Genomic DNA, 51570 nt, shown 5'->3' with positions numbered 1-51570 from the left:
CGGGCCGCGAGGGCGGCCGCCCCGCGGGCAGCGAGGCGCACGACGCGGCGAGCGAGCGCGACGGCCGCGAGCAGCGCGATCGGTGCCGCGACGTAGTCGAACCTGTCGGACACCGCGTGCGTGGCGACGACGGCCAGCGACAACCCGAGGATCCCGAGCAGGACGACGGCCGCCACGATCCCGGCTCCCGGGGAGCTCTTCCCCTGCCACGGCTGCCCGCAGTGGGTCATGTCGGGGTCGCAGTCGGGCGTGAGCGCGCTCATCGCGGCCTCCTCGCACGGGCGCAGGCATGCACCCTCATGACGTCAATCACACGGACAGTACCTCTGCGTGACGTCGATCACAAGCGGCCGGCTCAGACCACGAGGCCGAGCCCGCCGTCGACGAGCAGCGTCTGACCGGTGGCGTAGCGGGCGCCGATGAGCCCGACGCAGGCGTCGGCGACGTCGTCGGGCGTGGCCACCCGCCCGAGCGGAGCCATCGCGGCCACTCCCTCCTTGGCCGCGTCCCACGTCTCGGTCCACAGCGTCGCGACCAGCCCGGGGGCGACGGCGTTGACCCGCACGCGACCGCCGGCGTGCTTGGCCAGGAGCGTGGTGAGGTGGTCGACGGCCGCCTTCGACACCGCGTAGGGCAGCGAGCTCCCCGTCTGCCGGATGCCCGCGATGGAGGTGATGTTGAGGATCCAGCCGTCGTCGGCGGCGCGGAGCAGCGGCAGCGCGGCCTGCGACACCAGGAAGGTGCCGACGACGTTGACGCCGAGCACGCGGTTCCAGTGGTCGACCGTGACGTCGTCGATGTCGGCCAGCGCGACGTCGGCGGTCACCGCCGCGTTGTTGACCAGGCCGTCGAGCCGTCCCCACCGCTCGCGGGCCGCCTCGACGAGCGCGGACGCCGTGGCCGGGTCGGAGATGTCGCCCTGCACGTAGGCGGCTTCGGGCAGCTCGTCGGCCAGCCGCTGCCCGGCCTCGACCGAGCTCGCGGAGTTGACGACGATGCGGGCGCCGGCGGCCGCCAGCCTGCGGGCGACGGCTTCGCCGATCCCGCTGCTCGAACCGGTGACGATGACGACGTGGTCGGTGAGGTCCATGCCCGCAGTCTGGCGCCCCGGGACCGACGCGGTGGGTGCGGCCTCAGCTGGCTTTCCTGCGCGTCTTCTTCTTCGGCGCACCGGCGGCGGCGACGGCGTCCTCGTCGAGGATCTTCGCCAGGTACCGGCCGGTGTGGCTCTCGGGCACGGTGGCCACGAACTCCGGCGACCCCTCGGCGACGACGGTGCCGCCGCGGAAGCCCCCTTCGGGCCCCATGTCGATGAGCCAGTCGGCGCTCTTGATGACGTCGAGGTTGTGCTCGATGACGATCACCGAGTTGCCCTTGTCGACCAGCCCCTGCAGGACCTGCAGCAGCTTCCGGATGTCCTCGAAGTGCAGGCCCGTGGTCGGCTCGTCGAGGACGTAGATGCTGCGTCCGTTGTGCCGCTTCTGCAGCTCGCTGGCGAGCTTCACCCGCTGCGCCTCACCGCCGGAGAGCGTGGTCGCCGGCTGGCCGAGCCGCACGTACCCCAGCCCGACCTCGGTGAGCGTGCGCAGGTAGCGGGCGATCGCCGGGATGGCGGCGAAGAAGTCCGCGGCCTCCTCGATCGGCATGTCGAGGACCTCGGCGACCGTCTTGCCCTTGTAGTGCACCTCGAGGGTCTCCCGGTTGAACCGGGCTCCCTTGCACACCTCGCACGGGACGTAGACGTCCGGCAGGAAGTTCATCTCGATCTTGAGCGTGCCGTCGCCGGAGCACGCCTCGCAGCGGCCGCCCTTGACGTTGAAGGAGAACCGGCCGGGCAGGTAGCCGCGCACCTTCGCCTCCGACGTCTGCGCGAACAGCTTGCGCACGTGGTCCCAGACGCCGGTGTACGTCGCCGGGTTCGACCGCGGGGTGCGGCCGATCGGCGACTGGTCGACGTGCACCACCTTGTCGAGCTGGTCCAGCCCGGTGATGGTGCGGTGCCGGCCGGCGACCATCCGCGCCCGGTTCAGCTGGTTGGCCAGGGTCGTGTAGAGGATGTCGTTGACCAGCGTCGACTTGCCCGACCCGGAGACGCCGGTGACCGCGACGAGGACGCCGAGCGGGAACGCGACGTCGATGCCGCGCAGGTTGTTCTCGCGGGCCCCCTTGACGACCAGCTCGCGGCCCGGCGTCGGCTCGCGGCGCTTCTCGGGGATCTCGATCGCCTTGCGGCCGGACAGGTACTGGCCGGTGATCGACCGCTCGCTGGCCAGCAGCTCCTCGACGGTGCCGCTGACGACGACCTCGCCGCCGTGCTCCCCGGCGCCCGGGCCGATGTCGACCACCCAGTCGGCGACCTTGATCGTGTCCTCGTCGTGCTCGACGACGATCAGGGTGTTGCCCATGTCGCGCAGCCGGACGAGCGTCTCGATGAGCCGGGTGTTGTCGCGCTGGTGCAGGCCGATCGACGGCTCGTCGAGCACGTAGAGGACGCCGACCAGCCCGGAGCCGATCTGGGTGGCCAGCCGGATGCGCTGGGCCTCGCCGCCGGCGAGCGTGGCGGCGGGCCGGTCGAGGGAGAGGTAGTCGAGGCCGACGTCGACGAGGAAGGAGAGCCGGGCCTGGATCTCGCGGAGCACGCGGTCGGCGATGGCCTTCTCCCGCTCGCCCAGCTCCAGCACGCCCAGCCACTGCGCGGCCTCGCCGATGGACAGGTTGGTGACCTCCGCGATCGACCTGTCGTTGAGCTTGACGGCGAGGATCTCCGGCTTGAGCCGGGTGCCGTGGCAGACGGGGCACGGGACGTCCCGCATGTAGCCCTCGTACTTGTCCTTCATGTAGTCGCTGTCGGTGTCCTCGTGCCGGCGCTCGAGGAACGGCAGCACGCCTTCGAACGCGGCGTAGTAGCTGCGCTCGCGGCCGTACCGGTTGCGGTAGCGGACGTGCACCTGGTCGGGCGAGCCGTGCAGGACGGCCTTCTGCACCTTGGCCGGCAGTCGCTCCCACGGGTCGTCCATGGAGAAGCCGAGCTGCTGGGACAGGCCGGTGAGCAGCCGCGTGAAGTACTCGTTGCTCATCGAGCTCGACCACGGGGCGATGGCGCCCTGGTTGAGGCTCTTCTCCGAATCGGGCACGACGAGCTCCGGGTCGACCTCCTTGCGGGTGCCGATGCCGGTGCACTCCGGGCAGGCGCCGAAGGGCGAGTTGAACGAGAAGGAGCGGGGCTCGAGCGCCTCGAAGGAGAGGCCGTCGTCGACGCAGGCGAGGTGCTCGGAGAAGGTCCGCTCGCGCTGCGGGTCGTCCTCGGGCAGGTCGACGAACTCGAGGACGACCAGGCCGCCGGCCAACCCGAGGGCGGTCTCCACCGAGTCGGTGAGGCGGCGCTTGGCGCTCTCCTTGACGGTGAGGCGGTCGACGATCACCTCGATGGAGTGCTTCTCCTGCTTCTTGAGCTTCGGCGGCTCGGTGAGCGAGTGCACGACGCCGTCGACGCGGACGCGGGAGAAGCCCTGGGTCTGCAGCGAGCTGAACAGGTCGACGTACTCGCCCTTGCGCGCGCGGACGACGGGGGCGAGCACCTGGAACCGGGTGCCGTCCTCCATGGCGAGGACCTGGTCGACGATCTGCTGCGGCGTCTGCCGGGAGATCGGCTTGCCGCAGTTCGGGCAGTGCGGCTGGCCGGCACGGGCGTAGAGCAGGCGCAGGTAGTCGTAGACCTCGGTGATGGTGCCGACGGTGGACCGCGGGTTGCGGTTGGTCGACTTCTGGTCGATCGAGACCGCGGGCGAGAGGCCCTCGATGAAGTCGACGTCGGGCTTGTCCATCTGGCCGAGGAACTGGCGGGCGTAGGCCGACAGCGACTCGACGTAGCGGCGCTGCCCCTCGGCGAAGATCGTGTCGAAGGCGAGGCTCGACTTGCCGGAGCCCGAGAGACCCGTGAACACGATGAGTGCTTCGCGGGGGAGGTCGAGGTGGACGTCCTTGAGGTTGTGCTCTCGGGCGCCGCGGACGACGAGCCGGTCCATGTGTTCCCTGTCGGTCGCTGGTGGATGTCGCGGTGGTGCGGGGAGGTGCAACGTCGGGGCCCGCTGCGGTCGTCCGCCCACGGGGTGTGACGTGCGCCTGCCGGCCGCGGACGGCCCAGGCCTCAGGAGGCGGGCTCCTCCACGGCGGTGGGGTCGAAGACCGGCGCGTACCGGCGCCACGGGAGCCGGCGTTCCAGCTCTCCGGCGAGCCAGAGTAGTCGCCCTTCGGCACCCGGGGGGCCGACGAACTGGACGGCCACCGGCGGGCCGTCCGGCCGTTGGGCGGCCGGGAGGACGGCCGCCGGGAGGCCGGCGAGGTTCCACGCCGCCGTCCACGGCGCCCAGCGCGCGTTGGCCGTGACGTTGGCCAGGAACCCGCGCTCGTGCCAGGGCCGGGCGGGCAGCGGCGGACCGGTCGTCACCGGGGTGAGCAGCAGATCGACGTCGGCGAAGAACGCGACCATCCGCGCGCGGAACCGCTCCTGCGTGCTGGGCCGGACCAGGCCGAGACGGCGGACCAGCCGGCCGAGCCGCGCGTGCGTGCGGCTGCGCGGCTGGAGCTCGTGGCGCGGGATGCCGAGGGCCTCCGCGTCGTCCTCGGCGCCGGCCATCCAGCGCACCAGCGCGCCGGCTGCGGCGCCCGGTGTGATCGGGGGGTTGCGGCGCATCACCGTGTGCCCGGCGGCCTCCAGCTCGGCGACGACGGCATCGACGGCCGACCGGGTCGCCGCGTCCGCTCCCACGCCCGGGACCGGCGAGCGGGTGCTCACCGCGACGCGCAGCGGGCGGTCGGGGGCCGGAGGTGGCTCCGGGGTCTCCCCCGCCACCACCGCATGGGCCAGCGCCAGGTCGGCCACCGTGGTGGCGAGCGCGCCGTTGACGGCCATGCCCGACCAGTCGTCCGCGCCGATGCCACCAGGGACCACGCCACGGCCGGGCTTCAGCGTGACCAGGCCGCAGGCGGCGGCGGGCAACCGCAGCGAGCCCATGCCGTCGTTGCCGTGCGCGATCGGCACCGACCCCGAGGCGACGGCGGCGGCGCTGCCACCGGAGCTGCCCGCCGGCGACAGCGCGGTGTCCCACGGGTTCCGGCTGACCGTGCCCGGACCGTCGGTGGCCGCGTACAGGCAGAGCTCGGGAGCCCGCGTGATGCCGACGACGACGGCGCCGGCCTTGCGCAGCCGGGTGACCACCGGGTGGTCCTTGGGCTCCGGGCCGCTCGGGCAGGCCGGCGACCCGTCGGTGCAGGTCTCCCCCGCGACGGCGACGTTGTCCTTGATCGCCACGGGGACGCCGGCGAGCGGCAGGGCGAACCGGGTGAGGCTGGAGTCGACCGCGGCCGCCTCGGCCAGCGCGGCCTCCCGGCGGACGACGCGGAAGGCGCCCACGCGGGCGTCCACCGCGTCGATGTGGTCGAGGTGTGCGCGCACCACGTCGACCGCGGTCACCTCGCCGGTCCGCACCCGCGCGGCGATCTCCGCGGCCGGCAGGCCGACCAGCGAGGCATCGCTCGGCGTCCCGTCCGGGACGGCCGTCGGTGCACCGTTCTGCGTGACGAGCTGCGCGACCTTCCGCTCCGTCGAGGGCCGGCCGGCACCTCCGCTAGCGTCCATGCCTGGACCGTAACGGCGCATGCCGACACTTTCCGAACGGAGGCCGGAGATGAGCTCGTACACCGGGGACGTCGAGGTCGGTGGAGCGCCCGACGTGCGGGAACTGCCGGGGATGACGATCACCAAGCTGGCCGTCAGCGAGATGGCGAACAACGCCTACCTGCTGCGGTGCACCGCCACCGGCGAGCAGCTGCTCGTCGACGCGGCGGCGGACCCGGACGCCCTCGCGGCGCTCATCGGCGACGGCGGGCTTCGCACCGTCGTCACCACCCACGGGCACTGGGACCACCACCGGGCGCTGCCCGACGTGGTCAGCGCCACCGGCGCCGTCACCGTCGCGCACCCCGCCGATGCGGCGGACCTGCCGGTGCCCGTCCAGCGGCCGGTCGAGCACGGGGACACGGTGACCGTCGGCGAGCAGACGCTCGAGGTCGTGCACCTGCGCGGGCACACGCCCGGCAGCATCGCGCTGGTCTGGCGGGGAGGCCCGGAGGCCGGGACGCACGTCTTCACCGGCGACAGCCTCTTCCCCGGCGGCGTCGGGAACACCTGGGACGACGCGGAGCGCTTCGCCAGCCTGATCGACGACGTCGAGCAGCGGCTGTTCGGCACGCTCCCGGACGAGGCCTGGGTGTACCCGGGGCACGGCAAGGACACGACGATCGGGGCCGAGCGTCCGTCCCTCCCGGAGTGGCGCGCCCGCGGCTGGTGACGTCGGCTCAGGCCTCGTCGAAGGCGGCGACCAGCTCGTCGGCGGTGCCCGGGAGGTACAGCGGCAGCAGCGAGACGCTCCACCCGGGCCGCCGCTGGTCCACCCCGACGGCGAGCTCCCACGCCGCCCGCGCTGTCAGCGGCCCGAAGCAGCCCTCGTCGCCGTCCTCGCCGAGCGCCACCTCCACGAGCCACTGGTCGGAGAGGTCGGCCGCCAGCTCGGCGAAGTCCGGTGGTGCCGCCTCGTCGGGCTCCGGAGCATCCGCCAGGACCGGGTAGATGAGCGCCATCCCTGCACCGTAGGGCCGGAGCGCGGGGCGCGCTCCCCGCCTAGCGTGGGCCGCATGCCAGCGGACGGAGACACCCGATCGATGCGCGAGCGGATGGAGGCCGGCGACCCCTACATCGCCGACGACCCCGAGCTCGCCGCCGCCAGCACCCGCGCGCTCGACCTCGCCGACGCGTACAACGCCACCACCGTCCGGCAGGCACCGCTGCGCCGGCAACTGCTCGAGGAGCTGCTCGGCGCCGTCGGCGAGGGCACCGAGCTCCGCCCGCCCCTCTACGTCGACTACGGGAGCAACATCCGCATCGGCGCCCGCTGCTTCGCGAACTTCGGGCTGGTCGCCCTCGACGTCGCCCCCATCACCATCGGCGACGACGTGCAGTTCGGGCCGAACGTCCAGCTGCTCACGCCGACGCACCCGCTCGAGCCGGAGCCGCGCCGGCAGAAGTGGGAGGCCGCGGAGCCGATCACCATCGGCGACAACGTCTGGCTCGGTGGGGGCGCGATCGTGCTGCCGGGCGTGACCATCGGCGACAACACGGTGGTGGGCGCCGGCGCCGTCGTCACGAAGGACCTGCCCGCGAACGTCGTCGCCGTCGGCAACCCGGCCCGCGTGGTGCGCACCCTGGACGGGTGACCGTCAGCCGTCGGACGACGGCGCCGGGTTCTGCTCCGTGGGCAGCCAGCGGGCCCACCACCGGAGGATGTGCTCGAACCGGGCCAGCCGGTGCCGCGGCCGCCCCGACCGGGACAGCTCGTGCCCCTCACCGGGGAAGAGCAGCAGCTCCGAGGGGACGCCCCTCCGCTTGAGCTCCACGTAGAGCCGGGTGCCCTGCTCCAGCGGGCACCGCCAGTCCTGCTCGGAGTGGATCACCAGGGTCGGCGTGGTGATCGCGCCGGCGCCCGCGAGCGCGCTCTGCGCGGCGACCCGCGCCGGGTCGGTGCCGACGTACTGGTCCGGGAAGACCCAGCCGATGTCCGCCGAGCCGACGAAGCTGACCGGGTCGTTGAACGCCCGCTCGCTGATCGCGGCCGCGAACCGGTTCGTGCGGCCGATGAGCAGCGTCGTCATGTACCCGCCGTAGGAGCCGCCCAGGATGCCCACGCGGTCGCCGTCCAGCGCCGGGTCGGCGAGCGCGGCGTCGAGGAAGGCGACGACGTCGTCGGCGTCCACCGTGCCGAGGGCTCCCCGGACGGCCCGGCCGTGCGCGGAGCCGTACCCCGACGACCCGCGCGGGTTGCACTGCACCACGGCGTAGCCGGCCGAGACCAGCACCTGCGTCTCGTCGAGCAGCGTCCAGCCGTACTGCGCGAACGGTCCGCCGTGCACCATGAGCAGCACGGGGTGCGGCCCCGGACCGGGCGGGGTGGTCACCCAGCCGTGCACCGGGTAGCCGTCCGGCGCCGTCGCCGTCCGCTCGTGCATCCGGTGCAGCCGTCCCGTCTCCCCCAGCACCGTGCCGAAGCGGGTCAGCAGCCGGCGCCCGCCGGCGGTGAGCGCCACCAGCTCGCCGGCGGAGCGGTCGTGCGCCACCGTCGCGACGACCACCCCTCCCCCGGCCGCGATGCCCTGCACCGAGAACCGGCCCTCGACGAGCGGCTCGGGCGGGCCGCCGTCCAGCGGCACCCGTAGCAGGTCCACCGCTCCTCGACGCTCCACACCGACCAGGACGGCGCCGTCGGCCACGACGGTGCGCGGGGTGCCGTCCCCCCGCTGGTGCTCCTCCGGGTCCAGGAGCGGGAGCAGCTCGCCGGCGGCCGACACGCGGCAGGGCACCGCCTGGCGGGCCACGAAGTCGATGCCGTCCGGGCCCAGGTCGGGCACGGCGGTGACGTAGAGCGTGCCGTCGTCGGCGTAGGCCGGGCCGGAGCACTCACCCCGCGAGCCGGTGACCCGCCGCAGGCCGGTCCCGTCGGCGCCGGTCTCGTAGACGTCCCGCACCAGGTCGCGGTCGGCGCGCGGGTGCCGGGCGGAGACGAAGGCCAGCGTCCCGCCGTCGGGATGCCAGGTGACGTCGGTGCAGTCGGCGTCGCCCGCCGTGACCTGGGTGGGCTCGGGGGCGGCCGCCTCGTCGACGCCGTCCGGGAGCTCGAGGACGAAGACCTGGGAGCGTTGGTCGCCCAGGAAGCCGACGTCGTCGAGCCGGTACTGCAGCGTGGTGATCAGCCGCGGGGCCTCCGCCTCCGCGCCGACCCCCTCGACGGTGCCGTACCGCCCGGCCTCGGGCACCCGCGCGACGTAGGCCAGCCGGCGGGAGTCCGGCGCCCACGCCGGCGGGCCCGCACCGAGGTGGTGGTCGGTGAGCCGGCGCGGGTCCCCGCCGGCGGTGGGCAGCACGGCGAGCTGCGGCTTCCCGCCGCGTTCGGCAGTCAGGTACGCGAGCCAGCGTCCGTCCGGAGAGTACGCCGGCGCGGTGTCGCGGAAGCCGCTGGTGATGGGCCGGGCCGGCGCCGAGCCGTCGGTCGGCACCGCCCACAACCGGCTGCGGTACTCGTCGTCCTGCAGGTCCGGCCGAGCGACGGCGACGACGGCGATCCGGCCGTCCGGGGACACCGTCGGTACGCCCGGGGTGCGGAGCAGTTCGAGGTCGTGCGGGCGCATGGTGGGGCGATCAGTCCTCGTCCCCGCGGGTGACCGGCGCCGAGTAGGGCTGCGGCGGGCCGTCGACCGGGCCGACGCCCGGGTCCCGGTCCCCCGGGGCGGCCACGTGGCGTCCGGACGGGTCGGCCCCCGGGTCGCCGGCCGACGTCGGGCTGTCGTAGCCCTCGACGCGGTCCCGCTTGTTCTTCGCCAGGCTCGCCAGGGTGGTGATCAGCAGGGTCGCCAGGATGACCGTGAGCGAGAGCCAGGTCGGGATCTCGGGGATGACCGTCACGTGCTCGCCGCCGTTGATGAACGGCAGCTCGTTGGTGTGCAGGGCGTGGATGAGCAGCTTGATCCCGATGAAGCCGAGGATCACCGCCAGGCCGTAGGCGAGGTAGACGAGGCGGTCGAGCAGCCCGTCGATGAGGAAGAACAGCTGGCGCAGGCCGAGCAGCGCGAACGCGTTGGCCGTGAACACCAGGTAGGTCTCCTGGGTGAGGCCGAAGATCGCCGGGATCGAGTCGACGGCGAACAGGATGTCGGCACTGCCGATGGCCACGAGCGCGATGAACAGCGGGGTGATGTACCGCTTGCCCTTCAGCTTCACGACCATCCGGTCGCCGTGGTACTCGTCCGTGGTCGGGACGGCCTTGCGGGTGAGGCGGAGGAAGAAGTTCTCCTTGAACTCCTCGTCGTCGTCGTGCCCGCCGCTGCGCGCCTGCGCCCACGCGGTGTAGATCAGGAACCCGCCGAAGATGTAGAAGACCCAGCTGAAGTTCTCGATCGCGGCGGCACCGATGAGGATGAAGACGGTGCGCAGCACCAGCGCGAAGGCGATGCCGAACAGCAGCACCTTCTGCTGGAGCGCCCGGGGCACGGCGAAGCTGGCCATGATCAGCACGAAGACGAAGAGGTTGTCGACCGACAGGCTCTTCTCGGTGATGTAGCCGGCGAAGTACTCACCGCCGAACGTCGGCCCGGCGAAGATCAGCACGAGCAGGCCGAACACGACCGCGATCGCCACATAGATGGCCGACCACGTCCCGGACTCGCGCAGCGTCGGCGCGTGCGGCGTGCGCACGTGCCCGTAGAAGTCGAAGACGAGCATGGCCACGATCGCGCCGACCGTGACCGCCCAGACCCAGAGTGGGACGTCCAACAGAAGCCTCCGATGACTGGCGTCGCGTCAGTACCGGAGGTCTCTCCCACCGCCACCCGGAGGTGGTCGGCCGACGGGCCGGGGGTCACGGGACCCCGTACTGACGACCTCGCCGCGCGGGGATACTCCCCTCCACGGACGGGTTCGCTGAACCCGTCCCGGCGCTCAACGTACCCGCCTCTCCCGGGAGCCCGCTCGGTCAGGCCCCCGTGGCGAGGAACGCCCGCCGGGCGCGCGCCAGCATGCGCTCGCGTTCGGCGGGCCGCAGGTGGCCCGTGCCGATCTGGGCGTCCAGCGCGGCGGCGTAGCGGGCGAGGTAGCCCTCGACGTCGCCGTAGCGCGCCCGCAGTTCGTCGGCGGAGAACGGCTGCCAGCCGCCCCAGTTCCCGCACACGTCGGTGATGGAGGCGGTGCTCAGCGGGCCGAGCGCCGCGGGAACCGGCCGACCCAGCGGGACGACGGCGTCCGGGAAGCGGACCCCGCCGAGCGGATGGGCGGTGTCGTCGTCGACCGCCGGCAGGAGGAGCGGGACCCCCGGCAGCTCGTTGAGCGTCGCCCCCGGTCGTGGCGGGACCAGGTCGAAGACCGCCGGTTCCTGCAGGGCCGCCAGGTCCCCGTCCCGGAGGACGTCGGTCACGCCGGCGACCAGCGTGCGGAGGTACGGGTCGTAGCCGATCGGGTTGCGCGGGACCTCGACGCCGCCGTTGCAGCCGAGCAGCCCGAAGACCATCGCGTCGGGGTAGGCGGGCCCCGCGTGCGGCGCCGGCCAGTCGTACCGGAGGACGCCGTCGCGCCGGGCGGCGTGCGCGGTGACGCTGGCCCGGAGGCGGTAGTAGTCGGTGTACGTGGCGACGTCGACGTACAGCGGGTCGCTGGCCGGGCGGGTGAGCACCTGCTCGTAGGACAGCGGCACCCCGTTCTCCAGCAGGTACGGCCGCTGCGACTGCTCTCCCGCCCCCTGGTTGAGCGCGAGCCAGTTCCCCGCCCCCGAGACGGCGAGCGCGGCCGCGAAGACCCCGTCGCCCGAGGCGGGATCGACGTTGAAGCCCTCGGCCACCAGGGTGGTGACGAACCAGGCGCTCTGGCTGATGCCGGCGAGGATCGCGTGCTCGAACCGGGGCAGCCCCTCGGCGCCCTGCACCGGCGCGCCGAGAGCCCCGGTCAGCAGCCGCCCGAGGTCGCGGACGACGACCTGACCGACGCCCTGCGCGGTCGCGGGAACTCCGGCCGCGAGCCCTGTCTCCCACTGCACGCGGGCGTAGCCGAGCCGCTGCTCGGCGAGGAAACCGATGCCCCGGCCGTCGGGGTAGACGGCCCCGGTCGGCGTGGTGTCGCCCGAGCCGAGGGAGAGCTGCTCCAGCGCCAGGAGCACCGTCGGCCGGCCGCGGTTCTCCGCGTCCACGAGCACGACGTCGCCGGCGCCCTCGGGGAGGATCACCTCGAACTCGGCGCTCCAGGGGTACCGCCCCGGGCCGTCCCGAGCGAGCTCGGTCAGGCCGGCCACCTGCTCCCGGGTGTCGACCACGCCGTCGACGGTGCCGGTCGTGCGCCGGCACGTCGCCTCGCCGATCCGCATGCTCCCGGTCGTCGCCACGACGCGGGCGATCGTCGACGCGAGCGGCGGGGACCCGGCGTTGTCCGTCATCGAGCGCCGCGGTCAGGCGTGCGCGGCGTCGAACTGGCGGAGCTCCTTCTTGAGCTCGTTCAGCTCGTCGCGCAGCCGCGCGGCCACCTCGAACTGGAGCTCCCGGGCGGCCGACAGCATCTGCTCGTTCATCTGGGTGATGAGGTCGGCCAGCTCGGCGCGGGGCAGGCCCTGCACGTCGATCGAGCCCGCCTTGACCTTGGTCTTGGAGGACAGGCCGGGCACCGGCGCCTTGCCGCGCGACTGCTGCCGCCCCGAGCCGCCGAGCATCTCGGTGGACGACTCGACGTCCTCCGCGGTCTTGTAGATGCCGTCGAGGATGTCGACGATCTTCTTGCGCAGCGGCTGCGGGTCGATGCCGTGCTCGGTGTTGTAGGCGATCTGCTTCTCGCGCCTGCGGTTGGTCTCCTCGATCGCCTGGGCCATCGACGGGGTGATCGTGTCGGCGTACATGTGCACCTGGCCGGAGACGTTCCGGGCGGCGCGGCCGATCGTCTGGATGAGCGACTTGCCCGAGCGGAGGAAGCCCTCCTTGTCGGCGTCGAGGATCGCGACCAGCGAGACCTCCGGCAGGTCGAGGCCCTCGCGCAGCAGGTTGATGCCGACCAGGACGTCGTACTCCCCCTGCCGGAGCTCCCGGAGCAGCTCGACCCGGCGGAGCGTGTCGACCTCGGAGTGCAGGTACCGCACCTTGATGCCGAGTTCGAGCAGGTAGTCGGTGAGGTCCTCGGCCATCTTCTTGGTGAGGGTGGTGACCAGGATCCGCTCGTCCTTCTCGGTGCGCAGCCGGATCTCGTACACCAGGTCGTCGATCTGGCCCTTGGTCGGCTTGACCACGACCTCGGGGTCGACCAGACCGGTCGGGCGGATCACCTGCTCGACGACGTCACCCTGCACCCTGCCGAGCTCGTAGTCGCCGGGGGTCGCGGAGAGGTAGACGGTCTGGTTGATGCGGTCGGTGAACTCCTCCCACTTCAACGGGCGGTTGTCCATGGCCGACGGCAGCCGGAACCCGTGCTCGACCAGCGTCCGCTTGCGGCTCATGTCGCCCTCGTACATGCCGCCGATCTGCGGCACCGTCACGTGTGACTCGTCGATGACCAGCAGGAAGTCGTCCGGGAAGTAGTCGATGAGACAGGCGCCGGCGCTGCCGGGTGCCCGGCCGTCGATGTGCCGCGAGTAGTTCTCGATGCCGGAGCAGAAGCCGACCTGCCGCATCATCTCGATGTCGTAGGTGGTGCGCATGCGCAGCCGCTGGGCCTCGAGCAGCTTGCCCTGGCGCTCCAGCTCCGCCAGCCGGGTCTCGAGCTCGGCCTCGATGCCCCGGATGGCCCGCTCCATGCGGTCCGGCCCGGCGACGTAGTGGCTGGCCGGGAAGACGAACAGCTCCTGGACCTCGCGGACGACCTCGCCGGTGAGCGGGTGCAGGTAGTAGAGCCGCTCGACCTCGTCGCCGAACATCTCGATGCGGACGGCGAGCTCCTCGTACACCGGGAAGATCTCGATCGTGTCGCCGCGGACGCGGAAGGTGCCGCGGGTGAACGAGAGGTCGTTGCGGGTGTACTGCTCGGTGACCAGGGTGCGCAGCAGCTCGTCGCGGTCGCGCTCCTCGCCCACCGAGATCTTCAGCGCCCTGTCGACGTACTCCTCGGGCGTGCCCAGGCCGTAGATGCAGGAGACCGTCGAGACCACCACCACGTCGCGGCGGGTGAGCAGGCTGTTCGTCGCCGAGTGCCGCAGCCGTTCGACCTCCTCGTTGATCGAGGAGTCCTTCTCGATGTAGGTGTCGGTCTGCGGGACGTACGCCTCGGGTTGGTAGTAGTCGTAGTAGGAGACGAAGTACTCGACCGCCGCGTCCGGCAGCAGCTCCCGGAACTCGTTGGCCAGCTGCGCGGCCAGCGTCTTGTTCGGCGCCATGACCAGCGTGGGGCGCTGCACCTGCTCGATCAGCCAGGCCGTCGTCGCCGACTTGCCGGTGCCGGTCGCGCCCAGCAGGACGACGTCCTGCTCCCCCGCCTTGACGCGCTCGGCGAGGGCGGCGATGGCTGCCGGCTGGTCGCCCGCGGGTTCGAACTCGCTGACGACCTTGAAGCTGCCCTGGGTGGGCCGGAGGTCGGTGGTCGTGCGCACGGATACGAAGGTACGTCGCGGCACCGACAGAACGTCGTGCTCGCGGCCGCGCGGACCTCCCCGGACGGTCCGCCCGGCGCTCCTGCTGGTGCTGCCGGGGCGCACCGGGCGGAGCCGACGCATCGATGCGCCCCAGGTACTTGTGAGACCGGCCGTCCTCCCTTTAGCGTCGCGGCTCGCAGGAGCGCCTGCGGGCCAGCGCCACCCGGGTGACCCGGGCGAGGTCGGCCCCCCGCTCCGCGCACGGGGCGGGCAGGGTCACACGCGTCCCAGGTGTGCGGGGCCCTCCGTGCGGGCACGGCCCCACGGTCGCCCCACCCATGCCTCCGCCACGATGTGTGCGGCGGGGCAGGCTCCACGCCCCCGGGAGCCGCACAGCGCAGGAGGAAGCAGTCCATGACCCAGGTCTGGCCCGGAAGTGCCTATCCCCTCGGGGCGACCTACGACGGCACCGGCACCAACTTCGCGATCTTCAGCGAGGTGGCCGAGAAGGTCGAGCTCTGCCTCTTCGACGAGGAGGGCAACGAGGAGCGCATCCGGCTCCCGGAGATGGACGGCTACGTCTGGCACGCCTTCCTCCCCGGTATCCACCCCGGGCAGAAGTACGGCTTCCGGGTGCACGGCCCGTACGACCCCGCCCAGGGCCTGCGCTGCAACCCGAACAAGCTGCTGCTCGACCCCTACGCCAAGGCCATCGACGGCCAGGTGGACTGGGACCCGTCGGTGTTCGGCTACGACTTCGAGACCTTGGAGCGCAACGACGACGACTCCGCGGCGCACATGCCGAAGTCCGTCGTCACCAACCCGTACTTCGACTGGGGCACCGACCGCCCGCCGCGGACGCCGCTGAACAAGACGGTCATCTACGAGGCCCACGTCAAGGGCCTCACGATGACCAACCCGCGCATCCCCGAGGAGCTGCGCGGCACGTACGCCGGCGTCGCCCACCCGGCGACGATCGAGCACCTCCAGGACCTCGGCATCACCGCGATCGAGCTGCTGCCGGTGCACCAGTTCGTGCAGGACGACACCCTGCAGCAGAAGGGCCTGCGCAACTACTGGGGCTACAACACGATCGGCTTCTTCGCGCCGCACAACGAGTACGCGTCGACCACCACCGGCGGCCAGCACGTGCAGGAGTTCAAGGGCATGGTGCGCGCCCTGCACGAGGCGGGCATCGAGGTGATCCTCGACGTCGTCTACAACCACACGGCCGAGGGCAACCACCTGGGCCCGACGCTGTCGTTCCGCGGCATCGACAACCGCACGTACTACAAGCTCGTCGAGGGCGACGAGCAGCACTACATGGACTACACGGGCACCGGGAACACGCTCAACGTCCGGACGCCGCAGTCGCTGCAGCTGATCATGGACTCGCTGCGCTACTGGGTCACCGAGATGCACGTCGACGGCTTCCGCTTCGACCTCGCCTCGGCCCTGGCCCGCGAGCTGCACGCCGTCGACCGGCTGGCCACGTTCTTCGACCTGGTGCACCAGGACCCGGTCGTCAGCCAGGTGAAGCTGATCGCGGAGCCGTGGGACGTCGGCGAGGGTGGCTACCAGGTCGGCAACTTCCCGGCCCTGTGGGCGGAGTGGAACGGCAAGTACCGCGACACCGTGCGCGACTTCTGGCGCGGCGAGGGCGGCACGATCGGTGAGTTCGCCGACCGCATCTCCGGCTCCTCCGACCTCTACCAGCACTCCGGCCGCCGCCCGGTGGCGAGCATCAACTTCGTCACCGCGCACGACGGCTTCACGCTCAACGACCTCGTCTCCTACAACGAGAAGCACAACGAGGCCAACGGCGAGGACAACAACGACGGCGAGAGCCACAACCGCAGCTGGAACCACGGCGTCGAGGGCCCCACCGACGATCCCGAGATCCTGCAGCTGCGCGCCCAGCAGCGGCGCAACTTCATCGCCACGATGATGCTCAGCCAGGGCGTGCCGATGCTCCTGCACGGCGACGAGCTCGGCCGCTCGCAGGCCGGCAACAACAACGGCTACTGCCAGGACTCCGAGCTCACCTGGATCGACTGGGAGGACGTCGACGAGGGCCTGCTGGAGTTCACCAAGCGGGTCACCCGGCTGCGGGCCGACCACCCCACGTTCCGCCGCCGCCGCTTCTTCCACGGCCGCCCGGTCCGCCGCGGGCAGGGTGAACCGGTGCCGGACATCGCCTGGCTGACCCCCGAGGGCGAGCAGATGGGCGAGGAGGACTGGGACGTCGCCTACGCCAAGTCCCTGGCCGTCTACCTCAACGGCGTCGGCATCCGCGAGATGGACGAGCGCGGCGAGTACGTGAAGGACGACCACTTCTACCTGGCCTACAACGCCTCCGGCGACGCCATCGAGTTCACGCTGCCCAGCGACGACTACTGCCGGGTGTGGACGACGGTGCTCGACACCGCGGAGATGCACGAGGTCGAGCCGGTCGAGGTCAAGCCGGGCGAGACCGTGACGGTCCAGGGCCGCTCGATCGTCGTGCTCACCGGGCCGGCGGAGTGAGCCGGCCGGACGGCGACCGCCGGCGCGGCGTGCCCGCGGCCACCTACCGGCTGCAGGTGCACGCCGGCTTCACCCTGGACGACGCCGCGGAGGTGGCCGGCTACCTGGCCGACCTCGGCGTCACCCACGCCTACTCCTCGCCGCTGCTGCGCTCGGCCGAGGGCAGCACGCACGGGTACGACACCATCGACCACGCCCACGTCGACGAGGCCCGCGGCGGGCGGGCGGGCCTCGACAGGTTCGTGGCCGCGCTGCACGAGCACGGGTTGGGTCTGGTGCTGGACCTGGTGCCCAACCACATGGGGGTGGAGGATCCGGCCGCGACGCCCTGGTGGTGGGACGTGCTGCAGCACGGGCCGGGCTCCGCGCACGCGGCGGCGTTCGACGTGGACTGGGAGTTCGGCGGCGGCAAGGTCCGCATCCCCGTCCTGGGCTCGGCGGACGACGTCGAGAAGCTCGAGGTCGTCGACGGGGAGCTCCGCTACTACGACAACCGCTTCCCCATCGCGCCCGGCACGGGTGAGGGCACCCCGCAGGAGGTGCACGCCCGGCAGCACTACGAGCTGGTCGACTGGCGGCGTGCGGACTCCGACCTGAACTACCGGCGGTTCTTCGCGATCAACACCCTCGCCGGCCTGCGGGTCGAGGACCCGGCGATCTTCGACGCCACCCACGAGCTGGTGCTCGAGCTGGTCCGCGAGGGCGCCGTCGACGGGCTGCGGATCGACCACCCCGACGGCCTCGCCGACCCGAAGGGCTACCTGGCCAGGCTGGCCGAGGCGTCCGGCGGCCGCTGGACCGTCGTCGAGAAGATCCTCGAGCCCGGGGAGGATCTCCCGGAGGACTGGTCGACGGCGGGGACGACGGGCTACGACGCGCTGACCGAGGTCGACCGGGTGCTCGTCGACCCGGCCGGCGAGCCCGCCCTGACCGCGCTGGACACCGAGCTGGCCGGCCAGCCCGTCGACTACGCGCAGCTCGTGCACGACTGCAAGCGCGAGGTCACCGACGGGATGCTCGGCTCCGAGGTCGCCCGCCTGGTGCGGGTCATCGGCGAGCTGCCGGGCATCGACACAGCCGCGCAGACCGAGGCCCTGGCCGAGCTGCTGGCGAGCTTCCCCGTCTACCGCAGCTACCTGCCCGACGGCCGCGAGCACCTGGACCGCACGGTCGCCGCGGTGCGCGAGCGACGTCCGGACCTCGCGCCGGCGCTGGACGCGCTGCACCCGGTGCTGTCGCAGGCCGGCAGCGAGGCGGCGACCCGCTTCGAGCAGACCAGCGGGCCGGTCATGGCCAAGGGCGTGGAGGACAGCGCCTACTACCGGTGGGCGCGGTTCGTGGCGCTCAACGAGGTGGGCGGCGACCCGGCCGCGTTCGGCGGCACGGTCGCGGACTTCCACGCCGCGCAGGCGCACCGGCTCGCGGTCAAGCCGCACACCATGACCACGCTGTCCACGCACGACACCAAGCGCAGCGAGGACGTCCGCGCCCGCCTGGCGGTGCTCGCCGAGCTCCCGGCGGCGTGGTCGCAGCTCGTGCGCGGGTGGCTGGCCCGGCACCCGCTGGCCGACAGGCCGCTGGCGCACCTGGTGTGGCAGAACCTGGTCGGGGCCTGGCCGCTGTCACGGGAGCGGGCGCACGCGTACGTCGAGAAGGCGGCCCGCGAGGCCGGCACCTCCACGACCTGGACCGACCCGGACCAGGAGTTCGAGGAGCAGCTGCACGCGCTGGTGGACGCCGCGTTCGACGACGCGACGACGTCGGCGGAGATCGAGGCGTTCGTCGCCCGGATCGCGCCGCTGGGCTGGTCGAACTCGCTGTCGCAGAAGCTGCTGCAGCTGACGATGCCCGGCGTCCCCGACGTCTACCAGGGCACCGAGCTGCACGACTTCTCCCTGGTCGACCCGGACAACCGCCGGCCCGTCGACTACGCGGCGCGCCGGCGGATGCTGGCCGCGCTCGACGCCGGCGAGGTGCCGGCGGTGGACGGGACCGGCGCGGCCAAGCTGCTGGTCGTCTCCCGGGTGCTGCGCGCCCGTCGCGACCATCCGGAGTGGTTCGAGGGGTACGCGCCGGTGGAGGTCACCGGATCGGCGGCCGACTCCGTCGTGGCCTTCGACCGCGGCGGGATCGTGGCCGTGGCGACCCGGCTGCCTGCCCGGCTCGCCGAGACGGGCTGGGGGGACACCGGGCTGGAGCTCCCGACCGGGGCGTGGCGGGACCTGCTGACCGGCGAGCGGCACGTCTCCGATGCCGCCGGGATCGCCGCCGGAACGCTGCTCGCCCGACTCCCCGTGGCCGTGCTCGTCCGCGACTGACGAGGCGTGGTGTGATGCCCCGATGCACATCGAGGCGTTGTACCGATTCCCGGTGAAGTCCCTGCTCGGCGAGCGGGTCGACCAGGCGCGCATGACCGACCGCGGCGTCCTGGGCGACCGCGCCTACGGCCTGGTCGACGTCTCCGACGGCACCGTCGCCAGCGCCAAGCACCCCCGGAAGTGGGGCGCGCTGCTCGGGCTCTCCGCCCGGTTCGTCACCGAGCCGGAGCCCGGCGCCCCCGTGCCGCCGGTGGTCATCACGCTGCCCGACGGCACGCAACTGCGCAGCGACGACCCGGGCACCGACGCGGCGCTGTCCGACCTGGTCGGCCGCGAGGTGCGGCTCACCAGCGAGGCGCCGGCGGGCATCAGGTTCGAGGAGCAGTGGCCCGCGATCGACGGGCTGGCGCCGACGGAGTTCATCGAGGGGACGACGCACGACTACGAGGGAGACGAGCCGGTCAGCGCCATCGACCTCGGGATGCTGGCGCCCGGCACGTTCTTCGACCTCGCGCCGCTGCACCTGCTGACCCGGGCCACGCTCGACCGGCTCACCGAACTCGGCGACGGCAGCGACTTCGACGTGCTGCGCTACCGGCCCAACGTCCTCGTCGCGGGCACCGAGCCCGGATTCGCCGAGGACGAGTGGGTGGGACGCACGGTCGGGCTGGACGATGCCGTCCGCGCCGACGTGAGCATGCTGACGATGCGCTGCGTCATGACGACGCTCGCCCAGGGCGAGCTCCCCGAGGACCGCGGCACGCTGCGCACCGTCGCCAAGCACCACCGCCGCGAGATCCCCGGCCTGGGCACCTGGGCGTGCGCCGGGGTCTACGCCGGAGTGTCCGGCACCGGGATCGTCCGCACCGGCGACGCCGTCACCCTGGCCTGAGCACGCCGGCGTCAGGAGGTCCCCGCCATCAAGGCCGCTGTGCGCACCCGGTACGGCCCTCCGGAGGTCGTCCGGATCGACGAGGTGCCGACGCCGGTACCCGCACCCGGCGAGCTGCTCGTCCGGGTGCAGGCGACCACGGTGAACCGCACCGACTGCGCGTACCGCAGCGGCACCCCGTACGTGACCCGCGCGGCCAGCGGGCTCACCTCGCCCCGCGTCGCGATCCTCGGGACCGAGTTCGCCGGGGTGGTCGAGGACGTCGGCGGCCAGGTCACGGGGTTCGCCACCGGCGACCGGGTGCTCGGCTACGTCGAGGGACGCTTCGGCGCCCACGCCGAGTACCTGACGATCCCGGCGTCGGGCTCCGTGGCGCACGTGGCAGCGGGGGTCGCCCTCGCCGCGGCCGCGGCCGCGACCGAGGGGCCGCACTACGCGCTGGCCATGGCCCGCGTGGCCAGGACGAGACCCGGGCAGCACGTGCTGGTCCTCGGTGCGAGCGGAGGCATCGGCTCGGCCGCCGTGCAGCTCCTCGTCGCGGGCGGGGTCACCGTCACCGCCGTGACGCGCGACGCCGTCGACCGCGTCGAGAGCCTGGGCGCCGACCGCGTGATCGAGGCGACGGCCGACGCGGTCCCGGACGACGGGACGCGGTACGACGCGGTCTTCGACGCCGTGGGGAAGAGTTCGTTCGGTCGGTGGCGCCGCCGGCTCACCCCGCGCGGCGTCTACACCTCCTCCGAGCTCGGACCGAAGGGGCAGAACATCCCGCTGTCCCTGCTCTCGCCGCTGTCGCCCGGCCGGCGCGTCCGGTTCCCCTTCCCGCTGCACGACCAGGCGATGATGCAGCGGTTGGCCGCGCTCCTCGCCGACGGCCGCCTCCGCCCCCTGGTCGACCGGCGCTATCCGCTCGACCGGATCGTCGAGGCGTACCGGTACGTGGACTCGGGCCAGAAGATCGGCAACGTCGTCATCGACGTGCGCTGATCAGCGCGTTGCCCCGCCACCGGGGCAGACGGCGGCACCATCCGCACGGCTCGACTACAGCTGCAGGTGCAGACGGAGAGCGTCGTCCAGCTCGGCCAACACCGGCGCGGGAAGACGCCCCACCGCAGGGCCGAGCCGCTCGACCGCGACCGACCGCACCTGCTCGGCTTGGGCCTTGGAGTCGACCTGCAGTCCCGTTGCCTCAGCCCGCAGGAGCACCTGGAACGGGAAGACCCGGCTCACGTTGCTGGTGACCGGAACGACGGTGACCACGCCCCGCCCGAGTCGCACGGCAGCGGCGTTGGCTCGATCGTTGCTCACGACGATGGCGGGCCGGCGTTTGTCCGCCTCGCTGCCGCGGACCGGCTCCAGGTCGGTCAGCCGGATGTCACCGCGACGCATCCGTCACTCCGTCGCCGGCGGTGACGTCCCAAGCCGCGCGCTCGCCGCTGGTCTCCCACTCCTCCCAAGCGGCGGCGTAGTCCTCTTCGAGGTCGACGTGCCGAAGCAAGCGGATCGCCTGTTGCAGGGCCGCCGACCTGGTGCGCAGTCCGGACGAGCGGACGTACTCGTCCAGTACGGCGACGTCCTCCTCCGACAGACTCACGCTGAGCTTCACGGCGCAGTATGCTACCCGAGTAGCAGCTGAGTAGCAATCACGTCTCCGGCCCACTCGCACGACCCACCGAGGTTGAGACCTCGGACGGCGGGCAGGATCTCCCGGCTCCCACCCCTCGTACCGCTCCGGAGGCCCCCGCATGTCCGCACCCGTCGAGTTCGCCGTCTGGGCACCGCTGCCGGAGCGGGTGCGCGTCCAGGTCGACGGCGCCGTGCACGACATGACCCGCGACGACGGCGGCTGGTGGCGCGCCGAGGTCGAGGCCGGCCCCGAGGCGGACTACGGCTTCCTGCTCGACGACGGTCCGACGCCGCGACCCGATCCGCGCAGCCGCCGCCAGCCCGCCGGCGTGCACGGGCTGTCCCGCCGCTTCGACCCGGCCGCGCACGAGTGGGGCGACCGCGCCTGGACCGGCCGACCCCTCGCCGGCGGCGTCGTCTACGAGCTGCACGTCGGCACGTTCACCCCCGAAGGGACCCTCGACGCCGCGATCGGCCGGCTCGGCCACCTGGTCCGCCTGGGCGTCGACTTCGTCGAGCTGCTGCCGGTCAACGGGTTCAACGGGACGCACAACTGGGGTTACGACGGCGTCCTCTGGTACGCGGTGCAGGAGGAGTACGGCGGTCCGGCCGCCTACCAGCGGTTCGTCGACGCATGCCACCAGCAGGGCCTCGGTGTGATCCAGGACGTCGTCTACAACCACCTCGGCCCGTCCGGGAACTACCTGCCCGAGTTCATGCCGATCTTCGCGGGCGGCGCGAACACCTGGGGCGACTCGATCAACCTCTCCGGCCCGGACTCCGACGAGGTGCGCCGCTACGTCATCGACAACGCGCTGATGTGGCTGCGCGACATGCACGTCGACGGGCTGCGGCTCGACGCCGTCCACGCGCTGGTCGACGAGCGGGCCACCCACGTGCTCGAGGAGATGGCCCAGGAGGTCGACAAGCTGTCGGTCGCCGTCGGCCGGCCGCTCACCCTCATCGCCGAGAGCGACCTGAACGACCCCCGCATGGTCACCCCCCGGGTGGCCGGCGGCCTCGGATTGACGGCGCAGTGGAGCGACGACTTCCACCACGCGCTGCACGCGGTGCTGACCGGCGAGGGCCAGGGGTACTACGCCGACTTCGCCGAGGCGGGCCTGGCGGGGCTGGCCAAGACGCTGACCGGGGCCTTCTTCCACGACGGCGCCTGGTCGAGCTTCCGCCGGCGGCACCACGGCCGCCCGGTCGACACCGCGGCGCTGCCCGGCTGGAAGTTCGTCGGCTACCTGCAGGACCACGACCAGATCGGCAACCGCGCCGTCGGGGACCGGATCTCCGCCTCCCTCTCCCCGGGGCTGCTCGCCGTCGGCGCGACGCTGGTGCTCACCAGCCCGTTCACGCCCATGCTGTTCATGGGCGAGGAGTGGGGCGCGAGCACCCCGTGGCAGTTCTTCACCAGCCACCCCGAGCCGGAGCTCGGCAAGGCGACCGCCGAGGGCCGCATCGGGGAGTTCGCCGCGCACGGGTGGGACGCCGACGTCGTCCCCGATCCGCAGGACCCGGAGACCTTCACCCGCTCGAAGCTGGACTGGTCGGAGCTCACGCAGGAGCCGCACGACCGGCTGCTCGCCGTCCACCGCTCGCTGCTGGTCCTGCGCCGCGCGCACCCCGACCTGGTCGACCCGGACCTGTCGCGGGTCCAGGTCCAGTGGGACGACGCCGACCGCTGGCTGGTGGTGCACCGTGGCACGCTGCGGGTCGTGGTGAACCTGGCGGATCAGTCCCGCGAGATCGACCTCGACGTGCCCGCCTCCGAGGTCCTCTTCGCGACCGGCGAGCTGCCGGGGATCGAGCAGCACACGGTCACCCTCCCGCCGGAGAGCGCCGCCGTGGTCGACACTCGCTGACGTGCGCCGCCTGCTGCCGACTCCGGCCGAGCTCGACGACGACGGGCTGGTCGACGCCTACCGGCTGCCCGAGGGCCCGGCTCTCCGGGTGAACTTCGTGACCTCGCTCGACGGCTCCATCGCCGTCGACGGGAAGAGTGCGGGCCTCGGCTCGCCGGGTGACAAGCGGGTGTTCCGGGTGCTGCGCGCCCTGGCCGACGTGGTGCTCGTCGGGCACGGGACGGCGGCGGCCGAGGGGTACCGCGCCGTGGCCCCCGACTCCCCCGTCGGCCGGCTGCGCACCTCGCTCGGCCGGCCCGCCACCGTCCCGATCGCCGTGGTGTCGCGGCGCGCGGCCCTCGACCCGACGTCCGGCCTGGTGACCGACGCCGTCTCCCCCACGCTGCTGGTCACCTGTGCGGCGGCCGACGCCGGCCGACGCCGGGCCCTGGCCGAGGCGGGGGTCGAGGTGCTGGTCTGCGGGGACGACGACGTCGACCTGCCGGCCGCCGTCGCGGCGCTGACCGAGCGCGGCCTGGCCCAGGTGACCTGCGAGGGCGGCCCGCAGCTGCTCCACGCGGCGCTCGCCGCCGGCATCGTCGACGAGCTCGATCTCACGATCGCGCCCGCCCTGGTCGGCGCGCCGGAACGGCTGCTCGACGCCGTCCTGCCCGCACCGGCCCGGCTCGCGCTGCGCCAGCTGCTCGAGGAGGACGGCGTGCTGTTCGCCCGCTACGACGTCGCGCCGGGCGCCCGGTAGCCGACGGACTGGGCGCGCTCGAGGGCCTCCAGCGTCTCCTCGACGGTGAGCAGCACCGTCGTCTCCACGGGGTTCAGCGCACCCCCGGCGCCGATCGCCAGGACCACGGAGGCCATCGAGACGTTGTCGGGCGCTTCCCACAGCGTGAACCCGTCCCGGTCGCCGAAGGCGTACCAGAAGCCGTGCAGCGTCCCGCCGACCGACTCGATGTACGCGGCGGCGGCCTTCCGGCGGTCCTCCGGCTGGGCGAGCATCATCGCCCAGGTCTCCGGGGTGTAGTTGAACCTGGTCAGGTACATCGGCATGAGCGGCCTCCAGCAGCGGCACCCCCGCGGAGGTCACGGTAGGGGCTCCGGCCGCCCCGGTCGACGGCCCGCGGCGCGGTGCCACCGCCGCATCGGGGAGAGTGGCCGGCAGCGGCTGGGGACGACGGCGAGGAGCAGGCATGGCGGCGCTGGACCGGAACGCGGTGGCGGAGCGGGTCGCCGGCTTCCCGCGGATGGCGGCCGAGCGGCCGGAGCTGAAGCAGGCGGCGGTGGCGCTCTGCGTGACCGAGCAGGACGACGCCCCCACCCTGGTCATCACCCGCCGGGCCCCGGGCCTGCGCGCGCACGCCGGTCAGTGGGCGCTGCCCGGCGGCCGGCTGGACGACGGCGAAGGTCCCGTGGAGGCCGCACTGCGCGAACTGCACGAGGAGATCGGCGTGGACCTCGGCCGGAACGCCGTCCTCGGCCTGCTCGACGACTACGTGACGCGGTCGGGCTACGTGATGACGCCGGTCGTGTGCTGGGCGGGCCCGGTCGAGGAGTTCGCCGGGTCGGACTCCGAGGTCGCCGCCGTCTTCGAGGTGCCGCTGACCGATCTGGACGTGGACCCGGTGTTCGAGGCGATCCCCGAGTCGGAGTCGCCGGTCATCCGGCTCCCGCTGCTCGGCGGGTTCGTGCACGCCCCGACGGCCGCCGTCGTCCACCAGTTCTGCCGGATCGCCTGCCGCGGCGAGGTGGAGCGGGTCGCCGGCTACGAGCAGCCCGTCTTCGCCTGGCGCTGACCCCCTGCCCGCGCCGCGAACTGCTTGACTGACCGGCATGGACCTGCCGCTGAACCCGCCGGTGAAGCCGATGCTGGCCAAGGCCGCCACGAAGCTGCCGGTCGGCGAGGACCTGTTCTACGAACCCAAGTGGGACGGCTTCCGCTGCATCGTGTTCCGCGACGGCGACGAGGTCGAGCTGGGCAGCCGCAACGAGCGACCGCTCACCCGCTACTTCCCCGAGGTGGTGGAGGCGGTCAAGGCGCAGCTGCCGGAGCGCTGCGTCGTCGACGGCGAGATCATCGTGCCCGCCGGTGACCGGCTGCACTTCGAGGCGCTGCTGCAGCGCATCCACCCGGCCGAGTCCCGGGTCCGCCTGCTGGCCGAGCAGACGCCGGCGTCCTTCGTCGCCTTCGACCTGCTCGCTCTCGGCGACGAGTCGCTGCTGGAGACGCCGTTCGCGGAGCGCCGCGCCCGGCTGGAGAGCGCGCTGGCCGGCATCGAGCCGCCGGTCTACGTCACCGGGCTCACCCGGGACCCGGAGACGGCGCAGCGCTGGTTCGAGACGTTCGAGGGCGCGGGGCTGGACGGCGTCGTCGCCAAGTCCGCGGAGCTGCCGTACGGCCCCGACCAGCGGCTGATGACCAAGGTCAAGCACGTGCGGACGGCGGACTGCGTGGTCGCCGGGTTCCGCTGGCACAAGAGCGGGCCGATCGTCGGCTCGCTGCTGCTCGGGCTCTACGACTCCGCGGACGGGGGACCTGGACAGCTGCAGCACATCGGTGTGGCGGCGTCCTTCCCGATGAAGCGGCGCGCCGAGCTGGTGGACGAGCTCGCGCCCTACCGCGCCGAGGCGCTCGACGGACACCCGTGGCAGGACTGGGCCAACGCGCAGATGCAGGCCGACGGGGAGAACCGGATGCCGGGGGCGGTCAGCCGGTGGAACGCGAAGAAGGACCTGTCCTGGGTGCCGCTGCGGCCCGAGCTGGTGGTGGAGATCAAGTACGACCAGCTCGAAGGTCGTCGTCTTCGTCACACCGGCCAGTTCCTCCGCTGGCGGCCCGACCGCGACCCGCTGAGCTGCACGTACGACCAGCTGGACGTGCCGGTGCGCTACGACCTCGCCGAGGTGCTGGAGACGCCGTAGCCGGGTCGGCGCGCGCACAGCGCCTGCACAGGTGCCGGAGGGCTCCTAGGCTCGTGATCATGCGTCTGCACCGCGGCCGGCGTGCCGTCGTCCCGAGCCTGCTCGCCGCCCTGGCCCTCGTCGTGGCCGGCTGCACCTCGGGCGACGACGCCGAGCCGGAGCCCACCGCCAGCCCGACCACGGAGGCGGAGCCGACCGCCGAGCCCATCGAGTGGGAGGACTGCAACGAGCTCGTCCGCCCGCTGCTGGAGGGGCAGCCGGGCAGCGAGCGCCCGATCTCGTTCGAGTGCGGCACCGTCAGCGTCCCGATCAGCTACGACGAGGCCGACAGCGACCGGCTGCCGCTGGTCCTCCTGCGCGGGGTGCACGGCGAGCAGACCGACCGGATCGGCTCGTTGGTGATCAACCCCGGTGGGCCCGGCGCGTCCGGGCTCGACGCCGCCATCGCGCTGGCGCTCACCCTGCCGGAGAACGTGCTGCAGCGCTTCGACCTCGTGGGGTTCGACCCCCGCGGCGTCGGCGCGAGCCAGTCGGCGGTCGAGTGCATCTCCGACGAGCTGAAGGACCGCATCGTCGCCGCCGAACCGCAGCCGACCACCGCCGAGCAGCTGGACGACGCGTTCGCCCTGGCCGACGAGGTCGCCGAGGGGTGCGCCGAGCGGTACGAGTCCCCCGCCGCCCTCGGCGCCTTCAACACCGTCGACACCGCCCGCGACCTCGACCTGATCCGGCAGGCGCTCGGCGACGAGCAGCTGACCTACCTCGGCTACTCCTACGGCACCACGCTGGGCTCGACCTACGCCGAGCTGTTCCCCGAGAACGTCCGGGCCCTCGTCCTGGACGCCGCCGTCGCCCCGGGCACCGAGCCGCGCGAGGACGCCGAGGCCGCCGCGGCCGGCTTCGAGAACGCCTTCAACGCTTTCGCGGAGAACTGCACCGGCCTGATCGCGGGCTGCCCGCTGGGTCCCGACCCGCGCACGTTCCTCGAGGAGACCCTCCTGCAGGCGTCGCAGGCCCCGATCCCGAGCGCCCGGGAGGGCGAGACTCGGCAGGCCACGCCGGGCGTGGTCCTCACCGCCGTGCAGTCGGCGCTCTACGACAACGGCACGTGGCCGCAGCTGTCCCAGGCGCTGGCCGCCGCGCGGGCGGGCGACTCCGCCGGCGTGTTCTCGCTGGCCGACCGCTACGCCGGGCGCCTGGAGGACGGCACCTACTCCAACCTCCTCGACGCCAACGTCGCGATCAACTGCGCGGACACCGAGGTGACCTACGAGGCCGACGAGGTGCGGGAACTGGCCGCGGAGTGGGACGCCGAGTACCCGCTCTTCGGCGCCGGCATGGCGGTGGGCCTCTACACCTGCACCCCGTGGGAGGCCGACCGCACGCCGCTGCCCGAGCGGGACGCCGAGGGCGCCGCACCCATCCTCGTCGTGGGCAACGAGGGCGACCCGGTGACGCCGCTGGCCGGCTCCGTCGCCATGGCCGAGCAGCTCTCCTCCGGGGTGCTGCTCACCTGGCAGGGCGAGGGCCACACCTCGTACCCGAAGACGCCGTGCGTCACCGATGCGGTGAACGCCTACCTCATCGATCTGGTGGCGCCCATGGACGGGCTCACCTGCCCTGCGTGACACTCGGCGCTCCGCCGACGAGAGGATCCCACCGATGGCGAGCAGCAAGGACGCCGTCGTCCTCGACGTCGCGGGGCACGAGGTCCGGGTCTCCAACCCGGAGAAGCCGTACTTCGCCGAGAAGGGCATCCGCAAGATCGACGTCGTCGAGTACTTCGTCGCCGTCGGCGAGGGCATCCTCTTCGCCCTGAAGGACCGGCCGACGACGCTGGAGCGCTGGCCGGGGGGCTACTCCCCCGACGCGAAGATGGCGACGCGAGCGGACTCGCACGGCGACGCCTTCTACCAGAAGCGGGTGCCGAAGAACGCCCCGCCGTGGGTGCCGACGGCGCACATCACCTTCCCCAGCGGGCGGACGGCCGACGAGATCGCGCCCGACTCGGTCGCCGTCGTCGCGTGGTGCGCCAACCTGGGGACGCTGACCTTCCACCCGTGGCCGGTGGACAAGTCCGACGTCGAGTCGCCGAACCAGATCCGCATCGACCTCGACCCGCAGCCGGGCACCGACTTCTCCGATGCCGTGGCGGTCGCGCCGCACGTGCGGGAGCTGCTGCACGAGTTCGGCATGGAGGGCTGGCCGAAGACCTCCGGCGGCCGCGGCGTGCACATCTACGTGCCGATCCAGCCGCGGTGGACCTTCACCGAGGTCCGCCACGCCGTCATCGCCTTCGGCCGGGAGCTGGAGCGGCGGCTGCCCGACCGCGTGACGATGTCGTGGTGGAAGGAGGAGCGCGGCGAGAAGATCTTCATCGACTACAACCAGATGGCGCGTGACCGCACGATCGCCTCGGCGTACTCCATCCGGCCCCGCCCGCACGCCCCGGTGTCGGCGCCGGTCGACTGGGACGAGCTGCCCGACGTCTCACCGTTCGACTTCGACGTCCTCACCATGCCCGGCCGGTTCCGCGAGGTCGGTGACAAGCACGCCGGGCTCGCCGACCACGCCTTCGACATCACGCCGCTGCTGGAGCTGTTCGAGAAGCAGACCACCGACGCCGGGCTGGGTGACCTGCCCTATCCGCCGGACTACCCGAAGATGCCCGGCGAGCCGATGCGCGTGCAGCCCAGCCGCGCGAAGAAGCCGGTCACCGGCTGACTCCTCCCCCATCGGGGTGAGCACCGCCCGCCGATGCGGTCACCCGCCTCCATTCCCGGGCAACGCTGGTCGATGCAGCAAGTCGACCCGGGAGAGGAGGACGGATGAAGCACGTGCTCATCGGCTACGCCGTCGTCCTCGTCGTGCTCCTCATGGTCTCCCGGGAGTTCGAAGCGGCCGGCTGGGCCGGCGTCGGAGCGCTCGGCATCGCCGCTGCCGTCGTGAACGCCTTCCTCGTGCTCGCCGTCCTCGCCGGGCTGTGGCTGGCCGGCCGCCTCGGTCTCGAGCGGTGGGCGCGCTCCATGGACGGGTGGCGGCGGGAGCAGGCCCGGGAGGCCGGCCGGCGCCTGCTGGAGGCCGAGATCATCGGGGTGACCTCGTGGCGCGACGAGGAGCAGCCCGCTCCCCTGCCGCAGCGGCGGCCGTCCGCGCCGCCGTCTCAGGCCTCGGCCGGGTTCACCTACGTCGGACCGTCGTACGGCCACGAGGTGCTGCCGGCACCCGTCGCCGCGGAGGACCGCGACCCCCGGAGCTGACGTCGGCCGACGCGGCACACCGGGTGGGCCGGGCGGGCGCTGGCCGCCGGGCCTGTCCCCAGCAGGCGTCCCCCGCTACGCTTCGGCATGTCGGGAAGGCCCTGCGCTATGGCAGGACCCCGATGCACCACCTCAGCTAGGAGCGAGCAATGCCCGAAGGTACTGTCAAGTGGTTCAACGCAGAGAAGGGGTTCGGCTTCGCGACCCCCGACGGTGGCGGACCTGACGTGTTCGTCCACTACTCGGCCATCCAGACCAGCGGGTACCGCTCGCTCGATGAAGGCCAGCGGATCGCGTTCGACATCGAGCAGGGCCAGAAGGGCCCGCAGGCTGCGAACGTCACCCCGCTCTGATCTGACGATCAGGCTTCCGACGCCCCCGTCCGGTTCTCCGGGCGGGGGCGTCGTCGTCTCCCGGCCGGCCGCGGTCAGCGGGCGCGCGGCACGTAACCCCCGATGAGCGACTGCATCAGCAGCGCCCCGGCGTCCGGTCCGACGGCGGCCGCGGCGTCGGCGAAGGCCCGCCAGCGCCGCCGCTCCACGTCGGTGGGCGCGTTCTCCGCCCGGGCGACCACCTGCTCGAGCAGCCGCTCCCACTCCCCCTGCGGCGTCGGCCACAGACCGGCCAGCCGCCGCGCCTCGGCGGAGATCGCGGTGATCCGCACGATGTCGCCGGCGTGGTTGGTCAGCGGCTCGATGTAGCCGGCCGTGGCCAGCGCCTTGGCCGCGGCGATCACCTCGGCCTTGGGCAGCCCGCTCGCCGGCACGACCGCGCCGAGCAGGTAGGGCGTGCCGCCGTGCTCGGGCGCGTCGACCAGGCGGGCGATGGCCCGCAGCACGGGCAGGTCGCGGGTGAACCAGGCGTCGGGCAGCGGAGAGGTCACGGGCTCCAGTCTCCCCGCCCGTGCTCGTGGAAGGACGGCCGACCTCACCAGCGTGCAGCCGGGTGCGCGGTCGGCCGCGCACCCGGCTGCTGCCCCGCGAGGAGGGGCTCGATCAGTCCCGCGCCATGGTCAGCTCGGGCCGCACGGCCAGGATGAGGCCGAGCGTCGTGTAGCCGAGCAGCAGGTGACCGGCGCTGACGAACGCGCTCCCCTCGTCACCGACCAGGATGATCGCGGGGATCATGAACAGGAACCACGTCTCGGCAACGGCCGGCCAGACTCGCGCCGCTCCCCGCCACCGGCCGGCGATGGCGATCCGGATGCCGATCGCCGCCATGCCGAGCATGGACAGCGGCCAGAACGCGTCGAGGGCCAGCCAGAAGCCGTCCTCGGAGACCTCGGGGGCGACCATCCACTGGATCGACGAGACGATGGCCAGGCCCAGGAGCACGTGCTCGGCGTGCAGGAGTCTGCGGGCGAGCCGGCCGGTCCCCGTGGCCCGGGTGCGCAGCTGGACGCCGATCAGCGCGACCAGGCCCAGCTGGAACAGCAGCGAGGAGGCCTTGTAGGCCAGCGGGTAGTCACCCACGGCGGGGTCGACGTCGTAGGTGAGGGCCGAGCCGATGGCCCAGGCGGCGGCGCCGACGGCCATGGCGATGCCGCCGAACCGGACCGTCCTGGTCAGGTCGGGCGACGGCGCGGGCTCGGCCGGCTGCGTGTCGGTGCGGGCGAACGGCGGGCTGGTGTTGACGGACATCGTTCCTCCGGGGACGAGGGCGCGATGCCCGGGTGGCATCGCCGGTCACGACCGTCGTGGCCGGCCGTCCCGGGCGCCCAGTGCCACAGCGGCAGATCCCGCCCGGCCGCTGTCCCGGGTGGAACGGGACACCGCGCCCCTGTTCCTCGGGACACCGGTCCCGGCATGATCCGCGCGTGGAGGTCGAGGTGCGCACCCCCCGGCCACCGGCCGCGGCTGCCGAACCGGCACGTGCCGGGCGGCGCTCGCTGGTCCCGGCGCTCGGTTGGATCGGGCTGGCCGTCACGTTCGCCGCCGTGGCGGCCACCGTGCTCCTCGACGTCGTCACCCCGCAGGCCGCGCGGGACGCCACGGAGTCCGGCCTCGGCTGGGAGATCGGCCTGTCCGGCGTGCTGCTCGCCGTCCCCGGTGCCCTGTTGCTGCAGCGGGCGCCGCGCAACGCCGTCTCCTGGGTCGTCGCGGGGATGGCCCTGTTCTGGGCCTTCGACGGCCTGGCCTCGTCCTGGCTGGCCTACGCGGTGCAGTTCGATCCGCCGCTGGCCGGCGCGTCGCTGGCCTTCTGGTTCGTGCAGCGCTTCGGCGCCTGGCTGCTGATCGGGCTGCCGCTGCTGCTCCTCCTCTATCCGGACGGTCGGCTGCCGGGCGGTCGCTGGCGCACGGTGTCGCTCGTCGCCCTGGGCTGCACCGCGCTGCTGCCCGTGCTCATCGTGACCACACCGGCGGACCTGCTCGACGAGCGCGCCGGCCAGACGATGCCCGAGCCCTACCTCGGGCTGAACCTCGACGCGACCAGCCTGCCGCTGCCCGAGGGTCTGGTGATGCCGCTGCTCCAGGTGGCGTTCCCGCTCAGCGCGCTGGGGATCCTGCTGCCGCTCGCCGTCGTCGTCCACCGGCTGCGGGCCGCCTCCGGCGACGACCGCCGGCGCATGCACTGGCTGCTCTGGGCCGGCGTGGTCGACGCGCTCGTCATGACGGCCGCCCTCGTCTTCCCGTCGAGCACGATCAGCCTCGACCTCACGGTGGCCATCGGCCTCACCGGTCTGGCCGTGACCGTCGGCATCCTGCGCCCGCGGCTGGTCGACATCGACCGGCTGCTCGGCGGGACGCTGGTGTACGGCGGATTGGCGGTCGGCGTCGTCGTCCTCGACCTCGCGGTGCTGGCCCTGGCCGGCGCGTTCCTGGACGACCGCTTCGACGAGCGCAACGCCCTCGTGGTCACGCTCATGCTGGTGGCCATCGTCTACGTGCCGCTCAGGGCAGCGCTGTGGCGGGTCGTCCGGCGCTGGGTGCTGGGGCAGCGGGAGGACCCCTATCGCGTCGTGTCCGGGCTGGCCGAGCGCCTGGAACGCAGCGATGCGCCGGAGGAGCAACTGATGGCGGTGGCCGCGTCGGTGGCCGAGGCGTTCCGCTCGCCGTACGTCGGCGTCGAGGTCGGAGCGCCCGGAGGGCAGCAGCTGCTGGCCGAGCACGGTCGTCGCCCGGCCGCCGTCCAGACCCTGCCGATCGCCTACCGGGGCGAGCAGGTCGGCCGGCTCCTCCTCCCCCGCGACGGCGTGCGGGCGCAGCTGGTCACCCGGGACGAGCAGCTGCTCGCCGACGTCGTCCGGCAGGCCGCCGCCGCGGCGCGGGCGTCGTCGCTGGCGCTGCAGCTGCAGAGCAGCCGGGAGCAACTGGTGGCCGCCCGGGAGGAGGAGCGGCGCCGGCTGCGCCGCGACCTGCACGACGGGCTGGGTCCGAGCCTGGGCGCGGTGGTGCTGCGCATCGACACCGCCCGCAACCTAGCGGCCGACCACCCCGAGGAGGCCGACCGGGTGCTCCGCCAGGCCCGGGACGACGTGGCGGCGGCGCTGGCCGACGTCCGGCGGCTGGTGCACGACCTCCGACCGCCGGCGCTGGACGACCTCGGCCTGGCCGGTGCGGTGCACCAGCAGGCGGAGCGCGTCCTGGGTCCGCAGGTGACCGTGGCCGTCTCCGCCGCTCCCGAGGCGGACCGGTTGCCCGCGGCGGTGGAGGTGGCGGCCTACCGCATCGCGTCCGAGGCGCTGGCCAACGTCGCCCGTCACGCGTGCGCCACCCGGGTGTCGATCGCGCTGCAGTGCGCCGCCGGGTCGCTGGTGGTCACGGTGACCGACGACGGCGTCGGCATCGCCCGCGACGCACCCGCCGGCGTCGGCCTCGTCTCGCTGCGGGAACGGGCGGCGGAGCTCGGCGGTACGTGCACGGTGGAGTGCCCGCCGGAGGGCGGCACGGTGGTGCGGGCGGTGCTGCCCGCGGGCGGGGAGGAGCAGCATGCCTGAGACCGGTGCCGACGAGGGGCCGCTGCGGGTCCTGGTCGTCGACGACCACCCGGTGTACCGCGACGGCCTGGCCGTGCTGCTGGGCTCGGTGCCGGGCCTCGCCGTCGTCGGCACGGCCGCCGACGGCGGATCGGCGGTCGCGCTCGCCCTCGACGAGCAGCCCGACGTCGTCGTGATGGACGTGCAGATGCCCGGTGTCGACGGCATCGAGGCGACGCGGCGGATCACCACCGCGTCCCCGTCCGTGGGCGTCGTCGTGCTGACCATGAGCGAGGACGACGGCACCGTCTTCGCCGCCGTCCGCGCCGGGGCCCGCGGCTACCTGCTCAAGGGCGCCGACCAGGAGGAGGTGGTGCGGGCGATCACCACCGTCGCCGCGGGCGGAGCCGTGTTCGGCGCGACGCTCGCCCGCCGGATCGCGGAGTTCTTCGCCGCCGCGCCCGCCGGCCCGGCCGAGGCCTTCCCCCAGCTGACGCCGCGGGAGCGGGAGGTGCTGGAGCTGATCGCCGCCGGCCGGTCGAACGCGCAGATCGCCGCCACGCTCTACCTGTCGCCGAAGACCGTGCGCAACAACGTCTCGAACGTGCTGACCAAGCTGCAGGTCACCGACCGGGCGCAGGCGATCGTGCGGGCTCGCGAGGCGGGACTGGGCCGGTGACGGCGGGGAATGGTGATCCGGCCGTCGCCGTTCCAGGCAGCATGACGACCTCCTCCCAGACCCCCAAGGTGCAGAAGACCGACGAGGAGTGGCGGGCGCAGCTGTCGCCGGAGGAGTACGCGGTGCTCCGCCAGGCCGGCACCGAGCGCGCCTGGACCGGTGAGTACGTCGACACCAAGACCGTCGGCGTCTACGAGTGCCGGGCCTGCGGCGCCGAGCTGTTCCGCTCCGAGACCAAGTTCGACTCGCACTGCGGCTGGCCGTCGTTCTACGAGGCCGCCGACGAGGACAACGTGATCCTCCGCGAGGACCGCAGCTTCGGGATGATCCGCACCGAGGTGCTGTGCGGCACCTGCCACAGCCACCTGGGTCACCTGTTCGACGACGCCCCGCAGACGCCCACCGGCGACCGCTACTGCATCAACTCCGTGTCGATCCGCCTGCAGCCGGCGGAGTGACGCCGTCCCTGGAGAGGGGCCACAAGCACGTTTTTGGCCCCTCTCCGGGTCAGGCCAGGTCGCGGACCAGCTCCGCGATGGGCTTGCGGACGCCGGTGTAGAACGGGATCTCCTCGCGGACGTGCCGCCGGGCCCCGCTGGCCCGCAGGTCGCGCATGAGGTCGACGATGCGGTGCAGCTCGTCGGCCTCGAAGGCGAGCATCCACTCGTAGTCGCCCAGGGCGAACGCGGCCACGGTGTTGGCCCGCACGTCCGGGTAGGGCCGGGCCTGCATGCCGTGCTCCTTGAGCAGGTCCCGCCGCTCCTCGTCGGGCAGCAGGTACCACTCGTAGGACCGCACGAACGGGTAGACGCAGACGAACTGCCGCGGCTCCTCGTCGGCGAGGAACGCCGGGATGTGGCTGCGGTTGAACTCCGCCGGCCGGTGCAGCGCCATCTGCGACCACACCGGGTCGAGGTGGCGGCCCAGCGCGGTGCGACGCAGCCGGGTGTAGGCCTCCTGCAGCGCCTCGGCCGACGGCGCGTGCCACCAGACCATGAGGTCCGCGTCGGCCCGGAAGCCGGCGACGTCGTACGTGCCGCGGACGACGACGTCCTTGCCGGCGAGCTCCTCGACCAGCGCGGTCAGCTCGTCGGCGGCCGCGGTGCGGCCCTCGTCGGCCAGCGGGCGGGCCAGCCGGAACACCGACCACATCGTGTAGCGGATGGTGGCGTTCAGCTCGTTCGCCCGCTTGCCGATGCTGCGCTCGCCAGTCTGTTCCACGGTCTGCTCGCTCATGTCCCCCATCATCCCCTCTTCGGAAATCAGTCCAGCAGTGCGGCGACGGCGCGAGAGGCGTCGCGGATGCAGGCGGGCACGCCGACGCCGTCGAACGCGGCCCCGGCGATCTCCAGCCCCGGCACCTCGGCGACGGCGGCGCGCACCGCGGCGACCCGGCCGGGGTGGCCGACCAGGTACTGCGGCAGGCCGCCGCCCCAGCGGACGAGTGCGGTCTCCAGGGGCTCGGGGCGGGCCAGCCCGAGGAGGTCGGCGACGTCCTCGACCACGGCGGCGACGAGCTCGTCGTCGTCGCGCTGCAGGTCGCTCTCGGCGCGGAACCGGCCGACCGACGAGCGGACCAGCAGCGCACCGCCGCCGTCCAGGTGCGGCCACTTCGCCGACGACACCGTCACGCCCTTGACCAGCCGGCCGGTGACCGGCGGCACCAGCAGCCCCGACCCGGCGGCGACCTCCTGCGCAGGGAAGGCCATGGCGACGACGGCCATCGACGCGTACGGGATGCCGGCGAGCGGCTCCACCGCGGACGGCGCCACCTCCTGCAGCAGCCGGGCCGCCTTGAGCGCCGGGGCGGTCACGATCACCGCGTCCGCGGCGAGGACCTGGGGCTCGGCCATGGAGCCCGCGGAGACCTCGAAGCCCGACGCCGTCCGCCGCAGGCCGTGCGCCGGCGCGCGCAGCCGGACGTCCGCGCGGGAAGCCTCGACCAGCGCCGCCGGCAGCGAGCCGATGCCGTCGGTGACGGTGACGAACACCGGGCCGTCGACGTCCCCGCGGCTGCGAGCGCCGGCGTCCCGGGCGGCCGCCGCCGCACCCAGGACCGACCCGGCCCTCGGCAGGTGGGCGGCCAGGGCGGGCATCGTCGCCTGGAGCGAGAGCTCGTCGGCCCGCCCGGCGTAGACCCCGCCGAGCAGCGGCTCGACGAGCCGGTCGACCACCTCGTCGCCCAGCCGCTCCCGGAGCAGCGCGCCGACGGCGACGTCGCCGTCCAGCTGCACGGGCGGCAGGTCGGCCTCGGCCCGGACCCGAGCGACGCCGTCGGCGGACAGGAACCCCTCGAGCCCGTCGGCCTCGGCGGGCACGCCGAGCACCGTCCCGGCGGGCAGCGGGTGCCGGCCGTCGGGCAGGACGACCGACGCCTGCGTCGTCGCCGGGGCGACCAGCCGGTCGCTCAGGCCCAGCGCCTCGACCAGCGCGACGGCGTCCGGGACCCGCGCCAGCATCGCCTCGGGCCCGGTGTCGTACCAGGAGCCGGCCAGCTCGACCCGGTGCAGCTTCCCGCCGATCCGGTCCCCCGCCTCCAGGACGACGATCTCGTCGTCGGGCCGGCGCCGCCGCCACTCGAAAGCGGCAGCCAGCCCGGTGATGCCGGCGCCGACGACGACGACGCGGTTCGCCCGGGCCGTGGGGTGGGCCGGGGTCATCGCGTCGTGAGCTCGTGCACCAGCTCGGTGACGTGGGTGAGCACGGTGGGGTCGGTGTCGGGCAGCACGCCGTGGCCGAGGTTGAAGATGTGGCCCCGGGCGGCCTTGCCCTGCTCGACGATCCGGCGCACCTCGCGGTCGACCGTGGCGCGGTCGGCCAGCAGGACGGCGGGGTCGAGGTTGCCCTGCAGCGAGCGCTGCGGGCCCACGCGGCGCGCGGCCTCGTCCAGCGGGATCCGCCAGTCGACGCCGACGACGTCGGCGCCCGCGTCGCCGATGAGCGGCAGCAGCTCGCCGGTGCCCACGCCGAAGTGGATCCGCGGCACGTCCCGCTCGCCGAGGCCGTCGAAGACCGCCCGGGAGTGCGGCAGCACCCGCTCGGCGTAGTCGGCCGCCGACAGCACGCCGGCCCAGGAGTCGAAGAGCTGGACGACGACGGCGCCGGCGTCGATCTGCGCACGCAGGAAGACCGCGGCCGAGACCGCCAGCTTGTCCATCAGGCGCCCCCACGCCTCCGGCTCGGAGTACATGAAGGCCTTGGTGCGGGCGTGCTCCTTGGACGGCCCGCCCTCGATCAGGTAGGTCGCGAGGGTGAACGGCGCGCCGGCGAAGCCGATCAGCGGGGTGGCGCCGAGCTCCGCGACGAGCTGGCGGACCGCCGTCTCCAGGAAGCCCAGCGCCTCCGGCTCCAAGGGAGGCAGCGCGTCGACGTCGGCGACCGAGCGGACCGGGTTCGCGATCACCGGGCCGATGCCGGGCTTGATCTCGATGTCCAGACCGGCCACCACCAGCGGCAGCACGATGTCGGAGAAGAGGATCGCCGCGTCGACGCCGTGCCGGCGGACCGGCTGCAGGGTGATCTCGGTGACCATGTCCGGGTCCTGGCAGGCCTCGAGCATCACGGTGCCCGCCCGCAGGCTCCGGTACTCCGGCAGGGACCGCCCGGCCTGGCGCATGAACCACACCGGGGTGCGGGTGACCGGCAGCCCTCGGGCAGCGCGGACGAGATCGGAGTCGGCCGGAGACGTCGACGGAACCGGAACGGATGCGGAGCTCACGGAGGTCGAGTCTCCCAGACGACCACGTCCCGTGTGCCCGGTGCGTCGGAGGGGAGTCGGGAGGCGTACGGCGCGTCGGGCGCGGTGCACCGGATGGCCACCTACCCTGCGCACGTGGAGCCGCACATCCTGGCCGGCGCCGGGACCAGGGGCACGGACGTGCCGGGGGCCGAGGTCCCCGCTCCGTTCCGTGCCGCCCTGGAGGCCCTCGCCGGGGTGCGGGCCCGGCCGGAGATCGTGCTGGAGCAGATCCCGGCGCCCCAGCGGCTCGCTCCCTGGGCGCACGCGATCGCCGCCTCGGTGACCGAGGCCGACGGTGACGACGAGGTGGAGATCGCCAGCGCGCGGTTCATCGTCCTCCACGACCCCGACGGCCACGAGACCTGGCACGGCACGACCCGGTGCGTCGGCTACCTCTCGGCCGAGACCGACGAGCAGCTGGTGGACGACACGATGTTCTCCGAGGTCGCCTGGAGCTGGCTGACCGACGCCCTGACCGAGACCGGCGCGGCGTACTCGACTGTCGGGGGAACCGTCACCCGCACCGCCTCGACCCGTTTCGGGGAGCTGGCCGGGCCCGAGCACTCGGTCGACGTCGAGATGCGGGCGTCCTGGACGGCGGGTGACACCGCGCTGGACCGGCACCTGCACGCCTGGCTCCAGGTGCTGGCCAACGCTGCCGGCCTGCCGCCTCCGGGGGTGCGGCTGCTGGGGTCCGGTGACGAGAGCCACTGACCGCTCCGGCGGTGGGAGTCTCTAACATCGGGAACGGCGAGCGGACCCACCCGTGCAGCCGACCGACGAGAACCGGCGAGAAGGTGGACGGCAACTGAGCACCGAGCCCAGTCCTCGGCCGGCGACGGACGACGCCGCCGCCGAGGAGAACCCCGCGACCCCGCTGCTCGCCCCTCGTGACGGACTGCCGCCGGTCATCGAGACGTCCACCCAGCTGGTGGAGTACGCCCAGGCGCTCCGCGAGGGCAGCGGTGCCGTGGCCGTCGACGCCGAGCGCGCCTCCGGCTACCGCTACGGCCAGAAGGCCTACCTGGTGCAGCTGCGCCGCGAGGGCGCGGGCACCGGGCTGCTCGACCCCGTTCCGCTGCCGGACGTGTCGGTGATCCAGGACGCGATCCGCGATGTGGAATGGGTCCTGCACGCCGCGAACCAGGACCTGCCCTGCCTGGCCGAGATCGGCCTCGTGCCCAGCCGCATCTTCGACACCGAGCTCGCCGCCCGCCTGGCCGGGCTGCCGCGCGTGGGGCTGGGCGCCGTCGTCGAGTCGCTGCTGGGCTACTCGCTGGTCAAGGGGCACTCGGCGGCGGACTGGAGCACCCGCCCGCTGCCCGAGGAGTGGCTGGTCTACGCGGCGCTCGACGTCGAGGTGCTCGTCGATCTGCGCGACGCGCTGGCCGAGATCCTCGAGGCCCAGGGCAAGACCGAGTGGGCCCGCCAGGAGTTCGAGGCGATCCTCGGGGCCGGCCCGCCGGCTCCGAAGGCCGACCCGTGGCGGCGCACCTCCGGCGTCCACGGCCTGCGCAGCCGCCGGCAGCTGGGCATGCTGCGCTCGCTGTGGGAGGCTCGGGACCAGCTGGCCCGGCGACGGGACGTCGCGCCCGGCCGGGTCCTGCCCGACTCGGCGATGGTGTCGGCGGTGCAGGCGGACCCGAAGAACGAGGGCGCGCTACTGGAGCTGCCGGTGTTCCGCGGCCGGGCGAACCGGCGGCTGGTGGCGCACTGGTTCCAGGCGCTGGCCCGCGGCAAGGCGCTGCCCGAGGAGGAGCTGCCGCCGCAGAGCCGGCCCGGTGAGGGCCCGCCGCCGGTGAACCGCTGGGCGGACCGCGACCCCGCCGCCGCGACCCGCCTGCAGGTGGCGCGCGCCGGGCTGGCGGAGCTGTCGGAGAAGCACACCGTGCCGGTGGAGAACCTGCTCTCCCCCGACCTCGTGCGCCGCCTGATGTGGAGCCCGCCCTCGCCGCCGGGGCGCGACGCCGTCGTCGACGCGCTGCGCGCCGGCGGGGCGCGGGAGTGGCAGGTCGAGCTCACCGCCGACGTGCTCACCGACGCCGCCACCCGCGCCTGACCCTTCTCGGCGACGATCAGCTCACCTGATCGTCGGACGTCCTCCCTCGTGGTCGACGGTGAGGGAGGACGTCGCACGCCGCGGAAGGACGACGGCCCGGGGCGGGACTACTGCTGGGCGCCGTCCACGGGCTGGGCCATCCGCACGTCCGCGCGGTCGCTGAGGGTCGCCGCCCACTCGGCGATCCGGCGGGCGACGTCCTGCTCGGTGAGCCCGGCGTCGGCCAGCACCTGGCCGCGCGAACCGTGCTCGAAGAACGCCTGCGGCAGGCCCAGGGCACGCACCGGGACGTCGATCTCCCGGTCCTGCAGCGCCTGGCTGAGCGTCGTCCCCACTCCCCCGGCCCGGCCGCCGTCCTCGACGGTGACCACGAGCCGGTGACGCGAGGCCAGCTCCACCAGGCTGTCCGACACCGGCAGCACCCACCGCGGGTCGACGACGGTGACGCCGATCCCGTGGTCGGCGACCCGCTCGGCCGCGGCCAGGCAGACCGGCACCATCGAGCCGACGGCGACCAGCAGCACGTCGGCGGCGTCCACGGAGCGCAGCACGTCGACCGGCCCGCGCCGCTCCAGCGCGGGCAGCTCCGGCGGCAGCGCCCCCTTGGGGAACCGCACCACCGACGGCCCGTCGCTGATCGCCACCGCCTCGCGGACGGCCTCACGCAGGGTGGCCTCGTCGCGTGGTGCGGCCACGTGGATGCCCGGCACCACCGAGAGGATCGAGAGGTCCCACATGCCGTTGTGCGAGGCGCCGTCCTCACCGGTCACGCCGGCCCGGTCCAGCACGACCGTCACCGGCTGCCGGTGCAGGGCGACGTCCATGAGCAACTGGTCGAACGCGCGGTTGAGGAAGGTCGAGTAGACGGCGACCACCGGGTGCATCCCGGCCATCGCCAGGCCGGCGGCGGAGGTGACGGCGTGCTGCTCGGCGATGCCGACGTCGAACGTCCGCTCCGGGAAGCGCTCGGCGAAGGCGGCCAACCCCGTGGGGTGCAGCATCGCCGCGGTGATCGCGACGACGTCGGCCCGCTCGGTGCCGATCTTCACCAGCTCGTCGGAGAACGCGTCGGTCCACGCCAGGCCGGTCTTGCGCACGCTGGTGCCGCTGTCGGGGTCGAACACCCCGGTGGCGTGCCAGGCGTCGATCTGGTCGGTCTCGGCCGGCGGGTAGCCGTAGCCCTTGGTGGTGACGGCGTGCACGATGACCGGGCCGCCGAACGACCGGGCCCGACGCAGCGCCGACTCCATGACCTCGATGTCGTGGCCGTCCACCGGGCCGACGTACTTCAGGCCCAGGTCCTCGAACATGCCCTGCGGGGACAGGACGTCCTTGAGGCCCTTCTTGATCGCGTGCAGCGCGTCGTAGAGCGCGGTGCCGACGACGGGGGCGCGGTGCAGCGCCTGGCGCACCTGCAGCAGCGCGTTCTCGTAGCCGGGGCGCAGGCGCAGGGTGGCCAGCGCGTCGGCGACGCCGCCGATGGTCGGCGAGTAGGAGCGGCCGTTGTCGTTGACGACGATCACCACGGGCCGGTCCTGCGCCGCGGCGATGTTGTTGAGCGCCTCCCAGGCCATCCCGCCGGTGAGCGCGCCGTCGCCGATGACCGCGACCACCGGCCGCTGGTCGCCGCGGATGGCGAAGGCCTTGGCCAGCCCGTCGGCGTAGGACAGCGACGTCGAGGCGTGGCTGTTCTCCACCCAGTCGTGCTCGCTCTCACCGCGGCAGGGATAGCCGGACAGCCCGCCGCGCTGGCGCAGCCGCTCGAAGCCCTCGACGCGGCCGGTGAGCATCTTGTGCACGTAGGACTGGTGGCCGGTGTCGAAGACGATCGGCTCGTGCGGGCTGTCGAACACCCGGTGCAGGGCGATGGTCAGCTCGACGCAGCCGAGGTTGGGGCCGAGGTGGCCACCCGTCCTCGCCACGCCGGTGACCAGGGCGTCACGGATCTCTCCGGCCAGGGCGGGCAACTGGTCGGCCGGCAGGGCACGGAGGTCCTCGGGGCCGGAGAGCGAGCGCAGGAGCGACACGGTGGGGGTGTCTTCCTCTCCGTCGACGGCAGGTGCGGCAGTGGATCAGGCAACCAGCGTGCGGCCGCCGGTCAACTGTACGTGCGGACGTGGATCTCTTCCGGTCGAGAGGCGCGTCCGGACGCACCCGGCGGGCACCGCGTCACAGGCGGGGAACCCAGCGCTCTCCCCGCAGGGCGGCCCCGACCACCTCGACGCCGCGGGCAGCGGCCGCGAGGCGGGCACCCTCGCGCTCGTAGGCCCTCATCGCGGCCTCGATGGCGTCCGGGGGCAGGTGGTCGGCGAGGTCCACGCGGACGGTCCGCCATCCGGCCCGCGCCGCCTCGATCCCCGCGGCGACGTGGTCGGCGGCGAAGCGGGCGAGCAGCACCGGGTACCGGCGCAGCACCTCGTGCGCCCGGTAGTCGGGCGGCACGAGGTCGTACAGCCAGGCGACCGCCGTGCGCTCCCAGTCCGGGGCGCCCGGCGGGCGCACCTCGTCCGGCCAGCCCGGCGGCACCGTCGCGTCCACGCCACCAGTGTGCCGCATCCGTCGAACACGTGTTCGACGGACCGTTCCGGCGTGGCGGGGTCAGGCGCCCGTCTGGCGCTTGAGCCAGAACTGCTCGAAGCCCCAGGAGCCGGAGCCGCTGGAGTGGTAGCTGACCAGCTCCCAGCCCTCGCTGCCGAGCTTGTTGAGCACCGAGCTGGTGTCGCCCTGCTGGCGTTCCGACTGTCCGCCGGGGAGCTTGACGCTCACACCGGCCCGTTGTGACTCCGCATCGTTGGCGGTGATGACCGAGGCGTATTCCCACGTGGGCACACCCGAACGTTAGCCGGTGGGGGTTCCCGCCCCCTCGGGGAGCACGCCCAGGCACTCGCCCACCACCGGCTCGAGCGCGCACGGGTCCAGCGGGAGCGCGGGTTCGAGGAGCTCTCCGGTCAGGCAGTCGACGAGCCCCTCGGGCCGCAGGATCGTGTCGGTGTCCACGCACGGGATCGGACCGGTCCCGAGGAGGTCGGTGAGGGCGCCCAGCAGCCCCCTCCCCGGCGAGGGCGCGCCGTTGTTCTCCACGCTCGGATCGAACTCGCGCACGGTGTCGGTGACGGGCGCGGGCACGCGCTCCCCCGGGACCGGCGGGATCGGCGGCGGCGCCTCGAGCGTGACCGGGTCGGGGCCATCGACGCGGGGGCCCGGCGGCACGTCCGGCGGCGGCACGAACTCGGGCGGGAGCGGGGGCGCCACCTCGGCCTGCTCGATGATCGAGGGCAGGTCACCGAGGTACTCGGGCTCGGTGTCGGGCGCCGCCGCGTACCCGGCGGCGGCGACGAGGGCCAGGATGCCGATGACCGCACCGGTGCGCGCCATGCCGGCACGCTACGCCGACGTCGGCAGAGTCGCGAGGCTGAGCCTTGGCGGTCGGACGGGCGCAGCGGTAGAACGGTTCCCGTGACCAGCGATCGGCTCCTCCTACCCCGGCCCGTCCGGGGCCGGGCGGAGCCGAAAGGTCACCGCGATGAGCAGGACCGACAAGACCGCGCCCTACCGGATCAAGCTCGCCGAGCACGGCGACCGGTGGTGGCACCCTGAGCTCCGCTGCACCTGCACGATCTGCAAGGAGCCGCAGCGGGAGGCCAGCCGCCGTCGGCGTCGCGCGGAGAAGCGGCAGCTGATGCGCTGGGAGCAGGACTACCGGTGACCCGCGGGGACGACTAGGGACTCGGGACCAGCAGCGCCACGCACTCCACGTGGTGCGTCATCGGGAAGGCGTCGAAGCCGCGCAGGCCGGCGAGGCGGTACCCCGCCTCGCCGAAGGCGGCGACGTCCCGGGCCAGGGCGGCCGGGTCGCAGGCCACGTACACGACGGCCCGCGCCCCCGTCCCGGCGAGCAGCCGGCTCACCGCCCGCCCCGCCCCGGCGCGCGGCGGATCGAGGACGACGACGTCCGGCGGCGTGCCGAGCTCCACGAGCAGCTCGCGCAGCCCCTCGACGTCCACCTCGCCCTGCCAGACCTCGGCCTGCGGCAGGTCCGCGAGGTTGGCGTCGGCGGCCGCGCAGGCTCCCGGGTCGGCTTCGACGCAGACCACCCGGCCGGATTCGGTCACTCCCGGCGCGAGCGCGCCGCCGAACAGCCCGGCGCCGGCGTACAGGTCCAGCACCGTCTCCCCCGGCCGCACCTCGGCGAAGCCGGACACCGCGTCGACCAGCGCGTCGGCGGCGGCCGGGTGCACCTGCCAGAAGCCGGTGCCCTCCACCTCCCAGTCACGGCCGGCCGCGCGCCGCTCGGCGCGGGTGACCGGCTCCTCCGGCAGGTCCCCTCCGGGCCGGACGACGCGGCTCGACGTCACCCGTCCCGCGCGGTCCAACCGGCTGGTGGTCACCGCGCCGGTGGAGTCGATGGCCACGTCGACGGCGCCCGCCCCGGGCCAGCGCCGGCCGAGCACCGCCCGGGCCGCGGGCTCGACGGTGATCGGGCAGTCGTCGAGGACGACGACGTCGTGCGAGCGGTGCCGCCGCAGGCCGGGCGCGCCGTCCCCGTCGACGGCGAACCGGGTCCGCGACCGCCACCGCAGCGGCCCGCCGGGCAGCTCCTCGACCGTCACCGCGACGTCGTCGAGCCCGGCGAGGCGGGCGAGCTGCTCGCGCACGACCGCGGCCTTGAGCGCGCGCTGCTCGGCCGGGTCCACGTGCTGCCAGTCGCACCCCCCGCACCGGCCGGGCCCGCTGTGCGGGCAGGGCCGCTCGACCCGGCCCGGAGCGGCGGCGCGGACCTCGATCGCGTCGGCGCGGCAGAACCCCGGCTGGCGGTCCTCGGTGACCCGCACGAGGACGCGCTCGCCGGGCAGGGTGTGCCGGACGAACACGACCCGCCCCTCGTGCCGCGCCACGCAGTGCCCGCCGTGCGCGACCGGCCCGACCGTCACCTCGAACTCCTGGCCGACCCAGTTCGGCCCCGCCGCAGGGGCCCGCCGCGAGCGTGCGAGCGGCGGGGGGCGGCGGGGTCCTTTATCACCCATAGGGCGTGGCGTCGACGTCGTCGGTGTAGCCGCGCCGCAGGTCGCCGGGCGCGGACCGGTCCTCCCGGGCGTCCCGGCCGATCGAGCTCTGCAGCTGCCACGGCACGGTCGTGATCATCACACCCGGCTGGAACTGCAGCCGGGCGCGCAGCCGCAGCGCGCTCTGGTTGTGCAGCACGTTCTCCCACCAGTGGCCGACGACGTACTGCGGCACGAAGACGACCACCAGCTCGCGCGGGCTGTTCCGTCGGATGCTCTTGACGAAGTCGACGACCGGCCGGGTGACCTCGCGGAACGGGGACTCGAGCACCGTGAGCGGCACGGGGATGTCGTAGCGCTCCCAGTCGGCCTGCAGGGCCCGCACCTCCGCGTCGTCGACGTTGACGGTCAGCGCGGTCAGCTCGTCGGGCCGGGTCGCCCGGGCGAAGGCCAGCGCCCGCAGCGTCGGCTTGTGCACCTTGGACACCAGCACGACCGCGTGCACCTTGCTCGGCAGCATGCGCGTCTCGGCGTCGGGCACCAGCTGCGCGGAGACGTTCGAGTAGTGCCGGTGGATCGCTTTCATCAGGCCGATCAGCAGCGGCATGGACACCAGCACCAGCCACGCCCCGTGGGTGAACTTGGTGACGACGATGATCACCAGGACGACGCTGGTGATCGTGCCGCCGACCAGGTTGATCGCCTGGGACCGCCGGATCCGGGCCAGCACCGCGGGGTCGGACTCCAACGACCGCTCCCGGTTCCAGTGCCGGACCATCCCCCACTGGCCGATGGTGAACGCGGTGAAGACGCCGACGATGTAGAGCTGGACGAGCCGGGAGACGTCGGCGTCGAAGGCGACGATGAGCAGCATCGCGAAGCCGGCGAGCAGCAGGATGCCGTTGCTGTAGGCCAGCTTGTCCCCGCGCGTGTGCAGCTGGCGGGGCATGTACCGGTCCTGTGCCAGCACCGAGCCGAGCAGCGGGAAACCGTTGAACGCGGTGTTGGCGGCGAGGATCAGGACCAGGGCGGTGCCGGCCTGGACGGCGAAGAACCCGACCGAGGTGTCGCCGCCGAAGGTGGCCGCCGCGAGCTGGGCGATCACGGTGCGCTGCGGTTCGGTCTCGCAGTCGGCGAAGCCCGTCAGCTCGCAGGCGTCCTCGACGTACTTCACGTCGGCGAGCAGGGCCAGCGAGCTGACGCCGAGGAACATGACCGCGGCGATGCCGCCCATCCAGGTCAGCGTGGTGGCCGCGTTGCGGCTCTTCGGCGGCTTGAACGCCGGAACCCCGTTGGCGATCGCCTCGACCCCGGTCAGCGCGGTGCAGCCGGAGGCGAAGGCCCGCAGCGCGAGGAGGACGAGGGCCAGGGCGCCCATCTCGCCGTACCCGGGTGCGGGCTCGACCCCGTAGGCGGCGGACTCGGCGACCAGCCCCGCGTCGGTGACGAAGTAGCGGACCAGGCCGGTGGCGACCATGAGCAGGATCGCCGTGACGAACAGGTAGGTCGGGACGGCGAAGGCACGGCCGGACTCGCGCAGACCGCGCAGGTTCAGCGCCGCGAGCAGCCCGACCAGCCCGACGGCGATCGCCACGCGGTGCTCGGCGAGCTCCGGGAACGCCGAGATGATGTTGTCGGTGCCGGCGGACACCGAGACGGCGACGGTGAGCACGTAGTCGACCAGCAGCGCGCTGGCCACGACCAGCGCGGCGAACGGCCCGTGGTTCTGCCGCGCGACCTCGTAGTCGCCGCCGCCGGAGGGGTAGGCGCGCACGACCTGCCGGTAGGACAGCACCAGGACGCCCAGCAGCACGACGACGAGCGCGGCCAGCCAGGGCGTCAGGAAGAGGTAGGCGGTGCCGGCCAGCGTGAGGACGATGAGGATCTCCTGGGTGGCGTAGGCCACCGAGGAGAGCGGGTCGCTGGCGAAGATCGGCAGCGCGTAGCGCTTGGGCAGCAGGGATTCGCCCAGGCGGTCGCTGCGCACGGCCCGTCCGAGGACGAGCCGCTTGGGGAGATGCCCGAGATCGGACAGCGTCGGCACGGCGGCGATCGTACGGACGCCGGCGCCCCGACGGCCCCCGCCCGCGCGGTGTCCGCCACCGGAGGGTGAGGCGGCCGGCCGCGGGCCGGTCGGGGCCTCGCGCGGGTGTAGCTTCGCGCCCGGTGCGCGGGCGGACGGTCGCCGGCGCGACGGATCCCCTAGGGGTGGCTGCGTGCACGTGGTCGTCATGGGCTGCGGCCGGGTCGGCTCGGCCATCGCCCGCCGGCTCGAGGAGGTCGGCCACAGCGTGGCGGTGATCGACCAGGACCCGGCGGCCTTCCGCCGGCTGGGGCCGGACTTCACCGGCCGGCAGGTCACCGGCCGGGGCTTCGACCGGCAGACGCTGCTGGACGCGGGCATCGACTCCGCGGGCGCCTTCGCCGCGGTGAGCAGCGGGGACAACTCGAACATCATCAGCGCGCGGGTGGCCCGCGAGACCTTCGGCGTCCAGCACGTGGTGGCCCGCATCTACGACGAGAAGCGGGCCGAGGTCTACGAGCGGATGGGCATCCCGACCGTCGCCACGGTCCCGTGGACGGTCGAGCGGCTGCTGCGCGAGCTGCTCGCGGTCAAGGTGAGCGAGCTGTGGCGGGAGCCCACGGGCACGGTGCTCCTCATGCGGGTCACCGTCACCGAGAGCTGGGTGGGCCGCCGGCTGACCGAGTTCGAGGCCGCCACCGGCGCCCGGGCCGCGTGGCTCGTCCGGTTCGGGGAGTCGCAGCTGCCGACCGCCGGCACCGTGCTGCAGGACGGCGACCAGCTTGCGCTCGCCGCCACCGACGAGATCTCGGCACGGGTGCACGACGTCGTCGAGAGCGGACCGCAGGGAGGTGAGCACTGATGCGGGTGGCCATCGTGGGCGCCGGCGCCGTCGGCCGGTCGATCGCCGGCGAGCTGCTGGCCAACGGGCACGCGGTCATGCTCATCGAGAAGGACGCCCGGAAGGTCGGCGCCCGCTCCCTGCCCGGGGCGGAGTGGCTGCACGCCGATGCCTGCGAGGTCTCCTCGCTCGAGGAGGCCCAGCTGGCCACGTGCGAGGTGCTGGTCGCGGCGACCGGGGACGACAAGGCCAACCTGGTCGTCTCGCTGCTGGCCAAGACCGAGTTCGCGGTCAACCGCGTGGTGGCCCGGGTCAAGGACCCGCGCAACGAGTGGCTGTACACCGAGGCGTGGGGGGTCGACGTCGCCGTCTCCACCCCCCGGGTCCTGGCGGCGCTGGTGGAGGAGGCGGTCACCGTCGGCGACGTCGTCCGGCTGATGAGCTTCCGCAAGGGCGCGGCGAACCTGGTGGAGACCACCCTGGCCGAGGACACCCCGTGGGTGGGCCGCGCGCTCGGCGAGCTGCCGCTGCCCCGCGAGACGGTCCTCACCGCGGTGCTGCGCGGCGAGCGGGTGATCACCCCCTCGCCGGACGAGCCGCTGGAGGTCGGCGACGAGCTGCTGTTCGTCACCCACGAGGACGTCGAGGACGAGCTCAGGGCCGTCTTCGCGCCCCGGCCCACCGGCAGCTGACCGCGCGCCCCCTTCGGTGCACCGTCACGCGGCGGGCCGGTCCTCCTCCGACGTCGCGTCCCTCGCGGGCGCGCGGTGGCGGTGCAGCCGGGAGACGACCCACAGCGTGACCACCACCTCCACCGCGGTGACCGGGACGCCCAGCAGGAGCGACACGACGCCCAGGTCGGTGGCGTCGCCGTCCTCCGCCCGCAGGTACAGGTAGCCCTGCACCCCCGCCCGGAGCAGGAACACCCCCGCCCACAGCACGGTGAGCCAGCCGTAGGCCCGCAGCAGGCGGGGATCCTCCCGCCAGTGCCGCTCCGGCTCCGGGTCCGGTCGCCGGCGGCGCGGCCCGGGATCCGGGCCGTCGCCCTCGAGGGCGGCGCGGGCGCGCTCCACCCGGCCGCGCAGCCCTGGCAGGGCCGACCGCGGCGAGGCCATGGCGCCGAGGTGGCTCGGCGCCAGAAACTCGGCGACCACCCCCACGAGCGGTCGTCGCAGCGCGACCGATCCGAGCAGCACGACGGTGAGCGCGGCGTTGCGCAGGATGCCGGGCACGTAGAAGTTGCGGGCCTCGCCGGTGACGGCCGCGATGGCCACGGCGACGCCGACGGCGAACAGGCCGCTGACGGCCTGCTGGACGCTCTCCCGGCGGGCCAGCCGGAGCCCGAAGACCGCCAGGGCCACACCGAGGGCCGCCCAGATCCCGGACCGGAGTCCGGCCATGCCGTTGACGACGATGAACGCCACCGTCGGCAGCGTCGCGTCGACCATGCCGCGCCAGCCGCCGAGCTGGTCGAGCACGAGATGGCGGTCGAAGACGATCGAGGCGTCGCCGTCGTCGTCCGCACGGGCGTCGTCGACCGGCCCGGCCGGCTCCCCCGTCGCGCTGACCTGGTCTGCTCGCCGGCGTCCCTCGGGGCTGTCGGGGGCGCCGGGCGGCACGCTGCTCAGGAGCCGCCCAGTTCGTAGCGCGGGTTGTAGATGACCCGCCGGCCGTCGAGGACCGCGACGCGACCCTCGGCGGTGAGCGTGCGCCCCGGCTCGATGCCCGGGATGCGGCGGCGCCCCAGCCACACCAGCGTCACCGACCCCGAGCCGTCGAAGAGCTCGGCCTCGAGGGTCGGCAGCGTCTCGCGGGGGGTGTAGACGACCGACCTGAGCCGGCCGGCCACCGAGGCGACGGTCCCCTTCCGGCAGGAGCTCACCGGCGTGCAGCCGGCGCTGGCCGCACCCGCCCGGAGGCGTTCGGCGTCCACCGCCTGGTCATCGGCGGTGAGCCGGTGCAGTGTCCGCGAGAGCCAGCCGGCGGGACGGGTCCGGGTCACGGATCCAGGGTAGTGCGGTCCGGCGCGGCGCTGCCGCCGCCGCCGGCACCGCCCGGAGGTGTCCGCGGGGCCGCGGGTGCGGTCTTCGTCAGCCGCGCGGCGGCCTCCGGGGGCAGGGTCAGCGGCAGCGACTCCCGGACCGGCATCGGCGCCGTGCCACGGACCACCACGACCGCCCGGAACGCGTCCTCGAGCTCCGCGGCGGCCTCCGGGCTCGCCGCCGCCGGGCCGCTGATCGTGCCGCGCAGGAACCAGCGCGGCCCGTCGACGCCCAGGAAGCGCGCCGGACGGCGGACCGGCTGCGGCGCCGGCTGGCCGGGCTGCGACGCGGCCGGTGTCGCCATGACCGTGCCGGCGAGCTCCGTTCCGAAGGGGCCCTCCACCTCGCGCAGCGAGGCGCCCTGCCCCGACGCGGTCCGCGCGATCTCCGCCCGCACGTCGTCCCAGATGCCGGAGGCCCGGGGCGCGGCGAACGCGGCGACCTGCAACAGCGACTCGCCCGAGCGCAGCGTCGCGCCGACGACCTGCTGCTGCGGGCCGAGGTCCACCCGCAGCTCCATGCCGGGGCGGGCGGGCAGGCGGAGCGCGCCCAGGTCCAGCCGGGCGATGCCGTCGTCCGGCGCGTCGGCCTCGTCCCACGGGCCGGTGGTCTCCACCACCTCGCGCTCGCGGACCTGCGGCTCCGGCGGCACCCCGCGCTCCCGCAGGCTGCGGTCGATCCGGTTGCGTCGTCGTCCGAACGCCATGTCAGTCCTGCTCCTCGTCCACCATCGTCGTGCCCCCCGAGGAGCTCCCCGTCGAGCCGTGCCCGCCGGTCCCCCGCATGCTGCCGGGCAGCTGCTCCACCGGGACGAACCTGGCCCGCACCACGGGCTGCACCACCAGCTGCGCGATCCGGTCCCCGCGCCGCAAGGTCAGCGGCATGGCCGGATCGAGGTTGACCAGGTTCACCTTGATCTCGCCGCGATAGCCCGAGTCGATCGTCCCGGGAGCGTTGACCACGCTCAGCCCGAGACGGTGCGCCAGGCCCGACCGCGGGTGCACGAACCCGGCGTAGCCCTCCGGGATCGCGACGGCCACCCCGGTGCCGACCAGGGCGCGCTGCAACGGAGCCAGCTCGACGTCCTCGGCGGCGGTCAGGTCCGCGCCGGCGTCGCCGGGGAGCGCGTACCGCGGCACAGTGCCGTCGGCCGCGAGCACCGTGACCGGCACGTCCAGCTCGGACGGAGGGGAATCGGTCACGCGGCGATCCTAGGAGGAGTCCTCGCCGCGCAGGTCGCGGAGCACGCGGTCGGCCAGGGTCTCGGTGGCCCGGCGGTGGCCGCGCCCGGCCAGGGTGGCGCCGAGCAGCAGCGGTGCCGACGCCGACACGCCGCCCGCCCGGGTGCGGCCGAGCCGGCGGTGCAGGCCCCGCAGGCCCGCGGCGCCCAGTGCGGGACCGAGGCCGGTCGCCCCCTGGCCGGAGCGGAGCGCCGACCAGGTCGCCAGGTAGGCCGACGCGCGGGCGCGTGCATCGCCCGGTGGACGCCGGCCGTGCAGTTCGTGCAGCTCGCCGACGAGCACCACCTCGACGGCGGCGGTCAGCACCGTCTCGGCGCCGAGCTCGAGCGGGAGGGTCAGCAGCGACCGCGGCACCGACCGGCGCACCACGGCCAGCCCGCCGGTCGCCATCCCGACGCCCGAGGTGAGCCGGGCGGCCCGGGCGACCAGGGCATCGGCGATCTCGACGTCGGTGGGCACCGGGGGTGCGCCGCGCGCAACCGGGCC

Annotated in this window: 49 protein-coding genes and 1 pseudogene; 22 read left to right on the top strand and 28 right to left on the bottom strand. The window is 73.7% G+C overall.

Annotation, left to right across the window (positions count from 1 at the left end):
- The 4 genes from A6V29_RS12995 to A6V29_RS12980 all read right to left on the bottom strand — a co-directional run.
- Positions 1 to 263, bottom strand: a 263-nt coding sequence (locus A6V29_RS12995; RefSeq protein WP_137160691.1) for a hypothetical protein, incomplete at its 3' end; no start/stop codon positions are given.
- Between the two features lie 92 nt (positions 264 to 355).
- On the bottom strand, positions 356 to 1090 hold the full coding sequence (locus A6V29_RS12990; protein ID WP_137160690.1) for an SDR family NAD(P)-dependent oxidoreductase: 735 nt from the start codon (positions 1088 to 1090) through the stop codon (positions 356 to 358).
- 43 nt (positions 1091 to 1133) lie between these two features.
- Positions 1134 to 4025 (bottom strand): excinuclease ABC subunit UvrA, encoded by a 2892-nt coding sequence (uvrA, locus tag A6V29_RS12985; protein WP_137160689.1) that lies wholly within the window; start codon positions 4023 to 4025, stop codon positions 1134 to 1136.
- Between the two features lie 122 nt (positions 4026 to 4147).
- The gene (locus A6V29_RS12980; RefSeq protein ID WP_137160688.1) at positions 4148 to 5638 is read right to left on the bottom strand and encodes an amidase; all 1491 of its coding nucleotides are present in this window, start codon (positions 5636 to 5638) and stop codon (positions 4148 to 4150) included.
- Between the two features lie 49 nt (positions 5639 to 5687).
- Here A6V29_RS12980 and A6V29_RS12975 point away from each other — a divergent pair, with 49 nt between their 5' ends.
- Entirely contained in the window at positions 5688 to 6350 is a 663-nt protein-coding gene (locus tag A6V29_RS12975; protein ID WP_137160687.1) for an MBL fold metallo-hydrolase, read from the top strand.
- 7 nt (positions 6351 to 6357) lie between these two features.
- Here the strand turns inward: A6V29_RS12975 and A6V29_RS12970 are convergent, their stop codons facing one another.
- Positions 6358 to 6639 carry a hypothetical protein gene (locus A6V29_RS12970; RefSeq protein WP_137160686.1) on the bottom strand — a complete coding sequence of 94 codons (282 nt, stop codon included), beginning with the start codon at positions 6637 to 6639 and terminating at the stop codon, positions 6358 to 6360.
- A 54-nt stretch (positions 6640 to 6693) separates the two neighbouring features.
- Between A6V29_RS12970 and A6V29_RS12965 the strand changes: the two genes are divergently transcribed.
- Positions 6694 to 7272, top strand: coding sequence for a sugar O-acetyltransferase (locus A6V29_RS12965; RefSeq protein ID WP_212719364.1), 579 nt, complete (start codon positions 6694 to 6696; stop codon positions 7270 to 7272).
- A 3-nt stretch (positions 7273 to 7275) separates the two neighbouring features.
- Here A6V29_RS12965 and A6V29_RS12960 read toward each other — a convergent pair whose 3' ends face one another.
- From A6V29_RS12960 to uvrB, 4 genes are all read right to left on the bottom strand, one after another.
- Positions 7276 to 9237, bottom strand: a complete 1962-nt coding sequence (locus tag A6V29_RS12960) for a S9 family peptidase (RefSeq protein ID WP_137160685.1) — start codon at positions 9235 to 9237, stop codon at positions 7276 to 7278.
- Between the two features lie 10 nt (positions 9238 to 9247).
- The gene (locus tag A6V29_RS12955) at positions 9248 to 10378 is read right to left on the bottom strand and encodes a TerC family protein (RefSeq protein ID WP_137160684.1); all 1131 of its coding nucleotides are present in this window, start codon (positions 10376 to 10378) and stop codon (positions 9248 to 9250) included.
- Positions 10379 to 10577: 199 nt separating this feature from the next.
- Positions 10578 to 12023 (bottom strand): alpha/beta hydrolase domain-containing protein, encoded by a 1446-nt coding sequence (locus tag A6V29_RS12950; RefSeq protein WP_137160683.1) that lies wholly within the window; start codon positions 12021 to 12023, stop codon positions 10578 to 10580.
- A gap of 12 nt (positions 12024 to 12035) precedes the next feature.
- On the bottom strand, positions 12036 to 14153 hold the full coding sequence (gene uvrB / locus A6V29_RS12945) for an excinuclease ABC subunit UvrB (RefSeq protein ID WP_137160682.1): 2118 nt from the start codon (positions 14151 to 14153) through the stop codon (positions 12036 to 12038).
- Between the two features lie 396 nt (positions 14154 to 14549).
- Here uvrB and glgX point away from each other — a divergent pair, with 396 nt between their 5' ends.
- The 4 genes from glgX to A6V29_RS12925 are packed head-to-tail and all read left to right on the top strand — an operon-like array spanning position 14550 to position 20858.
- On the top strand, positions 14550 to 16661 hold the full coding sequence (glgX, locus tag A6V29_RS12940) for a glycogen debranching protein GlgX (protein WP_137160681.1): 2112 nt from the start codon (positions 14550 to 14552) through the stop codon (positions 16659 to 16661).
- Positions 16658 to 18979 (top strand): malto-oligosyltrehalose synthase, encoded by a 2322-nt coding sequence (gene treY, locus A6V29_RS12935; RefSeq protein WP_137160680.1) that lies wholly within the window; start codon positions 16658 to 16660, stop codon positions 18977 to 18979. The genes glgX and treY overlap by 4 nt, the downstream gene beginning before the upstream one ends.
- Entirely contained in the window at positions 18912 to 19871 is a 960-nt protein-coding gene (locus A6V29_RS12930) for an MOSC domain-containing protein (RefSeq protein WP_137160679.1), read from the top strand. Before treY ends, A6V29_RS12930 begins: the two co-directional genes overlap by 68 nt.
- 39 nt (positions 19872 to 19910) lie before the next feature.
- Complete coding sequence (locus tag A6V29_RS12925) at positions 19911 to 20858, top strand: NAD(P)-dependent alcohol dehydrogenase (protein WP_137160678.1); 948 nt, start codon at positions 19911 to 19913, stop codon at positions 20856 to 20858.
- Between the two features lie 54 nt (positions 20859 to 20912).
- Here the strand turns inward: A6V29_RS12925 and A6V29_RS12920 are convergent, their stop codons facing one another.
- Complete coding sequence (locus A6V29_RS12920) at positions 20913 to 21260, bottom strand: type II toxin-antitoxin system PemK/MazF family toxin (protein ID WP_137160677.1); 348 nt, start codon at positions 21258 to 21260, stop codon at positions 20913 to 20915.
- Entirely contained in the window at positions 21247 to 21477 is a 231-nt protein-coding gene (locus A6V29_RS12915; protein ID WP_137160676.1) for a ribbon-helix-helix domain-containing protein, read from the bottom strand. Before A6V29_RS12915 ends, A6V29_RS12920 begins: the two co-directional genes overlap by 14 nt.
- Positions 21478 to 21616: 139 nt before the next feature.
- Here A6V29_RS12915 and treZ point away from each other — a divergent pair, with 139 nt between their 5' ends.
- Both treZ and A6V29_RS12905 read left to right on the top strand, forming a co-directional pair.
- Complete coding sequence (gene treZ / locus A6V29_RS12910; RefSeq protein WP_137160675.1) at positions 21617 to 23368, top strand: malto-oligosyltrehalose trehalohydrolase; 1752 nt, start codon at positions 21617 to 21619, stop codon at positions 23366 to 23368.
- Position 23369: 1 nt separating this feature from the next.
- Positions 23370 to 24107: a dihydrofolate reductase family protein gene (locus tag A6V29_RS12905; RefSeq protein WP_137160674.1), complete on the top strand. Its 738-nt coding sequence runs from the start codon at positions 23370 to 23372 to the stop codon at positions 24105 to 24107.
- Here the strand turns inward: A6V29_RS12905 and A6V29_RS12900 are convergent.
- Positions 24080 to 24412, bottom strand: a complete 333-nt coding sequence (locus A6V29_RS12900; RefSeq protein WP_137160673.1) for a GYD domain-containing protein — start codon at positions 24410 to 24412, stop codon at positions 24080 to 24082. The genes A6V29_RS12905 and A6V29_RS12900 overlap by 28 nt on opposite strands.
- Before the next feature lie 140 nt (positions 24413 to 24552).
- Between A6V29_RS12900 and A6V29_RS12895 the strand changes: the two genes are divergently transcribed.
- From A6V29_RS12895 to A6V29_RS12870, 6 genes are all read left to right on the top strand, one after another.
- Positions 24553 to 25155: an NUDIX hydrolase gene (locus A6V29_RS12895; protein ID WP_137160672.1), complete on the top strand. Its 603-nt coding sequence runs from the start codon at positions 24553 to 24555 to the stop codon at positions 25153 to 25155.
- Between the two features lie 37 nt (positions 25156 to 25192).
- Positions 25193 to 26281 carry an ATP-dependent DNA ligase gene (locus tag A6V29_RS12890; protein ID WP_137160671.1) on the top strand — a complete coding sequence of 363 codons (1089 nt, stop codon included), beginning with the start codon at positions 25193 to 25195 and terminating at the stop codon, positions 26279 to 26281.
- Positions 26282 to 26340: 59 nt separating this feature from the next.
- On the top strand, positions 26341 to 27909 hold the full coding sequence (locus A6V29_RS12885) for an alpha/beta hydrolase (protein WP_137160670.1): 1569 nt from the start codon (positions 26341 to 26343) through the stop codon (positions 27907 to 27909).
- Positions 27910 to 27943: 34 nt separating this feature from the next.
- Complete coding sequence (locus A6V29_RS12880) at positions 27944 to 29005, top strand: DNA polymerase domain-containing protein (RefSeq protein ID WP_137160669.1); 1062 nt, start codon at positions 27944 to 27946, stop codon at positions 29003 to 29005.
- A 104-nt stretch (positions 29006 to 29109) separates the two neighbouring features.
- Positions 29110 to 29541, top strand: a complete 432-nt coding sequence (locus tag A6V29_RS12875) for a hypothetical protein (RefSeq protein WP_137160668.1) — start codon at positions 29110 to 29112, stop codon at positions 29539 to 29541.
- 149 nt (positions 29542 to 29690) lie between these two features.
- Positions 29691 to 29894 (top strand): cold-shock protein, encoded by a 204-nt coding sequence (locus A6V29_RS12870; RefSeq protein ID WP_040339721.1) that lies wholly within the window; start codon positions 29691 to 29693, stop codon positions 29892 to 29894.
- Between the two features lie 74 nt (positions 29895 to 29968).
- Here A6V29_RS12870 and A6V29_RS12865 read toward each other — a convergent pair whose 3' ends face one another.
- Both A6V29_RS12865 and A6V29_RS12860 read right to left on the bottom strand, forming a co-directional pair.
- The gene (locus A6V29_RS12865) at positions 29969 to 30424 is read right to left on the bottom strand and encodes a hypothetical protein (protein ID WP_137160667.1); all 456 of its coding nucleotides are present in this window, start codon (positions 30422 to 30424) and stop codon (positions 29969 to 29971) included.
- Between the two features lie 112 nt (positions 30425 to 30536).
- Positions 30537 to 31181 carry a hypothetical protein gene (locus A6V29_RS12860; RefSeq protein WP_137160666.1) on the bottom strand — a complete coding sequence of 215 codons (645 nt, stop codon included), beginning with the start codon at positions 31179 to 31181 and terminating at the stop codon, positions 30537 to 30539.
- Between the two features lie 176 nt (positions 31182 to 31357).
- Between A6V29_RS12860 and A6V29_RS12855 the strand changes: the two genes are divergently transcribed.
- Genes A6V29_RS12855 through msrB form a run of 3 tightly spaced genes read left to right on the top strand, consistent with a single transcriptional unit; the run spans position 31358 to position 34594 of the window.
- Entirely contained in the window at positions 31358 to 33478 is a 2121-nt protein-coding gene (locus A6V29_RS12855) for a sensor histidine kinase (RefSeq protein WP_137160665.1), read from the top strand.
- The gene (locus A6V29_RS12850) at positions 33471 to 34136 is read left to right on the top strand and encodes a response regulator (RefSeq protein WP_137160664.1); all 666 of its coding nucleotides are present in this window, start codon (positions 33471 to 33473) and stop codon (positions 34134 to 34136) included. The genes A6V29_RS12855 and A6V29_RS12850 overlap by 8 nt, the downstream gene beginning before the upstream one ends.
- A gap of 41 nt (positions 34137 to 34177) precedes the next feature.
- Positions 34178 to 34594: a peptide-methionine (R)-S-oxide reductase MsrB gene (gene msrB / locus A6V29_RS12845; protein WP_137160663.1), complete on the top strand. Its 417-nt coding sequence runs from the start codon at positions 34178 to 34180 to the stop codon at positions 34592 to 34594.
- Positions 34595 to 34643: 49 nt separating this feature from the next.
- On the opposite strand, the gene hemQ is transcribed toward msrB, so the two are convergent.
- From hemQ to hemE, 3 genes are read right to left on the bottom strand one after another with little or no spacing between them, the layout of a single operon-like run.
- Positions 34644 to 35372, bottom strand: coding sequence for a hydrogen peroxide-dependent heme synthase (hemQ, locus tag A6V29_RS12840; protein ID WP_137160662.1), 729 nt, complete (start codon positions 35370 to 35372; stop codon positions 34644 to 34646).
- 26 nt (positions 35373 to 35398) lie between these two features.
- Positions 35399 to 36796: a protoporphyrinogen oxidase gene (hemG, locus tag A6V29_RS12835; protein WP_137160661.1), complete on the bottom strand. Its 1398-nt coding sequence runs from the start codon at positions 36794 to 36796 to the stop codon at positions 35399 to 35401.
- The gene (gene hemE, locus A6V29_RS12830; RefSeq protein WP_249933206.1) at positions 36793 to 37854 is read right to left on the bottom strand and encodes a uroporphyrinogen decarboxylase; all 1062 of its coding nucleotides are present in this window, start codon (positions 37852 to 37854) and stop codon (positions 36793 to 36795) included. Before hemE ends, hemG begins: the two co-directional genes overlap by 4 nt.
- A 114-nt stretch (positions 37855 to 37968) precedes the next feature.
- Here hemE and A6V29_RS12825 point away from each other — a divergent pair, with 114 nt between their 5' ends.
- Both A6V29_RS12825 and A6V29_RS12820 read left to right on the top strand, forming a co-directional pair.
- On the top strand, positions 37969 to 38589 hold the full coding sequence (locus tag A6V29_RS12825) for a DUF3000 domain-containing protein (protein WP_212719362.1): 621 nt from the start codon (positions 37969 to 37971) through the stop codon (positions 38587 to 38589).
- Between the two features lie 52 nt (positions 38590 to 38641).
- On the top strand, positions 38642 to 39934 hold the full coding sequence (locus A6V29_RS12820; RefSeq protein ID WP_212719360.1) for an HRDC domain-containing protein: 1293 nt from the start codon (positions 38642 to 38644) through the stop codon (positions 39932 to 39934).
- A 107-nt stretch (positions 39935 to 40041) separates the two neighbouring features.
- On the opposite strand, the gene dxs is transcribed toward A6V29_RS12820, so the two are convergent.
- From dxs to A6V29_RS12800, 4 genes are all read right to left on the bottom strand, one after another.
- Positions 40042 to 41961, bottom strand: coding sequence for a 1-deoxy-D-xylulose-5-phosphate synthase (gene dxs, locus A6V29_RS12815; protein WP_137160659.1), 1920 nt, complete (start codon positions 41959 to 41961; stop codon positions 40042 to 40044).
- Between the two features lie 142 nt (positions 41962 to 42103).
- Positions 42104 to 42472, bottom strand: a complete 369-nt coding sequence (locus A6V29_RS12810) for a hypothetical protein (RefSeq protein ID WP_212719358.1) — start codon at positions 42470 to 42472, stop codon at positions 42104 to 42106.
- 60 nt (positions 42473 to 42532) lie between these two features.
- Complete coding sequence (locus tag A6V29_RS12805; protein ID WP_137160657.1) at positions 42533 to 42763, bottom strand: DUF4177 domain-containing protein; 231 nt, start codon at positions 42761 to 42763, stop codon at positions 42533 to 42535.
- A gap of 9 nt (positions 42764 to 42772) precedes the next feature.
- Complete coding sequence (locus A6V29_RS12800) at positions 42773 to 43309, bottom strand: hypothetical protein (protein WP_137160656.1); 537 nt, start codon at positions 43307 to 43309, stop codon at positions 42773 to 42775.
- 148 nt (positions 43310 to 43457) lie between these two features.
- Between A6V29_RS12800 and A6V29_RS12795 the strand changes: the two genes are divergently transcribed.
- On the top strand, positions 43458 to 43640 hold the full coding sequence (locus tag A6V29_RS12795) for a hypothetical protein (protein WP_137160655.1): 183 nt from the start codon (positions 43458 to 43460) through the stop codon (positions 43638 to 43640).
- A 13-nt stretch (positions 43641 to 43653) separates the two neighbouring features.
- On the opposite strand, the gene A6V29_RS12790 is transcribed toward A6V29_RS12795, so the two are convergent.
- Both A6V29_RS12790 and A6V29_RS12785 read right to left on the bottom strand, forming a co-directional pair.
- Positions 43654 to 44958, bottom strand: a complete 1305-nt coding sequence (locus tag A6V29_RS12790; protein ID WP_137160654.1) for a class I SAM-dependent RNA methyltransferase — start codon at positions 44956 to 44958, stop codon at positions 43654 to 43656.
- On the bottom strand, positions 44951 to 46981 hold the full coding sequence (locus A6V29_RS12785; protein ID WP_137160653.1) for an APC family permease: 2031 nt from the start codon (positions 46979 to 46981) through the stop codon (positions 44951 to 44953). Before A6V29_RS12785 ends, A6V29_RS12790 begins: the two co-directional genes overlap by 8 nt.
- Before the next feature lie 172 nt (positions 46982 to 47153).
- Between A6V29_RS12785 and A6V29_RS12780 the strand changes: the two genes are divergently transcribed.
- Positions 47154 to 47822 (top strand): potassium channel family protein, encoded by a 669-nt coding sequence (locus A6V29_RS12780; RefSeq protein ID WP_137160652.1) that lies wholly within the window; start codon positions 47154 to 47156, stop codon positions 47820 to 47822.
- Positions 47822 to 48493 carry a potassium channel family protein gene (locus tag A6V29_RS12775; protein WP_137160651.1) on the top strand — a complete coding sequence of 224 codons (672 nt, stop codon included), beginning with the start codon at positions 47822 to 47824 and terminating at the stop codon, positions 48491 to 48493. Before A6V29_RS12780 ends, A6V29_RS12775 begins: the two co-directional genes overlap by 1 nt.
- 24 nt (positions 48494 to 48517) lie before the next feature.
- On the opposite strand, the gene A6V29_RS12770 is transcribed toward A6V29_RS12775, so the two are convergent.
- The 5 genes and pseudogenes from A6V29_RS12770 to A6V29_RS12750 form a co-directional block, all read right to left on the bottom strand.
- Positions 48518 to 49420: a DUF3159 domain-containing protein gene (locus tag A6V29_RS12770; RefSeq protein ID WP_249933204.1), complete on the bottom strand. Its 903-nt coding sequence runs from the start codon at positions 49418 to 49420 to the stop codon at positions 48518 to 48520.
- Positions 49421 to 49425: 5 nt separating this feature from the next.
- Complete coding sequence (locus tag A6V29_RS12765; protein WP_137160650.1) at positions 49426 to 49803, bottom strand: OB-fold nucleic acid binding domain-containing protein; 378 nt, start codon at positions 49801 to 49803, stop codon at positions 49426 to 49428.
- Positions 49800 to 50549, bottom strand: a complete 750-nt coding sequence (locus A6V29_RS12760) for a DUF3710 domain-containing protein (protein WP_137160649.1) — start codon at positions 50547 to 50549, stop codon at positions 49800 to 49802. The genes A6V29_RS12765 and A6V29_RS12760 overlap by 4 nt, the downstream gene beginning before the upstream one ends.
- Before the next feature lies 1 nt (position 50550).
- The gene (dut, locus tag A6V29_RS12755; RefSeq protein ID WP_137160648.1) at positions 50551 to 51045 is read right to left on the bottom strand and encodes a dUTP diphosphatase; all 495 of its coding nucleotides are present in this window, start codon (positions 51043 to 51045) and stop codon (positions 50551 to 50553) included.
- Between the two features lie 9 nt (positions 51046 to 51054).
- Positions 51055 to 51570: pseudogene (locus A6V29_RS12750) on the bottom strand (hypothetical protein); the annotation flags it as partial.

Origin of the sequence: Blastococcus sp. CCUG 61487 (assembly GCF_005222955.1) — a bacterium.
In the GTDB taxonomy this organism is placed as follows: Bacteria; Actinomycetota; Actinomycetes; order Mycobacteriales; family Geodermatophilaceae; genus Blastococcus.
Note: the sequence above shows the minus strand (reverse complement) of the source record. Positions and strands in the feature narration are given on the sequence as shown.

What these genes read in the sequence shown, in the direction of transcription:
- A6V29_RS12990 (WP_137160690.1), bottom strand. Translation starts at nt 1,090, where the DNA reads ATGGACCTCACCGACCACGTCGTCATCGTCACCGGTTCGAGCAGCGGG.
- uvrA (WP_137160689.1), bottom strand. Translation starts at nt 4,025, where the DNA reads ATGGACCGGCTCGTCGTCCGCGGCGCCCGAGAGCACAACCTCAAGGAC.
- A6V29_RS12980 (WP_137160688.1), bottom strand. Translation starts at nt 5,638, where the DNA reads ATGGACGCTAGCGGAGGTGCCGGCCGGCCCTCGACGGAGCGGAAGGTC.
- A6V29_RS12975 (WP_137160687.1), top strand. Translation starts at nt 5,688, where the DNA reads ATGAGCTCGTACACCGGGGACGTCGAGGTCGGTGGAGCGCCCGACGTG.
- A6V29_RS12970 (WP_137160686.1), bottom strand. Translation starts at nt 6,639, where the DNA reads ATGGCGCTCATCTACCCGGTCCTGGCGGATGCTCCGGAGCCCGACGAG.
- A6V29_RS12965 (WP_212719364.1), top strand. Translation starts at nt 6,694, where the DNA reads ATGCCAGCGGACGGAGACACCCGATCGATGCGCGAGCGGATGGAGGCC.
- A6V29_RS12960 (WP_137160685.1), bottom strand. Translation starts at nt 9,237, where the DNA reads ATGCGCCCGCACGACCTCGAACTGCTCCGCACCCCGGGCGTACCGACG.
- A6V29_RS12950 (WP_137160683.1), bottom strand. Translation starts at nt 12,023, where the DNA reads ATGACGGACAACGCCGGGTCCCCGCCGCTCGCGTCGACGATCGCCCGC.
- glgX (WP_137160681.1), top strand. Translation starts at nt 14,550, where the DNA reads ATGACCCAGGTCTGGCCCGGAAGTGCCTATCCCCTCGGGGCGACCTAC.
- A6V29_RS12930 (WP_137160679.1), top strand. Translation starts at nt 18,912, where the DNA reads ATGCCGCCGGGATCGCCGCCGGAACGCTGCTCGCCCGACTCCCCGTGG.
- A6V29_RS12920 (WP_137160677.1), bottom strand. Translation starts at nt 21,260, where the DNA reads ATGCGTCGCGGTGACATCCGGCTGACCGACCTGGAGCCGGTCCGCGGC.
- treZ (WP_137160675.1), top strand. Translation starts at nt 21,617, where the DNA reads ATGTCCGCACCCGTCGAGTTCGCCGTCTGGGCACCGCTGCCGGAGCGG.
- A6V29_RS12900 (WP_137160673.1), bottom strand. Translation starts at nt 24,412, where the DNA reads ATGCCGATGTACCTGACCAGGTTCAACTACACCCCGGAGACCTGGGCG.
- A6V29_RS12895 (WP_137160672.1), top strand. Translation starts at nt 24,553, where the DNA reads ATGGCGGCGCTGGACCGGAACGCGGTGGCGGAGCGGGTCGCCGGCTTC.
- A6V29_RS12890 (WP_137160671.1), top strand. Translation starts at nt 25,193, where the DNA reads ATGGACCTGCCGCTGAACCCGCCGGTGAAGCCGATGCTGGCCAAGGCC.
- A6V29_RS12885 (WP_137160670.1), top strand. Translation starts at nt 26,341, where the DNA reads ATGCGTCTGCACCGCGGCCGGCGTGCCGTCGTCCCGAGCCTGCTCGCC.
- A6V29_RS12880 (WP_137160669.1), top strand. Translation starts at nt 27,944, where the DNA reads ATGGCGAGCAGCAAGGACGCCGTCGTCCTCGACGTCGCGGGGCACGAG.
- A6V29_RS12875 (WP_137160668.1), top strand. Translation starts at nt 29,110, where the DNA reads ATGAAGCACGTGCTCATCGGCTACGCCGTCGTCCTCGTCGTGCTCCTC.
- A6V29_RS12870 (WP_040339721.1), top strand. Translation starts at nt 29,691, where the DNA reads ATGCCCGAAGGTACTGTCAAGTGGTTCAACGCAGAGAAGGGGTTCGGC.
- A6V29_RS12860 (WP_137160666.1), bottom strand. Translation starts at nt 31,181, where the DNA reads ATGTCCGTCAACACCAGCCCGCCGTTCGCCCGCACCGACACGCAGCCG.
- A6V29_RS12850 (WP_137160664.1), top strand. Translation starts at nt 33,471, where the DNA reads ATGCCTGAGACCGGTGCCGACGAGGGGCCGCTGCGGGTCCTGGTCGTC.
- msrB (WP_137160663.1), top strand. Translation starts at nt 34,178, where the DNA reads ATGACGACCTCCTCCCAGACCCCCAAGGTGCAGAAGACCGACGAGGAG.
- hemQ (WP_137160662.1), bottom strand. Translation starts at nt 35,372, where the DNA reads ATGAGCGAGCAGACCGTGGAACAGACTGGCGAGCGCAGCATCGGCAAG.
- hemG (WP_137160661.1), bottom strand. Translation starts at nt 36,796, where the DNA reads ATGACCCCGGCCCACCCCACGGCCCGGGCGAACCGCGTCGTCGTCGTC.
- A6V29_RS12800 (WP_137160656.1), bottom strand. Translation starts at nt 43,309, where the DNA reads ATGGCGCGCACCGGTGCGGTCATCGGCATCCTGGCCCTCGTCGCCGCC.
- A6V29_RS12795 (WP_137160655.1), top strand. Translation starts at nt 43,458, where the DNA reads ATGAGCAGGACCGACAAGACCGCGCCCTACCGGATCAAGCTCGCCGAG.
- A6V29_RS12790 (WP_137160654.1), bottom strand. Translation starts at nt 44,958, where the DNA reads ATGGGTGATAAAGGACCCCGCCGCCCCCCGCCGCTCGCACGCTCGCGG.
- A6V29_RS12775 (WP_137160651.1), top strand. Translation starts at nt 47,822, where the DNA reads ATGCGGGTGGCCATCGTGGGCGCCGGCGCCGTCGGCCGGTCGATCGCC.
- A6V29_RS12760 (WP_137160649.1), bottom strand. Translation starts at nt 50,549, where the DNA reads ATGGCGTTCGGACGACGACGCAACCGGATCGACCGCAGCCTGCGGGAG.